Genomic DNA, 46,322 nt, shown 5'->3' on the forward strand with positions numbered 1-46,322 from the left:
AAAGTTTTCTTCCCTAAGAAGCCTTAACCTCTCGGAAAAAGTCATAAAATCACCTCATAAATATGGTAACATAAAAACATTCCTGCTAATAGTACGACACAAAAAGAGTGATAATGCACGCAAATGTCAAATACTGTTGCAAAGTGGAATTAATTATGCTAAAATTCAAATAAATAACATAAAAACCCAAAATATAATTATAAGAAATCGGAAATTTTTTAAATTTTAATAATAATGCTATTTAACATTATTATTGACTTACTTTAAAGAAATTATTTTAAAGAATTACTAGATCTATACTTAGTAGTTATAATAATTTTTAGTAATAGGATTTTAGCACTAATGTGCCAATATACCTATTTAGTTTAATTGTCAGTTATAGTATAATAAAGTATATAATTGACAAAATTAAAGGGTTTATAGATAGTTAAATTTAGGGGGGAATATGAAAATGTTTATGAGTGATAACAACTCCGGAGTTCACCCAAAGATAATTGAAGCAATAATAACTGTTAATAATGGTCATGATTATTCCTATGGCAATGATAGTACAACAAAAGAAGCCATTGAAAAGATTAGAGAATTATTGGGAGTGGAAGCAGATGTATACTTTGTAACTACTGGTACAGCTGCGAATGTCATTGGACTTAGTGGATTATTAAAGCCTTATGAAGCAGTGGTGTGTGCTAATACTGCTCATATAAATGTAGATGAATGTGGTGCCTTAGAGAAATTTAGTGGCTCAAAGATATTACAGATATCAACTGAAAATGGGAAGATATCCAAGGAAGGAGTAAGGAGTTTTCTTCACTCTTTAGGAGATGAGCATCAATCTCAGCCTAGGATAATTTCCATATCTCAAACTACTGAGACTGGTACCTTATATTCAATAAAAGAAATTAAAGAGCTGGCTAAATTTGCTCATGAAAACAATATGTTATTGCATATAGATGGAGCAAGAATAGCTAATGCAGTTGTAGCACTGAATACTACTTTTAAAGAGATGATTACGGATACAGGGGTAGATTTATTGTCATTTGGGGGAACAAAAAATGGCATGATGATAGGAGAAGCCATAGTTTCATTAAATAAGGATGTAAGTAAAGGGCTTAGATTTTATAGAAAGCAAGGAATGCAGCTATTGTCGAAAATGAGGTTTGTATCTGCACAATTTGTCACTTATTTAAGCAATGATTTATGGAGAGAAAATGCATCCAATGCAAATAATATGGGTAAATATTTTACAAATAGATTATCAGAAATTCCTGGAATTACTTTAAAATCAGAACCAGAAACTAATATGATATTCGCATATATGGAAAAGGATTTGATAAATTCATTACAAAAAAAATTTGATTTTTACTTGATAGATGACGAAACAAATTTAATTAGGCTGGTTACATCATTTGATACTAGTAAGGATGATATAGATAATTTTATTGGATTTATAAAGAATATACAAGAAATTGAATAGACAGGTCAGCATGAACCAATGAATAAGGGGGGTGATGATTATTAAATTCAGGGCTAAGAAAAATATAATGATTTTATTAATGATATTAGCGTTGGTTTTCACTCATGTTTTATTTATAAATAGCAGAAGTAGTTACTCTATAGATAATTTAAAAACTATTAAATTTGCAGGAGATTATAATCATCCACCCTATGAATATATTGATGAGAATGGAACTTACAAGGGATATAATATTGATATAATAAAAGCAATCGCTAATGAAATGGGATTAAATATTGAAATTATACCAATGGAATGGAATGATGCAGTATTAGCCTTAGATAATAAAGAGGTTGAAGGTATTATAGGAATATCCCAGAACCAAGAAAGATTATCAAAATATAAATTCACTTCACCAACAATTATCAATGAGCAGGTAATTTTTGTAGGTAAAGACACTGTACATATAAATGAATTAGATGATTTAAATGGACTAAAGGTAGCATATCAAAAAAATGACTATAATGAATCTCTGATCTTTAAAATACCTAATGTTTTACAATTTCCTAAAAGTACTCAGGAGGAAGCACTGATTAGTTTGAAAAATGGGGAAGTAAGTGCAGTACTGGGAAACAAATTAGTTGGAACATATCATCTACAGAAAAACAAGATGACAGAAGTAGTTAAAATAGTAGGAGAGCCTATTTCTACAGTAAAATATGGACCAGCTGTTAGAAGAGATGATGAAGAACTCTTTAGAGCATTAGAAAAGGGTTTGGAGATTATTAAAAAAAATAAAAGATATGATAGGATTTATAGGAAATGGTTTGGTGAGGATATATCTTCCATAAGGATATTGTATAATATTTATGGGAAACAAACTATATTTATAGGAGTAGTTGTAGGTTTAATATTTTTATTTTTATATTTTTACAATAAAAAGCTTCAAAAAGAAGTGCTAAAAAGAACTTGCGAATTAGAAATGGCAAATGAAGAGCTTATAATACATCAGAAAGAGATATATAATTTGGCTTATTATGATTCAGTTACATCCCTTCCTAATAGGATATTCTTTATAGAAGAATTAAATAATTTATTTGAAACAATCGATGAAAAAAAGAATTTATTTGCAGTATTGCTTTTAGATCTAGATAAATTTAAACATATAAATGACACACTAGGACATAATATTGGCGATCATGTATTAAAACTTTTGGGAACAAGACTTTGCAACTTAGTAAAAGAAGAGGATATTGTAGCTAGAATAGGCGGAGATGAGTATTTCATACTTATGAAGAATCTTGATAAGGATGATGATGTAATAAATATGGTTAATGCTATAATAAAGGATTTTAAAAAACCATATAAGATTAAAGACTATGAACTATATTTAACTACAAGTATTGGGATAGCGTTATATCCTGATGGAGGATTAAACTCTGAATATATGATTAAAAATGCTGATCTTGCATTGTATAAGGCCAAAGAACTAGGAGGAAACTCTTATTATTTTTATGGAAAGGAAATTCAATCTAGGGGTCTTGAAAGAATGATGCTCTTAAATCAGCTAAGGCAGGCTGTAGAAAATAACCAATTGGTATTACATTATCAACCTCAAATAGACATCGCAACAGGTGAAATTAGAGGATTAGAAGCTTTAGTAAGGTGGAAACATCCAGATAAGGGATTATTATATCCAGATAAATTTATTCCATTAGCAGAAGAAACGGGATTGATAATTCAAATAGGCGGATGGATCTTAAAGGAGGCTTTAAATCAAGGAAAGGAATGGATTGATTTAGGTCATGATATAATGGTATCTGTAAATATTTCAGCTAAGCAGTTCCAACGTAAGGAATTTATTGATGAATTAATAAAAACATTAAAGGAAACTGGGTTAAATCCTAAAAATCTAACGTTAGAGATTACAGAAACTACGGCTATATCAGATATTTCTTATACATCGAAAGTGTTAGATACTTTAAAGACTCTTGGTATAGCAGTTGCTATAGACGATTTTGGGACAGGTTATTCTAGTCTTAATTATTTAAACCAAATGAGTGTATCAGAGCTTAAAATAGATAGGTCATTTATTTGGGATATTGAAAAAAATGAAAAAAACAAGATGATTTCAAATACTATAATAGTCTTAGCAAAACAATTAGGATTAAAGGTAACTGCTGAAGGAGTAGAGAATACGGAGCAACTTTATATATTAAAAGAAATGAAATGTGATATAGCACAGGGGTATTATTTTAGTAAGCCAGTATCAAAGGAAAAAATAGATGAAATGATAAATGAAAAAAGCCCTATATAGGGCTTTTACTTGTATCCTAAAGGTGCTTGATGGAACATATTCACATCACCATGGGTAGTAAAACTTATTCTACTAATAAAGCTCTTTGAGTCCTTATCAAATCTATATTCTGTAAGCTTTAGATTAGCCGTACCTGATTGAATTGTAGTTATTACAAAGTCTTTATCTTCAAAATATGCATAAAAACTAATTCCTCCTAATTGTACATAATCCTCAAAGAGTACATAGTCCTTATCTGTATCTTTCACCACTAAAATCCAATTTTGACCATCATCCCATGCAATTTCACCATTATATCTTTCAGCAACTGTATATAATTCGATAGATTCTTCTTTTCCATCTTCATCAAAATCAACATTCATTGAATCAAGTAAAGTTAAATCACTATAATCAACTTTATCAGTAGGTTTAATGGTAATATTCTTTTGTTCCATATAATTTGAAACAACATGACCTATAAATGGTTTAACATCTATTGATTTCACTATATTATCTTGATTAAATGCTACCATATAATATTCATTTATGGTTAAGCTAGCTACAAGGTTTTTATCAACTACTTCTAATTTTAGACTTTCTTCATTTGTTGCAATAGTAATATAGTTTTTTCCGTTTTCAGTATTTATCTCACTTAAGTAACCTGAATCTATAGACAGTTTATCTTCTACTGAAGGCTTTTCCTTGGGAGTACAGCCAAAGGAAATACCTAGGACTATTATAAATACTGAGATTAATAGGGATTTTTTAATGAGATTTCTCATATTATCACCATCCTTTTCTACTAATAAGGTAACATAATTCTAATTTCTTTACAAGGAATATAGAATTACAAATTGATTACAATAATAAATAATAATTCCACATAACCTAATTAATAATATTAAAATAGGGTATTTATGAAAACAAACCTGACTCTCCCTAAAAATTAAAATATATTATTAAATTTTGACTTGGGTCAAAGTAAATAATATAAATTTTACTTATAATAAAATTACAAACAATAAAAACAGGAGGTAATGAAATGACAACAAAAATTTATCAATTAGAAACATTAACTTGCCCAAACTGCGTAGCTAAAATTGAAGGAATGATGAAGAAAACCAAGGGTATATCTGAAGGAGAAGTATTATTTAATACTTCTAGAGTAAAGGTAAATTTTGACGAAAATATATTGAGTTCAGAGGAGATAGTAGCGAAGATTGAAAAATTAGGTTTTGATGTTCTAGGTGAAAAATAACAAATAAATTGGAGAGGAAGAGTATTACTGTGAAATTAAGGAAGGCTCAGAGAGTTTGGCTCTCAGGTATATTGGTAGCGATAGCATTTGTACTAAAAAATACTATAGGACAACAAACTATAACATCAGCAGTCATGATTATTGCAGCCATAATTGCAGGTGCTCCCATAATTAAAAACGCCATATCTGCTGCAAGATACTGGATAATAGGCATAGATGCCTTAGTATCCATAGCAGTTATAGGTGCGATGTTTATAGGAGAATATTGGGAAGCGGCAGCCGTTACATTTTTATTTATGCTAGGGGATTATTTAGAATCTAGAACTATAGAAAAAACTAGGTCTTCAATTAAAGCTTTACTGGACTTAGCTCCAGACACAGCTAGGATAATAAGAGATGGAGTAGAAAAATTAGTATCACCTGATGAAGTAATTAAAGGAGAAAAGATAATTGTAAAACCTGGAGAGAAAATTTCAGTAGATGGTATTGTTATAGAAGGCTCTGCCTATGTAAATCAATCAGCTATAACAGGAGAGTCAATACCTATCAATAGAAATATTAATGATGATGTTTTTTCAGGAACAATAATAGAATCAGGTTATTTGATAATAGAAGCAACTAGAGTAGGTAACGATACGACCTTTGCCAGAATACTTCAAATGGTAGAAGAAGCACAGGATAAAAAAGCAAAGACTCAAAAATTTCTTGAGAGATTTTCAAGATACTATACTCCAGCAATAATTGTATTAGCCATAGGATTCTATTTATTTACAAAAGATTTAGTATTAGCTCTTACTTTACTAGTCATTGCCTGTCCAGGAGCCTTAGTTATTTCAACTCCTGTATCTATTGTAGCAGGAATAGGAAATGGGGCTAAGCATGGAGTGCTTATTAAAGGTGGAGAAATAATGGAGAACTTGGGGAAGATTAAGGTCTTAGCCTTTGATAAAACAGGAACATTGACTATTGGAAAACCAATGGTAACATATATAAAAGCTTATGATATAAATGAAAAAGATCTTCTAAGAACAGCTGCTATTGGTGAAGCATATTCGGAGCATCCATTAGCAAAAGCAATTGCTGCTAGAGCAGAAAAAGATTTAGGAAAGATTAATGAAGTTCCTGAAGAATCAGAGATAATAACTGGACAAGGAATTAAGACTAAAATAGAAGGTAAAATAATTTTAATAGGAAATAGAAAACTATTTTTAGAAAACAAGGTGAACATTGGCGAAGATATAGAAAAACATTTACAATCAGAAGAAGATAAAGGACAGACAGCTATAATAATCGGAGATACAGAAAGAATATTAGGGATTATATCCATTGCTGATATCGTAAGAGAAGATGCTAAAAACCTGGTATTTAATTTAAAAAAATTAGGCGTAGAAAAAATAGTAATGCTTACTGGAGATAATAAGAGGGCAGCTAAGGCAATTGCTACAGAAATAGGATTAGATGATTTCTATGCAGAACTTCTTCCTGAAGACAAAGTTAGAGTGTTAAAGGAATTGCAAGGAGAATATGGAGTAACAGCTATGGTAGGAGATGGAGTAAATGACGCACCAGCTTTGGCTTCTGCAGATTTGGGAATTGCCATAGGTGGAGCAGGGACAGATGTAGCTATGGAAACAGCAGATGTAGTGTTAATGTCTGATGAGATAAAGAAATTATCCCATGCCATAGGCTTAAGTCGTGCCACAGTAAATAATATGAAACAAAATATTTATTTTGCTATAGCCGTAGCAGTATTGTTATTGGCAGGAGTATTGATTAAAACAGTTAATTTATCTTTTGGAATGTTAATACATGAATTATCTGTTCTGCTGGTTGTAATTAATGCAGTTAGACTTCTAGGTTATGGAGATAGGGGTAAATCAAAGAAAATGGTGGCTTAAGGAGATGTTTAAATGGATTGTAGCTGTTTTAATAGAGAAGGAAAAAATTGTATAGAGATAGTTCCAATCTTTAGTAACCTAAGTTATGAAGAAATGATGGAAGTAGCTAGAATAACAAGAGAGAAAACTTTTGAAAAAGGTGAAATGCTTTATATGGCTGGTGAAAAAAGTGAAAAGCTCTATGTAATCCATTCTGGAAAAGTAAAGATAACTAGATTTACGGATACTGGTAAAGAACAAGTAATCAGAGTATTAGGGTCTGGAGATTTTATGGGAGAACTATCCCTTTTTAGTCCATTGCCATTGACTGATAATGGAGAGGCATTATCTAGAACAATAGCGTGTATGATAGATGGGAAAAAGTTAAAAGACTTAATGAAAAAATATCCGGTTATAGCATTTAAGATAATGGAAGAGCTAAGTCAAAGACTTGAAAAGGCAGAGGATTTGATTGAGAATATAAGTTTATATGGGGTAGAAAGAAGGCTTGCTCTTACATTGATTAATATGGCAAATGAAAAGGGAGAGGTAAGTTTGAGAATGAGTAAAAAAGACTTTGCATCTCATCTAGGAATGAGCCAAGAAACTTTAAGTAGAAAGCTAACATTTTTTCAAAATATGGGCATTATAAAATTAATAGGTCATAGAAGAATAATTTTATTGGATATAGAAGCCTTAAGACAGATAGAATAAGATAAGATCCTTCGCCAACCTTAATTATTCCCAGGAAAGAAACTTGGAGGGATGGCTTTAATCGAGATGAAAAACAGGTTGATATCTTAAATACGGTGAAGGATCTTAATTTAAAATTGACTACAGTTATAAATATTTTTTTTCTAATATTTCTAACAAATTAATATATTTTTCTTGAATACCAGCATCCGTAGCTAATTCTTCTGCTTTTTTACATTTATCCTCAACGAAGGATTTACTATTGTCACTTAACATGTTTTCAGCAAATTTATATAGGGCAGTATTTTCTTTTTCTATATGCCTGTTCAATAAATCACTATAGGAAATGGCATTAGCTATAATATCTAGTCTTGCTTCATCATCTTTATTCTTAAAACATTCTAATGCCTTTTCAAGATTAGACATATAAAGTCTTCCCATATCATGCTCTATATACATTCCAGTTATAGCTCCTGATTTTGCCAATCTTTCAATTTCCTTGATCATAGTTTCAAATAAGATATTTTCTTCTTTACCATGATGATGTTTATCAGCATAATTTCTTACGAAATCAATGACTATATGAAAATCAGTTATATCATATTTGGGATTAGTCATAAGATTATAGCAAAGTATTCTAATTATCCTTAGCATTCTTCTAATATTTGAGTGTTCTTCAATCATTATTTTTATAGATTCCAAGATTTTCACCTCACAAAGTATTTTCTTTATAATTTTACCCTTACTTCCATAAAAAATAACAAGTTAATAATAGTTTATAATGGAAAGGGGTAAGTATAATTTAAGATTAAATAAAAAGCTAATTAAAAGGAGGTTATATAATGGGTTTTAAGATGACTGATAAAGTAACATGGGTAGGAAAGATAGATTGGGAATTAAGAAGATTTCATGGAGATGAATACTCCACACATAGGGGCTCTTCCTATAATTCATACTTAATTAGAGACAAGAAAACAGTACTTATTGATACGGTGTGGGAGCCATTTGCAGAAGAATATATTGAAAAATTAAAGAAGGAAATTGACTTAAAAGAAATTGACTATATAATTGCACAACATTCAGAGATAGATCATAGTGGAGCATTACCATTACTAATGAAGGAAATACCAAATACACCAATATATTGTACAGCAAATGGTGCAAAAATATTAAAGGGGCATTTCCATGAAGATTGGAACTTTGTGGAGGTAAAGACAGGTGATACACTAGATATAGGAGATACCACATTAACTTTTGTAGAAGCAAGAATGCTTCACTGGCCAGATAGTATGATGACCTATATGAGTGGAGAAAACATATTGTTTAGTAACGATGCCTTTGGACAACATTTTTCATCGGATTTAATGTATAATGATTTGGTAGACCAAGCAGAACTATATCAAGAAGCAATTAAATACTATGCTAATATATTAACACCATTTAGTGGATTAGTAACTAAGAAAATAGAAGAAGTTCTAAGCTTAAATCTACCTCTTAACATGATAGCTACATCCCATGGAATTATTTGGAGAAATAATCCAGCACAGATAGTAGAAAAATATTTGGAATGGGCAAATGAATATCAGGAAAATCAAATTACAATAGTATACGATACTATGTGGAATGGCACAAGAAGAATGGCAGAAGCAATAGCAGAAGGCATTAAATCTGTAGATAAGGATGTAACTGTGAAATTATATAATGCAGCAAATTCAGATAAGAATGATGTAATAACTGAATTATTTAGATCAAAGGCTATATTATTTGGTTCATCTACAGTGAATAAGAGTATAATGCATGCAACTGCGGGGATTTTAGAGATGATAAAAGGAATTGGATTTAAGAATAAAAAGGCAGCAGCATTTGGTTCTTATGGATGGTCTGGAGAATCAGTAGCTGTAATTGAACAAAAATTAAAGGATGCAAAACTTGAATTAACTCAAGATGGAATAAAAGAACTTTGGAATCCAGATGAAGAAGCTATAACAAGATGTATAGAATTTGGAAAAAACTTTGCAGAAAAACTATAGTATATAATTAGGTAATAACAGTTTTTGCAAGTGCATTCCGAAAAAACGGAAAAAAGGATAGAAAACAGGAAAAAGGATTAATGAATTTAAAATATGTCAAGCTAAATAGTAGCAATAAGCTATTTATTTACTTGGCATATTTTTTGCTTATAAATAAGTAATTATATATATTATTTGTAGAGGAGCTGTTATTAAATGAGTAATTTTATATTTGCAGGATGTGATACGGTCAAATTAGCCGAAAAATATAAAACACCTCTTTATGTAATGTCGGAGGATTATATTAAAGAGAGGTTAAAAGAAATAAAAAAAGATTTTCTAGAAAAACATGAAAAAACCATGGCAGTATATGCCAGCAAGGCATTCCTAACTAAGGAAATGGCTAGAATAGTGAAGGAATCAGGTATAGGCATGGATGTAGTGTCTGGAGGAGAGCTTTATACTGCAATTCAAGTTGATTTCCCTATGGAAAAGATAATCTTTCATGGGAATAATAAGACTATAGATGAATTAGAGTTAGCAATAGAAAATAATGTAGGACGAATAGTCGTGGATCATTTAGAAGAAATTGATATGATTGAAGAAATAGGAAAAAAATACAATAGAAGAGTTCATATATTATTTAGAATAAGCCCTGGCATAGATAGCCATACACATAAATATATTCAAACGGGGCAAGTAGATTCTAAATTTGGAATTCCCTTAGAAGAGAAGAGTATAAAGTCTGCAATGGAAAAGGTTCTGAAATTGAAATTCACTGAGTTAGTAGGATTTCATTTCCATATAGGTTCTCAAATTTCAGATAATGAAAACCATATTGAGGCTATTAGAATAATGGCTCAATTGATTAAAAAGGTTAAAGATGACTATGGATTCATAGTTAAGGAATTAAATACTGGAGGAGGATATGGTATTCATTACTCTGAAAATGAAGAAAGAAAACCTTTAGCATATTTTACAGATTCCATTATTAAAGAAATTGAAGAAAGATGTAAAGAATATAATTTAGAAAGACCATTAGTAATAATAGAGCCTGGCAGATGGGTAGTAGGAGAAGCTGGTATTACAATTTATACAATAGGAGCTATTAAGGAAATTCCAGGGGTAAGAACTTATGTTTCTGTTGATGGAGGGATGCCTGACAATCCAAGACCTAGTCTATATGAGGCGAAATATGAGGCTATTGTTATAAATAAATTAGATAAAGAACCAACAGATTTAGTTACTATAGCAGGAAAATGCTGTGAATCTGGTGATATTCTAATTTGGGATTTAAAGGTGCCAACTTTAGAAACAGGAGATAAGTTGGCAGTTCTTTCAACAGGGGCGTATAATTACTCAATGTCCAGCAACTATAATAGAATACCAAGACCTGCTGTAGTTATGGTATCTGAAGGAAAAGATAGATTAATAGTTAAAAGAGAAACTTATGATGATATATTAAGAAATGATATATAATAGATATAAATAATATTTAAATATAAAAGGAGTTGATAAGATGAAAATTTATATTAGTGTAGATATTGAAGGGATAACAGGGGTGACTAGCTGGGGTGAAACTGAATTAGGCAATAGTGAACATATATGGGCTGCCAATCAGATGACAAAAGAAACCATAGCTGCATGTGAAGCAGCTATAGAAATGGGAGCAAGGGAAATAGTTGTAAAGGATGCCCATGATTCTGCAAGAAATATAGACATATCAAAACTTCCAATGGGAACTTCTGTTATAAGAGGTTGGACTTCTTCTCCAGAATCAATGATGGCAGGTATAGATGAGAGTTTTGATGCTGCAATTTTTATTGGATATCATTCTGCAGCAGGGTATAATGGTAATCCATTAGCTCATACAATGGATTCTCAAAAAGTAGTATATTTTAAAATCAACGGGGAGATAGTATCAGAATTCACAATAAATTCATTTATATCTGCATATTATGGAGTACCGGTAGTATTTTTATCTGGAGATAAGATGCTTTGTGAGAAATCTAAGGAATTAGTTCCAAATATGGAAACAGTAGCAGTAAAGGATGGAGAAGGTGGTGCTACATTTAATATGCATCCAAATAAGGCGTGTGAATGTATAAAAAATGGAGTAAAAGAAGGTTTGAAAAAGATTAATGAATGTAAGATACAATCTCCAGAAGAATTTAAGCTAGAAATAAGATTTAGAGAACATAAGGATGCTAATAGGGCAAGATATTATCCAGGAGCAAAACTTATAGATGATCATACAGTGGAATATATTGCAAGGGATATTCAGGATATGATAACTGCTAAGATGTTCATGCTATAAAAGACTATTAGAATAATCCCCATCATGATATAATTTAAGTATCAATATATCTAAAGGGTGATTAAATGTCTTCTAATGCAAAATCTTATGTAAAAACCTTTACTAATATGATGTCAGAAGGTTTTATAGTAATAGATAATGAAGGTAAGATACAAATTTATAATGATAAGGCAAAAGAAATATTTGGAATAAAATATGATGGGCAAAGTAACCATGATAGGGGAAAACTTAATATAGGAGATATAGTTATTATTGCTGATAATTCAGTTGGTCAAGATGATGGAAAATTAGATTCTGATTCATTAAAGTTATTGGGAGTGAAAGATACTGTAAAAAATGGTGATTCAATAATTGCTATAGGAATCTTTAAAAAGACTGGAATAGCAAGCCCAATATTTAAGAACTTGAAAAAGGGACATAAAGAAGATATACTATTGATAAGAACTAATTTTCTGGAAATTGACATAGAAGTTGAAATAAACTTCATAAATAAGATGACCTCTATTAAGGTAAGAGATGAAAAGTTTATAATGAGCTATATAAATGCAATAGGAAATATGGTGATTTTAGATGGTAATACAAAGAAAATGAAATTTTATCAATCCCATGGATATACAGCTAGGGGAGAAAGTATAAATGATCTATTAAATGGAAAAGAATATAGAGCCAAAGGTCAAGGAACTGAAGCCTTAGATGTAATTGGGAAAAATATATTTGAAATCCATAAATCAGATTCCATAATTCAGCAATTTTTTAATGTAGCTAGAGGAGAAAACATTAGCTATAAGGATAAATTTGAGGAAATAAACGGTTACCCCACAATGTGTACGCTTTTGCCTGTAGAAGACCAAAACAAGAGAATAGGTGCTGCATTAAAAGTAGAAGATATTTCAGAAATAAAAAGAATTATAATGGAAAGAGATAATGCAATTAGCCAATTGGAAAAAGCCCAATCACAGCTTATAGAAGAAAAAACATTAAGCAAAGCTTTTCCAAATTTTGTAGGGGATAGTGAAGAAATTCAGCATGTAAAGAGAATGGCTTTAAAAGCTTCTAAGACTAATTCAAATGTATTGATATTGGGAGAAAGTGGAACTGGTAAGACCATTTTAGCCAAAGCAATTCATCAAAATAGTAAGTTAAAGGATAAACCTTTCATTCATGTGAATTGTGGAGCAATATCTGAAAGCTTATTGGAGTCTGAACTTTTCGGCTATGAGAAAGGTGCTTTTACAGGAGCTAGAGTTGAAGGGAAAAAAGGGTTCTTCGAGATTGCTAACAATGGAACTATATTTTTAGATGAAATTGGAGATATATCTACAAATTTACAAGTTAAATTATTGCAGGTTATTCAGGAGAAATGTTTTTATAGGGTAGGTGGAACTAAAAGTATTACTGTAAATACAAGAATTATTGCGGCTACCAATAAAAACTTAGAAGATGAAATGCTCAAAGGAAATTTTAGGGAAGATTTATATTATAGAATAAATGTATTTCCTATATGGATACCACCATTAAGGGAAAGGAAGCAGGATATAACCGCATTAATAGAACTTGTACTTCCTAAAATATTTGATGAAATAGGCTGTAAACATAAGAGAATTTCCTCAGAGGCAATTAATCTAATATTGAAACATGATTGGCCAGGAAATGTAAGGGAATTGGAGAATATCTTAGAAAGGGCTGTTAATTTAGCAGAAGGAAAGAATATATTTTCAAAACACATAACTTTAAAGCTTAGTAAGCAGGAGAGTAAGGATATTCAGATAAGTTCATTGAAAGACCATTTAGAAGAATATGAGAAATCTGTTATAAAGAGAACATTGTTAGCATTTAAAGGAGATAAGAAAAAGGCAATGGAGGCTTTAAACATTAGTAAGACTACATTTTATGAGAAGATAAAAAAATATAATATAGAATAAAATGACCAAGGGAGATAGCCCCTTGGTATTATTTTACATTTATAGATTTTTTATTGTTTGGAATAGATTTAATGAATTATAATAGAGATTATTCAGTTATTCCATATTTCCGGAATAATGTTCTATTTATGGTACAATCTAACGAAAATTTTATATATTAATAAAGTCAATAAGTTATATAAAGTGGGACAAGTTATCTTACTAAAGAGAACTACATTATTATCAAGGTAACAAATTAAAGTTATAAATTATGGCATGTTAATTGCAATAAATTTTATTGCAATTAAATATAGAAAATTATAAGGAGGTATTTTTAATGATTAATTTTATTTGGGCAGGTTTGCTTATCATTGGATTTGTAGTTGGAGCTATAACAGGGAACATTGAAGCAGTTACAAATGCAGCCATAGATAGTGCAAAGACAGGAGTAGACTTGGCTTTAGGACTTATTGGGATAATGACATTATGGTTAGGACTTATGAAAATTGCAGAGGATTCAGGTTTAGTTGAAAAACTTGCTAAAGCATTAAAACCATTGATGGTATGGTTGTTTCCAGATGTTCCAGCAGATCATCCTGCAATGGGGGCAATGATAATGAACATTGCTGCAAATATGCTAGGATTAGGTAATGCGGCTACTCCATTAGGGTTAAAAGCAATGAAAGAACTACAAGAGTTAAGTGATGACAAAGAAACAGCAACAGATGCAATGGTTACATTCTTAGCTATTAATACTTCCTCAGTAACTCTTATTCCTGCAACAACTATTGGAATATTAGTTTTATCAGGAGCAAAAAATCCTACAGAAATAATAGGACCAACATTAGTAGCTACAACAGTATCAACAATTGTTGCGATTATAGCATCCAAGGTATTTCAAAAATTGCCTAAATATCAAATGAAAAAGGTTAACAGCTAATAGGAATAGGGGGAATATAAGTGTTTATTAAAGTAATTGAAGCTATATCAAATTATGCAATTCCATTAATAATTGTAGGTTTTTTAGTTTTTGGAATGTCAAAAAAGGTTAAAGTATATGAATCCTTTACAGAAGGGGCTAAGGAAGGATTTACTACAGCAGTAAGAATTATTCCCTTTTTAGTGGCTATGTTAGTTGCCATTGGTGTTTTTAGGGCATCTGGGGCTATGGGTTTATTAACTAAAGCTTTAAGCCCTATTACTAATTTAATTGGTATGCCAGGAGAGATTTTACCAATGGCATTTATGAGACCATTATCTGGTGGTGGAGCTGAAGGAATTATGACGGATTTAATAACTACTCATGGACCAGAATCTTTAATAGGACGTATGGCAGCAGTTATGATGGGTTCAACAGAAACTACATTTTATGTACTAGCAGTATATTTTGGTTCAGTAGCAGTCAAAAAACAAAGGCATGCCCTTCCAGTAGGGTTATTAGCTGACTTGGCAGGATTGATTACAGCTGTTTTAGTAACAAGATTATTCTTTGGAATGTAATATTTCGTATAGGGGGATGTAAAAGTGATTAAACCAAAGGCGTTGAAACTAGGTGATACTCTAGGGATTATAGCTCCCGCTAGTCCTGCGGCAGAAGAAAAAGTCAAAAAAGCTCATGATAAACTTATTGATATGGGATTTAAGGTAAAGATGGGAAAAAGCCTCTATGAAAGATATGGATATTTATCAGGAAAAGATAGCATAAGGGCAGAGGATATAAATGAAATGTTTAAGGATAAAGAAGTAAATGGAATTATATGTATTAGAGGAGGATATGGGACTCCACGTATTCTTGATTTATTAGATTATGAAATTATAAGAAATAATCCAAAGGTGTTTGTTGGATATAGTGATATCACTGCTCTACACATATCTTTTGCTCAATTGGCTAATTTAGTTACTTATCATGGTCCTATGGCAGCTTCAGATATGATAGATAATTTTTCCGATTTTTCTAAGAGTAACCTTTTCAGAGTTATTATGAATACGGAACCAATAGGTAAAATATCCAATCCAGAAAAAGAAGAAATTATCACTATAAACGGTGGTGTAGCTGAAGGCTTTATAATTGGTGGAAATCTATCCTTAATTGTTGATACAATAGGTACACCCTACGAGATAGATGTAAAGGGAAAACTTCTATTTATTGAAGAGGTGGGAGAAGAACCTTACAATATAGATAGAATGTTAAACCAATTAAGATTGTCAGGTAAATTGCAAGAAGCCAGTGGCATTATACTAGGGGATTTTAATGACTGTGAATCCAAAAATCCTGATGAAAATTTAACTCTAAAAGAAGTAATTAATGATCAAATTAAATTAATTCATAAGCCAACAATATATAATTTGCAGGCAGGACATTGTAATCCAATGGTTACATTGCCATTTGGAGTAAGAGCCAGATTAGATGCGGATAAAAAAGAACTTATAATACTAGAAAGTTGTACAGAATAAAAAGGTATTGCCTTGTGGACGTTGATCCACTTTGGCAATATTGTTTTATAAAGATAAATAAAAACTCTATTATTTCTAGGAGTTAATTCATAAACTTCTATAAGGATATAAGGAATGAGTTATTAAATTTATAATAAGGAGGCTTTTAAAATGAAAATAAAAGAGATACAAGTAGGACAGATATCTGTACCGCTTAAAAAATCATTTAAAACTGCACTTAGAACCGTTGACAAAATTGAAGATATAGTAGTTAAAATAATTACTGATACAGGACATATTGGATATGGGGAAGCAGCACCTACTGCAGTAATTACTGGTGATACTAAGGGTTCTATAAAATGTGCAGTAGAAAATTACATAGCACCACAAATAATAGGATTAGAAATTGAAAATATAGAAGAAATAATGAATAGGATAGACAAATCATTAATTAAAAATACATCTGCTAAGGCTGCTGTGGATATAGCAATATATGATCTTTTTGGGCAATTTCATAAATCACCTATATATAAACTTTTAGGAGGATATAGAAAAGAAATCATCTCTGATTTAACCATAAGTGTAAATTCTCCTGAAGAAATGGCAGAGGATAGTATTGAAGCTGTGAAAAGAGGATATAAAACCCTAAAGATAAAAGTTGGATTAGATTCTCAAATGGATATTAAGAGAATACAGGCAATAAGAGATGCTATAGGGTATGATATAGATTTAAGATTAGATGCAAACCAAGGATGGAAACCAAAGGAAGCAGTTGTATTACTTAGAAAAATGGAAGATAAAGGCTTTAATATAGAATTAGTTGAGCAGCCGGTTATTGCTAATGATTTAGAAGGATTAAAATATGTTACTCAAAATGTAAATATACCTATATTAGCTGATGAATCTGTATTTTCTCCAGTTGATGCATTAAAGATAATTCAAAATAGGGCGGCAGATTTAATAAATATTAAATTAATGAAAACAGGTGGTATACATAATGCACTAAAAATATGCTCCATTGCAGAAGTCTATGGTGTTGAATGTATGCTAGGTTGCATGCTTGAAAGTAAATTAAGTGTTAGTGCAGCAGTTCATTTGGCAGCTTCTAAAAAGATTATAACAAAAATAGATTTAGATGGACCAGGACTATGTAAGGAAGATCCTGTTGAAGGAGGACCTGAATTTAAAGATTATAAAATTACTTTAAATGATGAACCAGGATTAGGATTTAAAAATATTGGAAATTTAAGCATATGATAATTACGGGAATACGGAATTATTCCGTATTCCCGTAAAAAGAATTTATTTTATTTTTAAAAGTCAAATAATTTTATAGCCTAGATTGTATAATTTATGATAAAATGCTAGATAACTTGGATTTTTCTTGCTTACAAAATTACTAGAATTGCTGGCACAATATTTGCAATATTTTAATTAATGCAAGTATAGATGGGTATTTATAGCAATGTTATTTAGGAAGGGGGAAAAAGTAAAATTTAGAAGTAGGAAATCATAAGGATTTTGAAATTAAAGGGGGAGTAAAAATGAAAAAGCTCATGGCTTTAATGTTGGCAATAATGATGATTATGGCAGGTTGTTCTACATCTAAGACTTCATCAGATGGAAAAGAGTTAAGGGAATATTCTGTTGTATACTCTGGAGAAATTACTACGCTAGATTATTTAGTGACTGCAAGTACAAATGAATTTTCATTGGCTGCAAATATGGTAGATAGTTTAATTGACTATGATAAATATGGAGTACCAGTACCAGGATTAGCAACTGAGTGGGAATCTTCTTCAGATGGATTAGTTTGGACTTTAAAAATTCGGGAAGGAGTAAAATGGGTTACTTATGAAGGAAAAGAGTATGCAGAGGTTAAGGCAAAGGATTTTGTAGATGCAGCAAAATACTTATTAGACCCAAATAACGAATCTAAAACGGCAAATATATTTTATAGTGTAATTAAAAACGCAGAAGAATATTATAATGGTGAAATAGAGGATTTTCATCAAGTAGGTGTAAAAGCAGTAAATGATTATACATTAGAATATACTTTAAAACAGCCTACACCATATTTTCTATCTATGCTAAACTATGTTTGCTTCTTACCGGTTAATGGAGATTTTTTAGAAGAAGTAGGAGATAGATTTGGAACAGACAACACTAATTTGTTATATAATGGTGCTTTTATAATGGAAACCTTTGAACCTCAGACTAAAAGAATTCTTGTAGCAAATAAGGATTACTGGGATAAGGATAATATATTTATAGATAAGATAAAGATGACGTACAATAAAGAAGCAGCGACCTTAGGCCCAGAGCTATTTTTACGTGAAGAAATAGATCATACTGAAATATCGGCTTCTTTAGTTGAGGAATGGATAAAGGACCCAGCTAAAAAGCATATGTTTAGACCACAGAGAACAAACTTCTATAGCTATTTTTATGCTTTAAATTTTGACCCTAAATTTGATGCTGAATATGAGCCTGAAAATTGGAAGATGGCTTTAAACAATCTTAATTTCCGTAAATCTCTATTCCATGCATTAGACAGAAAATCTGCAATGATAACAGCAGAACCTTATAATCCAGAACAAAGATTATCAAGTACTATTACACCAAAGAGCTTTGTTGATTTAGATGGAGTAGATTATACTGAATTAGGAGGATTAAAAGAATTTTCAAATAGGGATTCTTTTAATGAAAATTTAGCAAAGGAATATAGAGATAAGGCTATGGAAGAGTTAAAAGGAAAAGTAAAATTTCCAGTAATAGTATATATGCCATATAATTCAAGTATGCCTGAGTTGGCAAATAGAGTACAGATTATAGAACAACAAATGGAGAATTTATTAGGTAAGGATTATATTGATATTCAAATAGATCCAAAACCACCTACAAATTTTTTATCGGAGGTAAGACGTTCAGGAAAATATGCATTTTTAGAATGTAACTGGGGTCCTGATTATGCAGATCCTGAAACCTATACAGATCCTTTCGTGCCTGGCGGAGATTATAACTTTCCAGAATATGTAGAAGGATATAATGATTCTAATGGAGAAAAAATATATACTAATTTAGTAAATAAAGCTAAGGGAGAAGTAATAGATGTAAATAAACGATATGAACTATTTGCTGAGGCAGAAGCATTTTTAATAAAAGAGGCCTTTGTTATACCTTATGCATTAGGTGGAGGAGGATATGCAGCTTCTAGATTAAATCCATTTGAATCTCAATATTCACCATTTGGAGTATCGTCAGAGAGATATAAGGGACAGGAAATCTTAGAAAAACCTATGAATACAGAAGAATATAAAGCTGCCCTTGAAATATGGGAAAAAGAAAGAGAAGAAGCACTTAAAAATAGTAAATAATTATAAGGACCTAAGAATTGTTAATTAACAATTCTTAGGTCTAAAAATAAGATACTATAAATTAGATGGAAGATATTTATTAAAATACATATCTATGGAAAAGAAAAATTTTGTCAGTACTTAATATATATGACATAAAAAGAGGGGGAAGAAAATGTTTAAATATTCTATTAAGAGATTATTACAATCTTTATTTACCCTGTTTATTATAGTTACCATAGTATTTCTTCTAATGAGACTATTGCCTGAAGAAGGATATTTTGGGGATTCCTATGAGAAATTAGATGAACAGCAAAGGGAATCAATACTCACCAGTATGGGGCTTAGAGATCCAATATACAAACAATTAGCTAATTTTTATAAAAATATATTAAAAGGTAATTTGGGACAGTCTATTACATTTAGACCCAAGGTTCCAGTTATGGATATAATAAAAGCCAAGGTACCCTATTCTTTATATTTTGGATTGGCAGCCATAGGTATATCTTTGTTGGTAGGAATAACATTAGGTATAGCCATGGCTAGGAGTAAAAATAAATTTTGGGATAAATTAGGTACAGGGTATGTTGTATTTATAAGGGCAGTTCCTGCTGCTGTATATTTTCTTTTTTTACAATTATATCTAACTAATTTATTTAAATTGCCAATATTATTTGATATAGATAAACCTCTAAGTTGGATTTTACCAGCCATATCTATGTCCTTAGGTGGAATAGCTAGTTATGCCATGTGGATGCGAAGGTATATGGTAGATGAGCTTAATAAGGATTATGTTAAATTGGCTAGGGCAAAAGGATTAAATAATAGAGCTGTAATGGTAAAACATATATTTCGTAATGCTTTTGTTCCTATGGCACAATATTTGCCTGCTTCCATACTTTTTACCATAGCAGGTTCAATTTATATAGAGTCCCTATATTCAATTCCTGGCATGGGTGGACTTTTGGTAGAAGTTGTTAGAAGACAAGATAACACTTTAGTCCAGGCCTTAGTACTTATATATTCATCAATAGGAATAGTAGGATTATTTTTAGGAGATATACTTATGGCTATATTTGATCCTCGTATAAATTTGCAGAAAAAAGGAGGCGCTAGATAATGGGCAAAGGTACAGTAAATAAATTGACTAATTCTATAAATGAAGAGCTATTTACGTTTGCAGAATATGACGAAGAAGAAGCAAAACGTGGAGGATATTCTAATTACTCATATTGGCGCTCTACTTGGAAAGTTTTTATTCAAAATAAATTAGCAGTTTTTCTTTTAACTTTGATGTGTGCTTTATTGGTATTTACAATAATTCAACCATATTTACCAAATCAGAAAATACCAACGGAAATTCATATAAATCCAGATACAAAATTACCACTTTCAAATAAACCGCCTGATTCAGAATTTTGGTTTGGAACCAATTCAATCGGTCAGGATCTTTGGTCTCGTATATGGAGTGGGTCTAGGACATCTTTATTAATAGGTATAACAGTAGGAATTTGGGAAGCTGTAATAGGAATTACAATAGGTGCTATGTGGGGCTATATAAGGTGGCTAGATCGTCCTATCACAGAAATATATAATATACTTAGCAATATTCCTCAAACAATAATATTAGTGTTGATGACCTATATAATGAAACCAGGTTTGTCTACTATGATTATAGCCATGGGATTAACATCTTGGATAGAAATGGCTCGTTTTGTAAGAAATTTGACAGTGATTATTAGGGATAGGGAATATAATCTGGCATCAAAGTGTTTAGGAACTCCTACGAGAAGGATAATAACTAAGAATTTACTTCCATATTTGGTTTCGGTTATCATGTTAAGTGTAGCATTATCTATTCCTCAAACCATAGGATATGAAGTGTTTTTAACATATATAGGACTTGGACTGCCAGTTAGCATGCCATCATTAGGCAATCTTATAAATGAAGGAAGACTTCTTATGATGGTTCCATCTCAAAGATATCAATTGATTTTTCCATCAATAATTATATCAATAATAACTATTTCATTTTATATGATGGGAAATGTTTTTTCTGATGCAGCAGACCCTAAGAATCATGTATAGGAGGTATATTATGGAGGACAAAAAAATTATATTATCTGTAAAGGATTTAGTTATTAAGTTTAGATTAAGAGGAGATGTTTTAACAGCTATAAGAGGAGCATCATTAGATATATATGAAGGAGAAAGCTTAACCATAGTAGGAGAGTCTGGTTCTGGTAAATCCGTTTTTACAAAGAGCTTTATGGGATTGATAGATGGAAATGGCTGGATTGATTCAGGAAGTATAACTTTCGAAGGCGAAGAAATATCAAAATATAAGACGGAGAAGGATTGGCTCAAAATTAGAGGGAAAAAAATTGCTATGGTCTTTCAAGACCCTATGGCCTCATTAAATCCTTTAAAGACAGTTGGAAAACAAGTACAAGAAACAGTTGAATTACATCAAGGACTAAAAAATGAAGAAGCAAGAAAAAAAGTAATAGAGATATTGGAAGATGTAGGTATAAATGAGCCTAAAAGAAGATACAAACAATATCCCCATGAGTTTTCAGGGGGTATGAGGCAAAGAGTTGTCATTGCCATAGCTATAGCTTGCAATCCAAGGATTTTAATATGTGATGAGCCAACTACAGCATTGGATGTAACAATACAAGCTCAGATTTTAAATTTATTGAAAAAGCTTAAAGAGAAATATCAGTTGACCACTGTATATATTACCCATGATTTAGGAGTTGTAGCTAATGTTGCAGATAGAATAGCAGTGATGTATGCTGGAGATATAATTGAAATAGGACAATGCGAGGAAGTGTTTTATAATGCACAACATCCATATACATGGGCATTATTATCCTCACTGCCACAGTTAGGGGTAAAGGGAGAACCTTTATTTTCCATTAAGGGGACTCCGCCAAATTTGTTCTATGAAATAAAAGGAGATGCCTTTGCGCCGAGAAATCCTAAGGCGTTAAAAATAGATTTTATAGAAAAACCGCCATATTTTGATGTAAGTTCTACTCATAAAGCAAAGACATGGCTTCTAGACCCTAGAGCACCAAAGGTTAATCCGCCTGAATCAATAAAAATATTAAGGCAACAGTGGGAGGGTACGAGCAATGCATGATAAACAAAAAGAAGTTTTATTAGAAGTAAAAAATCTAAGGGTAGAGTTTGGGAGAAAGAAAAATAAATTTGTAGCAGTAAAAGATGTAAACTTTAATATATATAAGGGAGAAACCTTTGGACTTGTTGGAGAATCTGGGTCAGGGAAAACTACAATAGGAAGGGCTATCGTTCGTTTAAATGAAACAGCTGGTGGAGAAATTATATTTAATGGTAAAAAGATAAATGGTAAGATAAGTAAGGAATTAGATAGGGAAATAACCAAAAAGATTCAAATGATATTTCAAGATCCTATGGCATCATTAAATGAAAGAGCAAAGGTAGACTATATTATATCAGAAGGGTTGTATAACATAAGAAATTATAAAAATGAAGAAGAAAGAAAAATAAAGGTAGAAAATGCGCTTCTTGATGTTGGGTTGTTGCCAGAGTTCTTGAGTCGTTTTCCTCATGAGTTTTCAGGGGGGCAAAGACAGAGGATAGGAGTAGCAAGAGCTGTTGTAATGGAGCCTGAGTTAATAATTGCAGATGAGCCAATATCAGCCTTAGATGTTTCCATTCGTGCACAAGTATTGAACTTAATGTCAGAGTTACAGAAAAGTAAAGGATTAACATATTTATTTATTGCCCATGATTTATCTGTAGTGAGGTTTATAACTGATAGAGTAGCTGTAATTCATAAAGGGAAAATAGTGGAAATGGCTGAAACTGAAAAACTTTATAGAAATCCTCTTCATCCTTATACTAAATCCTTATTTTCCGCAATTCCATTGCCTGATCCAAGGAAGGAAAGAGCTAAAACATTAGAAGTCTATGATCCTAATTGTCATGATTATGAAAATGACCCACCAAGTTGGGTAGAAATAGAACCTGAACATTTTGTTCTAGCAAACCATAAGGAAGTAGAAGAATATATGAAAGTACTAAATAGATGAAAGTCTAAAAGTTTTACTTAGAGAAAATGTTTCTTAGAGCCTATAAATAGAGATAAAAGCAAGGTGTTAGATTTTAAAAAGTTATGGAACAAGATGAAGATATTATATATAAAAGGTGATAAAAAATGATAAAAGATATTGTTATAAAAGAAATAAATTCTGTAGATGAAGAGGTTTCAGTTATAATAAAAGATTTAACCAATGACCAATGGCTTTTAAAATATAATGAAAATAGAGTTTTTCCATCTGCCAGCTTAATAAAAATTCCTATAATGATAAAGGCATTGGAATGTGTAGAAAAAGGGGAATATAGTTTAGATGAAAAGATAAAGATTGGAGAAATTGATAGAGTAGAATATAGTATTATATCTGAACTTACATTAGAAGAATATACCTTAATAGATTTAATTACTTTAATGATAATCCTCAGTGATAATACTGCTACTAATGTTTTAATAGATTTACTAGGGTGTGAAAAAATTAATCAAATGGTAAAAAAACTAAATTGTAATGATACTATATTAAAAAGAAAAATGATGGATTTTACAGCTGCAAGAGGAGGCAGAGAAAATCTGACAAGTCCTATGGATATGGCTCTACTCATGGAAAAAATCTATAATAAGTCCATTGTTAGTCCTAAAATCTGTGAAATTATGATAGATATTTTAACTAGACAAAAACATAGGGATATGTTGCCTAGATATATTTTAGATAAAGTGAAGATAGCAAATAAGACAGGCGAGTTAAGTGGATTAAATCATGATATAGGAATATTTTATCTAGAAAATATAAATTATTTAATAGGTATATTTACAACAAATGGAAAAGATGATTTAACCGGCAAAAGAACTATAGGAAGGATTTCAAAACTTGTATATGATAATTTTTCAAGATATTAAATAATATTATATGAGGTGATAAAATTGAATAGATATAAACTAGGAATTTTAAATAAAACCGTAGTTCCTATTAACTTAAATCCAAGATCTGATAGTGAAATGGCTGATGAAGGTTTATATGGTATGGTTGTAAAGATTTTAGAAGATGCTAAAGATGGATGGTATTATGTTGAAACCCATTATAGTTACCATGGATATATTCATGAATCAAATATGATTATAGATACTATGGAAGCAAATGCATGGATGAGTAAAGCAAAAAATATAATTATCCATTCAGTAGTTGATGTAATGCCTAATGCAAGTTATAAAGGTTATATAAAAGAAGTTCTAACGAGGGGTGCTGTAGTAATAGTAACTGGAAGGGAAGAAGAAGGCTGGGCAGAAATTCAATTGGCTGACCGCAGTACAGGGTGGGTTAGAAAAGATTTTATAGGGAGGATAATAAACTCTTATAATAAAAATGATGAAAAAGAATTGAGGGATAAATTAGTAAAGACTGCTATGTTATATTTGGGAACACAATATAGATGGGGAGGTAAGAGTCCTTTAGGTTTAGATTGCTCAGGATTATGCTCCATATCCTATATGCTAAATGGAATTACAATATATAGAGATGCCATAAGAAAAGATGAGTATATGAGAAAAATAGAATTAGAAGAAATAAAATTAGGAGATCTTTTATTCTTTCCAGGTCATGTAGCTATGTATATAGGTGAGGACAAATACATACATTCAAGTGCAAGTATTAATGGTGTTGGCATAAATAGTTTGGATCCTAGGGATATAGACTATAGGGAGGATTTAGCAAATGCTATAACAGATATAGGTACTATATTCTAAAAATAATTAGATATGAAATATGAGATACTCCCCTTGAAGGGAGTATTATTATGTTTTTGTATTAGTATTTAAAATATAAAATTAGACAATAATGGGATAATTTAGTAAAATTATATATATACATATGGTATGAAATCAAACAATAAAGAATGGTGGTATAGTATGGACTATAAAAAGATTATTGAGTTGATGATTAACAATTTAGAAGAAGGAATAATAGTTGTAGACTCAAATCTAGATATTAGATATTTTAACGAACCATCCATAAACATCACAGGATTTAATCCCAAAGAAGCTATAGGGAAAAATATTCTTCAAGTCTTTCCCAATATTCCTAAAGAAAATAGTACATTTTACAAGGTTATCAATACTAAAAAACCTATAATCGAACATGTCCAAAATTATATAAATTATGTGGGAAAGAATGTATCAATAGTTACATCAACAATTCCTATAATTAGCAATGATAAAATTGAGGGTGCAATTGAAATCTTCAAAGATTTGAGTAATGTAATGGAGTTATCTGAAAAGATAATTATGTTACAAAGTACATTATATAGTAAAGATACTGGTTCTAATGGTTTTTTACAAAATGGAACTCAATATAATCTATCTGATATAATTGGACAAAGTGAATCTATAATTCAATTAAAAGGAAAAGCAAAGAAAATATCAAACAGCAATTCACCAGTATTTGTCTTTGGAGAAACGGGTACTGGGAAGGAACTAGTAGTACAAGGATTACATAATTTAAGTTATAGAAGGAATAAGCCTTTTATAGCACAGAACTGTGGTGCATTACCTGAGAATCTACTTGAAAGTATACTTTTTGGGACGGTGCAAGGAAGTTTTACTGGTGCCAAAGATAAACAAGGATTATTTGAATTAGCCCATGGTGGTACTTTGTTTTTAGACGAATTAAATTCTATGGAGTTAGGTTTGCAGTCAAAGTTATTGCGTGTCATAGAGGATGGGGTCATAAGGAGGATAGGAAGCGCTAAAACTACTGTTGTAGATGTGAGGTTGATTGTAACATCTAATGAAGAACCTAAGAAACTTATACAAGAAAATAGACTTAGGGAGGATTTATATTATAGATTAAATGTACTAAATCTGAATATGCCGCCCCTTAGAGATAGGAAAGAGGATATCCCGATTTTGGTTGAATATTTTATCAAAAATTGTAATGATAAAATGAATAAATCAGTAAAGGGTGTTGATAAACAAGTCATGGAATATTTTTTAAATAATGATTGGCCAGGTAATGTAAGGGAGTTACAAAATACCATTGAAAGTGCTATGAATTTTGTTGAATATGACTATATTAAACTGGAAGATTTGCAGACATATAATGGTCCGTATAACATAGAATTAGAAGACTTTGAGCTTAGAATATCAAAAGATATAAGTCTTAGAACGGCAGTAGAAGAATATGAGAAAAACATCATTAGATTAGCCCTTGCTGAGGCAGGGAATAACTGTGCACAAGCAGCAAGAAACCTCAAAGTACCGAAACAAACTCTTCATAGTAAATTAAGAAAGTACAATATAGATTTAAAGAATTAAAATTTACTATAGTCTGAAATTTCATACTAATTTTAAAACAATTAAGAAAAAGTACTAAATTTAATACTTTTCTTAATTGTTTTTTTATTTCAGTGTATGAATGCATTGATAATGCTGGAATTGATTAAGGTGGGGATTTGGCATGAAGATTGCTTTATAACTATTATGAAAGGAGGTATATAACGAATATTATAGTAAGTAACATAAAATTCACTATTAAAAATCATAAGAAAGGTAGATCTATTTATGTTTAAATTTGTTATGAAAAGAATAATTTATTCATTGATTACTTTGTTTCTAATAATTACTGCAACATTTTTTTTAATAGCAGGTGCACCTGGAGATCCAATTGCAGCTAAAGTTGGACAAATGCCTGAAAAGGCGCAGGGGGTAATTCGTGCTAGATATGGTTTAGATAAGCCAGTTACTGAAAGGTATGTAATTTACATAAAACATCTTTTAACTACTGGAGATTTTGGAGAGTCCATTATCTATACAGGAAAATCTGCAAACGATGTTATTAAAGATAATGCTCCCATTTCGGCTAAAATAGGGATTATAGCTATAACATTACAAATTACCATAGGGGTGTTATTGGGTCTTATTTCAGCTCTTAATAGGGAAAAATTAGGGGATCATATAATACGGGTGTGTGTTGTTCTGGCTATATGTGTTCCTAGTTTTGTAGTTGCGGCATTGCTTCAATATTTTGTAGCTTTTAAGTGGAAATTAGCTCCAGTCTTTGGTTGGGGGCAGTTAAAGCATTATATTTTACCAGTAATAGCATATGCAGCTGGAGGTATTGCAAGTTATACAAAGTTTATGAGGAGTAGTACGATTTCTGTAATCAGCGAAGATTATATTATTACTGCAAAGGCAAAGGGATGTAAGAAAAGAAGAATTATTAAAAAACATATTTTAAGAAATTCTATGATTCCTATTGTGACCATGATAGGTCCTGCAGTTGCAGGAATATTTGGAGGATCTTTTATACTGGAAAAGATGTTTTCAATACCTGGACTTGGCAATTATTATATAAAGGCTGTTTCTGATAGTGATTATACCATGATAATAGGGCTTACCATATTCTTTGCAATACTATATACTATAGCATTGATTTTAGTGGATATCTTATATGGTATTGTTGACCCGAGAATTAGAGTTGCAAGGTCTTAGACAAAAATAATAGCGAGGTAATGATAATATGAATAGTTTAGAGAGTAATATAGGAATTGATATGGTTATTACAGAAGGTATGTTTAAAAGAGTTGGTACAGAAGGGTTATCTGGCGAGCAACTATCTAAACCTTCCCTAACTTATTGGGCAGATGTTTGGAGAAGATTTAAGTCAAATAGATTAGCAATTATAGGATTAGTATTATTGATATTGGTGGTTTTAACCATATATGTTGGACCGCTGCTTTCAGGCAAAGATTATCAATATATGGATTCATCGGTAAAAAGTTTACGACCAAATAGCGAATATTGGTTTGGTACTGATGATATGGGGAGGGATATTTTTACGAGAGTATGTGTTGGAGGAAGAATTTCCATATTAATAGGAATTAGTTGTACACTTGTAATGTTTGTCATAGGTTCCTTATTAGGTGCTATTGCAGGGCTGAAAGGTGGTTTGGTTGATAATATTATTATGAGATTTGCTGAGTTTATTGGAAATTTACCTTATTTAATTATTGTATTAATACTTTCTGTAGTGTTGGGAAGAAGTATATTTTCCTTAGTATTGGCAATGAGTCTTACATCTTGGGTGGGAACTACTAGAATGGTAAGAGGCCAAATATTACAGATTAAAGAACAGGATTATGTTGAGGCTGCTAGGGCGTTAGGTTCCAATACTGGAAGAATTATTATGAAGCACCTTTTGCCAAATACATTGGGAATTATAATGGTTGATATTACTATGTCAGTACCAGGATTTATTTTTGGTGAGGCATTTCTTAGCTATATAGGTTTGGGAGTAAGAGCGCCTAAAACTAGTTGGGGAGCTTTAGCATCAGCAGGGCAGCAAAGATTAATGTTTTATCCTCATGAATTGTTTTTTCCTTGCATGATGATTGTTTTGACAATGTTAGCATTTCATCTAATTGGTGACGGTCTTTCAGATGCATTAGACCCAAAGTTAAGAAAGTAGGTGTACTAAATGAATGATAAAAGGATATTAGAGGTAAAGAATTTAAATGTTTCATTTAATACATATGCAGGTACAGCATATGCAGTTAGGGGTATCGATTTTCATTTGGATAAAGGAGAAAATCTGGCTATAGTTGGAGAATCTGGATGCGGTAAGACTGTAACATCTAAAGCAATTATGGGACTACTCCCTAGTCCTCAATCAGTAATTCAAACAGAGGGTTCTGCCATTAATTTTTGTGGTAAAAATCTTCTTTATTTTAATGAAGCTGAGATGGCGGGGATTAGGGGAAAAGAAATTTCTATGATATTTCAAGATCCCATGACATCCTTGAATCCTACTATGAAAATTGGAGAACAAATAGCGGAAAGTGTTTTTTTGCATAATAATGTATCTCATAGTGAAGCTAGGACTGTTGCTCTTAAAATGCTTGAATTAGTTAGAATACCTAATGCAAAGATGAGATTGAAGCAATATCCATTTGAATTTTCTGGAGGAATGAGGCAAAGAGCCATGATAGCAATTGCCCTTGCTTGTAATCCAAAGATACTAATAGCCGATGAGCCTACAACGGCATTAGATGTAACTATCCAAGCACAAATTATGGAGCTGATAGCTGATTTACAGAGAGAATTAAATACTGGTGTTATCTTAGTTACTCATGATTTGGGAGTTGTAGCAAGTGTTGCAGATAGGATACAAGTCATGTATGCAGGTAAGATTGTTGAAAGAGGCACTGTAGATGAAATTTTCTATAATCCAAAACATCCTTATACCTTTGCACTTTTAAAGTCTGTACCAAAATTGAGTTCCAATAACAAAGAAAAATTATATTCTTTGACAGGTACACCACCTGATTTAATAAATCCACCTATAGGTTGTCCATTTGCACCAAGATGTGAGTTTGGAATGACGATTTGCAGAGCAAAGTATCCTGAGAAAACATCTTTTGGAGAAACACAAGAATGTTCTTGTTGGCTCCATGATAAAAGAGCTGATGTTAGTGGAGTACCAAAGGAATTATTACAAAGAGGTGAGGCATATGGAAAATAAAGAGGTACTAATCCAAGTGAAAAATTTAAAAAAATATTTCAAGGTTGGAAGGAACAATATATTAAAAGCTGTTGATGATGTGAGTTTTAATATCTATAAGGGCGAAACCTTAGGACTTGTTGGAGAATCTGGTTGTGGAAAAACTACTTGTGGAAAAACTGTAATGGGCTTGTATGATGCTACTGGAGGAGAAATAATTTATGATGAAGTAAATATACATAGTTTTAACCGTAGGGAGAAAAAAGAATTTACTAAAAGAGCTCAAATTATATTTCAAGACCCCTACTCTTCTTTAAATCCGAGAATGACAGTGGGAGATATTATCGGTGAAGGTATAGATATCCATGGTCTATACAAAGGTAAAGTTAGAGAAGCAAAAATTTTTGAAATGCTTGAAACTGTAGGATTAAATAAAGAGCATGCTTCTAGATTTCCCCATGAATTTTCTGGAGGACAAAGACAAAGAATTGGAATAGCGAGAGCATTGGCTGTTGAGCCTGATTTCATTGTTTGTGATGAGCCTATTTCAGCACTTGATGTTTCAATTCAAGCACAAGTTGTAAACCTTTTAATTGAACTGCAAAAGACAAGAGGGCTTACATATTTGTTTATAGCACATGATTTGTCAATGATTAAACATATTTCGGATAGAGTCGGTGTAATGTATCTTGGCAGTTTAGTAGAATTTACAACTAGCGATGCGCTTTATAATAATCCATTACATCCATATACAAAGGCTTTATTATCTGCAATTCCAATACCTGATCCTAATGAAGAGAGGGAGAAAAAACGAATACCAATAGATGGAGAAATACCAAGCCCCATTAATCCTCTTCCTGGATGCAAATTTTCCTCAAGATGTAAATTTGCTATGGAAATATGTAAAGAAAAGATGCCATCACTTATGGAAGTAGGCAAGGAACATTTTGTTGCTTGCCATATGATAAAAAATATTAGTCTTTAATAGCATCAGCTTTTAAAGTATAAAATCAATGTTAATAAGGAGGAGAAAATGAAAAATTTTAAGAAGGTAATAGTTTTAATCATTGTTTTTACTTTATGTTTCGGTACATTAACTGGATGTGGAAAGAAAGGAGATGCACCAACAAATACAGGAAATGAAATAGGTACGGATTCTAATGATAAAGATACAACCCAAATGGATAAAGAACAAGTATATAGGTTTAGTCATAAGAGTGATATAACAGGTCTTAATCCAATGCTCAATACTACAGGTCCTGATAATGGCACTCATGATTTTATTTTTGAAACTTTAGTTGCAGATGTTGCAGATGAAAATGGCAATTCAATAATAAAGCCAGCAGCAGCAAAGGACTGGACAATTAGTGAAGATGGAATGGTTTATACTTTTAATATTAGAGAAAATGCCCTATGGAATGATGGTGTTCCTGTAACAGCAAATGACTTCTTATTTACATTTAGAACAATGGCTACACCAGAAATAGGTTCTACTAATGCTTGGTTATTTGATGGGATTATTTTAAACTTTGCAGAAGCACTTTATAATGATGGTACAAACCCAAAATATGATAAGAAACCAGAAGATATTGGTATAAAAGTAATTGATGAGAAAACCATTGAATTTACATTGACTAAACCCTATGGATATTTTCTTGATTTGCTTTCTGGGGCAAAACCAATTAGACAGGATAAATATGAAGAGTATGGAAGCTCATATGGCTCATCTATAGATAAGATTGTAATGAATGGACCATTTATAATGGAAAGTTGGGATCCAAATGTTCAAATTACCTTTGTTAGAAATGAGAAATATTGGAACGCAGAAAATATAAAACTTCAAAAAGTTGAGAGAAAAGTTATTCAGGATACTGCTACAGCTGCACAGGCATTAATTAGTGGGGATATCGATGTTATTGAGGACACAAATGATCCCGATTGGAAAAAGCTTATTAGTGAAGATGGAAGATTTGAAACTATAGTTGTACCTGATAATGCACCTGAATTTTTAGGATTTAATTGTAAAAATAAATATTTTAAAAATCCAAAGATAAGATTGGCTTTTTCATTGGCATTTGACAGAGAAAAATATCTTGATGATTTAAGAGAAGGACAGGGAGAGCCACTTTATTCATTGATGCCAGGGATTACTAATGTTGGAGATGAATTATACAGCGAAAGAACTAATGGCAAAAATCAAGTTCTAAAGGAACTTATGAAACAATATCCAGACCCTAAGGCACTTTTAATAGAAGGACTTACAGAGGAAGGATTTGATCCGGATCCAGGGAAGATGGATATTAGTTATGCTACAAGGGGTACAACTGAATATTCTAAGAAATCAGCAGAGTGGTTATTGCAGCAATGGAAGGAAAAATTAGGTGTTGAAATAAAAATTGATATGATAGAATGGAATGTTATGTGGGATAAAGTTGATGTGGGAGATTACGATATTTGTACTGCTGGTTGGGGACCTTATTATAATGACCCTAATGCTTTATTAGAATTATATGATCCTGTAAATGGATATTTCAACACTGCTAAATCTGGTTGGAATGGACCAGATGCTGATAGATTTGTTGAGATATTAGAGAAGGCATCTAATACTCCTGACAACCAAGAAAGGGCAGAATTATTTGTAGAAGCAGAAAAAATTCTTGTAGGGACAGGTGTAATAGCTCCAACTTATTCCAAATCATTAACAACATTTTTAGCCAAGTATGTAAAAGGATACTATGTTAATCCACATTCTAGTTTGGATTATAGTTTAATTTATATATCAGGAAGGTAAAGATTTATTTCATAGATTGTAGGAAATTTTAAATACTCCCTTAATCTATTTATTTTAGGCAAGATATATTTTATTTTTACATTATATCTTGCCTAAATATAGATTATAGTATATATTATTGTTCGATGTATAATATTAAGTTTGAGGTGCAAAGTGATTTACATAATGATAATTTTTTCAATTATAGCAGGAATAGATAAAATATTAAATAATAGATTTGGATTAGGAGAAAAATTTGATGAAGGATTTAAAGCTCTAGGGGAATTAGCTCTAACTATAATCGGTATCTATAGTTTATCCCCAATTATAGGGAAGAAACTTGTATTACTATTGGATCCTTTAGCTAAATTAATTAAAGTAGACCCTTCTGTTTTTTTAAGTAGTATATTAGCTGTAGATCTAGGTGGATATGCAACCAGTATTGAAATAGCACATTCAGAAATAATAGGAAGATTTAACGGACTTATATTAGCTTCTATTTTAGGTGCTACAATTTCTTTTACAATTCCAGTAGCAGTTGGATTTATATCTAAGGAAGATTTTAAATTCTTTGCTAAAGGAACCTTAGCAGGTATTATTACTATACCTCTTGGAATGGTTGTAGGCGGAGTTATGATGGGGATTGAATTCATAGATATCATTTTAAATTTAATACCGGTTATAATCTTTTCCGTTATAATAATTTGGGGACTATTTAAATCTCCAAACAATATGATTAAGGTTTTCAGCATAATTGGTAGGATAATTATAATCATCAGTACAATAGGACTAATTGCAAATATTATTAGTTTTATGTTTGGATATAATTTAATCAAAGGCATATTGCCTATAGAAGAAGGTGCTATGCTTGTGGTGAAAATTGGTATTATATTATCTGGTGCCTACCCAATGTTTCATTTTTTATCAAAGATATTAAACAAACATTTGTCTAAAATAGGTAAAGAGTTTGGATTAGATGATTATTCCATACTTGGAATACTTAGTTCTTTGGCTAATTGTATTCCTATGTTGGGAATTTATCATAAGATGAACGAAAAGGGTAAGATCATAAATGCTTCCTTTGTTGTATCTGGTGCATTTACTTTTGGTGGACAACTTGGATATATATCATCAGTATCAGAAGAAACAGTTGCTCCATTTATAGCTAGTAAATTAGTAGCAGGAGTTAGTGCTATATTTTTAGCTATGTTATTAATAAGACTAGAGAATGCTAAGGGTGATAAAAATAATTAAAGTTAAATTTGTATTTAGATTAAAAAATGCTCATTTCTGATAAAAATCAAAATAAGATTGAAATCAGAAGTGAGCATTTTTTACAGCAATAGAAAAAGAAGAAAAAATAAGTTGAAACAATTTATCAAAAATTATGTTATTATTAAAGAAAATATTATATAAAATTTATAATGGGGGAAGCAAATGAAAAAGGAGTTTAAATACAAAAAGCTTATATTAGGTCTTATACCGATTTTTATATTAAATGGATTTATTACACCAATACCAAAAGAAACTTCCTTTGAAGGCATAGATAGAAATGCTCAAAATATTGAGTTTTTATATGACTTAACTTATAGAAAAGATGGGAATTCAGTTAAGGAACAAAGTATATTCAAGGAACAATTAAAGTTAATTGAAGAGGCAGAAAATTTTATAATTGCGGATATGTTTTTATTTAATGATGATTACAATAGAAAATTTAAAGTAGAATATCCGAATATATCAGAACAATTAACTAATGCCTTGATTAAAAAGAAAAATAATAATCCAAAGATAAGGATTATATTCATCACAGATGAAATAAATAATTTTTATGGTGTATATGAGTCCCATTATATAAAAAGATTAAAGGATAATGATATTGATGTAATTATTACTAATTTAGAAAAATTGAGGGATTCGAATCCTATATATTCAGGAATTTGGCGAAGTTTAATTAAATGGTTTGGAACATCAGGAAAAGGCTGGTTACCAAATTCTTTCAGACCTGATTCATCGAAGGTTACATTAAGAGGATATTTAAAACTATTAAATTTTAAAGCCAATCATAGGAAGGTTATTATTTCAGAAAAAAATGCAATTGTATCATCTATGAACCCTCATGATGCTAGTGGATATCATTCAAATATAGGATTTAAAATGAATGGAGATATTATTTTGGATTTAATTTCATCTGAATTGGAAATCGCTAAATTATCTGGCTATAAAGGAGAATATGAATTTAAAATTTCTCCCAACTTAAATGTAGAAGAAATCAATTCAACGACAATAACTCTTATAACTGAAAGTAAAATACGAGATAATCTTATAAAAGAAATTAAAGATACTAAAAAAGGCAATAAAATTATGATAGGTATGTTTTATTTATCCCATAGGGATATAATAAAGGAATTAATTAATGCAGATGAACGGGGAGTAGATGTAAAAATAATATTAGATCCTAACAAAGATGCTTTCGGGATTGAGAAAAATGGTATTCCTAATAGACAGGTTGCATACGAAATGAAGAAAAAAAGCAATAATTCCATAGATATAAAGTGGTACGATACTTATGGAGAGCAATATCATAGTAAGATGGTCATAATAGAAAAAGAAAATCAAGCCATTATAATAGGAGGTTCTGCTAATTTGACTAGGAGAAATTTAGATGATTATAATTTAGAAACCAATGTAATGGTTAAGACTTTAAAGGATACTAAATTATATGAAGATATAAAAGGTTATTTCAATAGGATATGGACAAATGAAGATGGGAATTATACCATTGAATATGAAAATTATAGAGAGGATTCCTTTATGAAGACATTGATTTATCGTTTCCAAGAATGGAGTGGACTATCTACTTTTTAAGTATAAAATAGAGATTAGGGTTTTGCTATTAGTCAGTTCATTTATATTGAAAGATATTATAATATCTTTCAATATAAATGAACTTTTTTAGTGTTACAATACTCTTATATAGAGATAGGGGTGAGAAGGTGGAGGAAAAACTATTAATCAAACAAGCAAAAGGTGGGGATAAAGGAGCCTTGTTACAACTAGTTATGGTCAAAAAATCAGAATACTATAAATTAGCCTATGTTTATATGAAAAATGAAGATGATGCCTTAGATGCAATGCAAGACATGATAATAACTCTATATGAAAATATACACAAGCTTAAGAAAGAAGATGCATTTTACAGTTGGAGTAAGACTATATTAGTTAATTCTTGTAAGACTATATTAAAAAAGAAAAAGAAGATTGTTTTCTTGGAAGATATAAAAGAAGAGGCTGTTTATGAAACCCATGAAAATTCAGAAGATAAAATAGTCTTAGAAAAATACTTATCTAAGCTAAGTTCCAATCATCAGGAAGTAATTAGATTAAGATATTTTCTAGACCTTGACTATGAAACCATAGGACAAATACTTAAAATTCCTCTTGGTACAGTAAAATCGAGGATAAATGTAGCTATGAAGAATTTAAGAGAATCCGTGGAAAGGATGATATAAATGGATAATATTGAAAAACTATTAACTGAAAGTAGAGATGAATTAAATAGTTTGAAAATACCAGAAGATATAGAACATAGATTGAGAGATGTTCTAGACAATATACCTAATAAAAAAAGAAGATTTAATATTAAAGGAAAAGTGGCAGCATTAATTATTGCAGTGCTAATTATAGGCTATAATGCAGATACTTTAGCTTATTATGCAAAGAAATTAACTGGATATGATAATGTAATGGAGGGAACTTTACAAGAGTTAAATGAATTAGGGAAAGGTCAAAGTATAAATAAATCATATACATTTAAAAATGGGGTTAAAGTTACATTAGATGGTATAATGTTAGATGATAATAATTTAATAGCATTTTATGCCATAAAAGATCCTTCAGGGAAGGTGCAGGAAACTTCTCGGGATTTTGGGTTTATGAGATTACAAGGGTTATTCGGAGTTAATTATAGCAAGAGCGGGTATGGTGAAGCAAATGAAGATGGTACAGAAATGAAATGGGTAATGACTTGTGACAAGCCCATGTTTTTTGAGAGAAAAATGGAAATGACAATGAATTCAATGAGTATGAAAGAAACAGGCACAATTCCATTTACCTTAGATAGAAATCAAGCTATGGGTCATAGTTTAAAAATAGGAATTAACAAAGAAATTGAATTAGATCAAAGAAAAATAAAAGTTAAGTCTTTAATAGCATCTCCAACATCTACTGTTATAAAGGGAAAAATTCAAAATATAGTTGAAATAGGAATAGAGCAAATTAAAGGTGAAAGATTTATACCCCAAGATATAGAACTAATTCTAATAGCCGATGGCAAGGAAGTTGAGCAAAAAGGTTCAAGCATGAGCACAAGTGCTAAAGGGGGAAGATTTAATATATCTTATGATGCCTTACCTCATGATACAAAAGATATAGATATAAAATTAATATCATTTACAGGAAATCATGATATTAAAGAAACTATAGAACTTGGAAAAGGAAAGTTAAATAAAGATGTTAAAATCTTTGATAAGAATATGAAGATTAATGAGGTTTATGAGTCAGAAGGAAATACCTATATAAATATAACTACAGATGAAAACTTAACATTGAGTAAGGTGTTTTTAGATATAGATGGAGAAAAAATAGAGGCAGAGAGAACTTTTTCTGGGGACTATGAAAAAATAGTAGAAGGAGATAGTGCAAAAATAAATTATATTAGAACCATTGAATTTAGTGGAACTGGAGAAAGATTGACATTAGATATCCAAAGAATTAGATATAAGAAAACATATGATGAAATAATATATGAATACAGTGTAAAATAATCTATAAGTTAGGGTCTATCCCTAACTTATAGATATATAACCATTTCTTCAGGTAAAGATTTGATTTCATATTATAAAATATCTCTAAAATCCATAATAGATTCTCATTTATATCTTTAGAAACAGAAAGGGGAGGTTTTACTGAAGTTTTTATAAAAAGATATTATGTTATAATTTGAAATAAAGATTATGTATTTTTTATTCATGGTTAAGATTTTTTTAAAACTATGTTTCTAGAGTTATAATCTATTATTCCATCATCTTTCATTTTTTTTAATTCTCTTTGTAATGAAGGTCTTTCAACGCCAAACTTCTCAGCTAAGTCTTTTTTTGAAAGAGGAAGTTTTATTCTATTGCTATTTTGTCTTTTAGATTCAAAAGTCAAAAAATCCAGAATCTTTTCTCTAATAGTCTTCATTGCTAAAGAGTGAATTTTAGTAGTTAAAACTAATGCCTTATCTGAAAGAATTTCTAGAAAACTTATTAAAAACCTTTTATTTTCTTGACATAATTCTAAAACCAAATCCTTTTGGATATGAAATAATTTGGTATTGTTTTTAGCAATTACAGTCATGGGGTATTCATTCTTGGCAGAAAAGATAAGGTTTTCTCCTAGGGTATCTCCTTCTGAAAGGGATATAATGGATAGAACGTTTCCATTTTCATCTATATTATGTACTACTATTTCTCCTTCCAGTATTATATCCATGGTTATTGCCTTTTCATTTCGCAAGTATATGATTTCATTTTTTCCATAATCTTTTATAAAAAATCTATCTTTAATAATAGAATATAATTTATCTTTTTCAAATTCACTAAATAAATAGATATTTAGTAAAAAATCAATATAATCCAAATCCTTCATAAAAATCTCCTATAAGTAACTTTAGTTACTTTTATTATATCAAAATAGTATATATTTTAGAAGTAGGAAATAGAAAGGAGAGATTTTATGGATGTTTTTACAAAAGGACTTTGGATTATAACTCTAATTTGGTTTATTGTTTCTATGATTAAAGACAAAGAAAGAACAATTAATTCTATGAATAAATCAAGGAAGATGATGGATAGTATATTGGGGCAAACATCATGCCAACTGTAGCATTCTTGAAAACTCTTACAATGGTTGGATTAGTTACATTCAATCTAGAAAAAAAGGAATTCGGAACTAAATTCACTAAATTGGTTAGGGATACTATTGCAGGAATAGAAACTACTGAAAAAAAGCAGATGAAATTTATGACAAATTATTGAAGGGAAAAAGAGAATTAGAAGTAAGCAAGAAATCAAAAAGAATCCCTGAAAGATTAAAAAAATTACTTCCGCTAGTAGCAGTTTTTACGATAATAATTTCTACCACGAAATTGGCTTATATGGGAGTGGATTTTAATTTCTTAAAGTATTTAAATGAAAGGAATATAGCAAGTGAAAGCTTGATTGGAGATATTGAAATAGATGACTATATTTATAATATAGATAAGAAAATAGCAAATGAAAACGGAGTCTTACGTGTTAAACAAGCCATAATGGATAAAGATACAATAGAATGGGAAGATTACACAGGCAGTAACAAATATAATTTTATCCTATTCAGAAGATGGAAAAATAACAGTAGAGAGAAGTTTTGATAGCCCAATTAATTTGGAAGAATTAAGATCCATAATTATTTGGGGAGAAGAGATAGAACTTGAATAGGTGACTAGTTTAGGACTGTAAATAGAAATACTTATAACCCTATTATTGTGAATTGTTTTTCATGTATTGATATCTTCTTTTAAGATATGAAGCTGGGGATATAGATACAAAGGCTAAGATAGCCTTATATAATAACTTAGGAAATAATAGAGAATTAGCAATAAAATTAGATAAGGCTATTAGACAAGATTGCACAGAAGGATGGAAAGGAAGTAAGACTGAGAAAAGAGTTGCATTAGCGTTAATAAGAGAGTATATAACGGAACAAAATTTAGGGGATGAAATATTAGCGCTTGTTGAATCTCAAAAGGAGAATATTAAAGTGACTTTACTAACTATAAATGATATAGAAATTGAAGTAACAAAAAAGAATATAAAAAACATTCATCTATCAGTTCATCCACCAAATGGTGAAGTAAGAATTTCAGTACCGAGAAGGATGACTGATGATGCGGTCAGATTATTTGCCATTGCCAAAACACCTTGGATTAAAAAGCAGCAAGCTAAGTTTGAAAATCAGGAAAGGATTCCAGACTTGGAATATGTTTCTGGTGAAAGTCATTATTATTTTGGACAAAGGTATTTACTAAATGTAATATACCAAAGCAGTAATAAATCTAGGGTTGAGATTAGAAATAAGAAATATATAGATTTATATGTAAAAGAAGGAAGCAATAAAGAAAAAAGAGAAAAGATAATGAAAGAATGGTATCGAAAAGAGTTAAAGGCTGTTATTCCATCTACGATCAATAAATGGGAAAAAATCATGAATTTAACAGTTGGGGAATGGGGAGTTAAACAGATGAAAACTAGATGGGGTACTTGTAATCCTAATGCAAAAAGGATTTGGTTAAATCTTGAATTGGCAAAAAAACCTCTTCATTGTCTTGAATATATAATAGTTCATGAAATGGCCCATCTTATAGAAAAAGGGCACGGAGAGAGGTTTAAAGCTATTATGGATAAATATTATTCAAACTGGAGAAATGTAAAGAAAGAATTAAATGGATTAGTGGTTTAATAGATTTTCATTTTTTTCATAATCTCGTATAAAGAACTAATATACTCTAAATCACCTAAAAAATTATTAATTTAATTGTTTTAATGCAAAAAATCTTGATTATGTGCAAATACAAATACCTATATATATTCTATAATGATGATAGATATTTAACAAACAGTACATATATAGGGAGGAATTAAAATGAAAAAAAGCTTTAAAATCATATCACTACTGTTAATTTTTACAATGACATTTGGAATACTAACAGGTTGTGGTAAAAATGGCAAGAGTGAAGGAAGTATGTCTTATAAAGATGGTGTGTATGAAGGGATTGGAATTGGAAATGGTGGTCAAATTAGATTGAGTGTAGCCATAGAGGATGGGAAAGTTGCCTCAATAGATGTATTGGAACATAAGGAAACAGAAGTCCTAAGTGATGCTGCCTTTGAAAAAATACCACGGGCAGTAGTAGATAATCAAAGTGTAAATATTGATGGTGTAACTGGTGCAACCTATACCAGTGCAGGGTTAATACTAGCCATAAAAGATGCATTAAAAAAGGCTGGAGGAAATGAGGAAATATTTAATAAAGGTGAGAAAATTAATTTAGCTGAAAAAGAGGAAGAATTAGAACAGACTTATGATGTTGTAGTAATTGGCGGAGGTGGAGCTGGATTATCTGCTGCAGTAGAGGCTCAATCTTCTGGGGCTAAGGTAGTATTATTGGAAAAGATGAGCAGTTTAGGTGGCAATACATTAGTATCTGGTGGTGGACTCAACGTCCCAGGAACAAAACAACAAAAAGCTTTAGGAATAGAGGATAGTGTAGAATTATTTATAGAGGATACTATGAATGGCGGAGATAATATAAATAAAAAGGAATTAGTTACAGTTATAGCCAAAAATGCTCTGCCAACTACAGAGTGGTTAGTTAATGAAATAAATGTAGAATTTATGCCAGATCGTCTTCAACAATTTGGTGGACATTCAGTACCGAGGGCTTTAATATCTAAAAATAATCATGGAACTGAATTGATTAGAAAGCTTAAGGAATATGGTGATAAATTAGGTGTGGAATTTAAGATGGAAACAAGAGCAGAAGAGTTAATTATGGATAATAACAGAGTGGTTGGAGTAAAGGCAAGAAATGCCGCTGGACAAGAGATTATATTTAATGCTAATAAGGGAGTTATTATAGCAACTGGAGGCTTTGGAGCAAATAAGGAAATGCGTGTAAAATATGATCCAGATAAAGATGATAAATATAAAACTACTGATGTAGCAGGAACTACAGGTGATGGAATTATAATGGCAGAAAAACTAGGTGCTGACCTTGTGCATATGGAATATATTCAAACATATCCAACTTGTAACCCTAAAACAGGAATTATATCCTATGTAGCAAATTCTAGATTTGATGGTGCTGTATTATTAAATCAGGATGGCAACCGTTTTGTAGAGGAAATGGATAGAAGAGACGTTATATCTAAGGCTATTCTAGAACAAACAAATAATGAAGCCTATTTAATATGGGGACAAGAGGTTGAAGAAGTTGGAAATATGACAAAAGTACATGAAGATGAATATAAGGTATTTGAAAAGATGGATTTAATTTATAAAGCAGATACATTAGAAGAATTAGCAAAACATTTTGAAGTGAATAAGGACAATCTTTTAGCAAGTATAGAAAAATATAATGAATTTGTAAAAAGTGGAAAGGATGAAGATTTCAATAGAAGGGGAACATTAAGAACTATTGAAAAAGGGCCGTTCTATATTCAAAAGGTAGCACCAGCTATACATCATACTATGGGTGGAATAGTTATAAATGAAGATGCAAAGGTATTGGATAATAATGGTAAGGTTATAGAAGGCCTATTTGCAGCGGGAGAAGTTACAGGTGGAATCCACGGTACAAATCGCTTAGGAGGAAATGCCGTTACAGATGTAATTGTTTTTGGTAGAATAGCTGGACAAAAAGTAGTAGAATAGAATTTATTATAAGAAAAAACTGTATGATATCATACAGTTTTTTCTTATAATAAATTCAGAGCTATTTCATGGTATTAGGAGGATAGTATGGGAAGAATTCAAAATAAAATAACTTTGTATGTAGTTGTTAGTTTATTTATATTGTTTATATTTTTATTATGGAATATAGATATGGAGATGGATAAATCAGTAATACCACTTAGTAAGAACTTGACTCAACAAATGGTAGATGCTAGGTCTGAGCAAATTTCCAATTGGATTGAAGAAAGAATTATAGAAATTAAATTAATTGGAGAACAAATTGGCTATCTAAATATGAATTTAGATGAAAGTTTAGAATATATGAGATTTTCACTTGGAAATAATAATATATATGAATCTTTAGGGATTATAGATGAGGCTGGAATGGCATGGATAACAGATAATTCAAACTTTTCAATAGTTAACAGGGATTATTATAAAAAGATAAATGAAGAAGGACTTCCTTTTGTTATTAGTAATCCGTTGAAATCCAAGTCCAATAAAGTAGATATAATAATTATACTATATAGATTACCAATGGATATGGATCAGGGATTTTCATATATATCTGCAGCAGTTCCTATTGAAACTATTAAAGATATAGCTTCAAAAATTCAACTCTATGATGGAGGAAGTAAGATTTATGATATATCTGGAAACCCAATTGGGGGAGAAGATACTGTGATTGATAATAAAGTCAATATTATAGAATTTTCATCCCTAATAGAAAAGTCCCCAGGATGGACCATAGCTTTTAAAGTTCCAGAATATAGATTATATGAGGGGGCTAAAAGGTTAAAGGGGTCAGCTATAAAAATTGGACTATTAATAGGAGTAGTATTGATAGTGTTATTAACCTTATTTAGTTCATCCATAGTAAAACCAATTTGCAGGATGCAGGGATTAATGAAGAAGGTGGAAAATGGGGATTTAACAATACGATTTAAAGATTATAGGAATGATGAAATAGGAGATTTACAAAAAAGTTTTGATCAAATGTTAGATAGATTATATACGGTGAAATATGAGAAAAAAGAAATAGAGTTAAGATTATTACAAGAGCAAGTAAATCCACATTTTCTTTATAATACATTAGATACAATTAGATGGTCTGCAATAGAATATGATGCTATAGAGGTTGTAGACCTTATAGAGGCTTTAAGTAATTATTTTAGAATAGGGCTAAGTAAGGGTGAAAAATTTATAAGGGTATCGGATGAAATAAGCCATATTAAAAGTTATATTCAAATATATCAAGCAAGATTTGAAGAAGAATTAGATTATAAAATCATATGTAATGAATCACTATTGGAGTATAGGGTTATTAGGGTATTATTACAACCTTTGGTAGAAAATGCAATTTATCATGGAAATAAATATAATAAAAATCCGAGGTTTAAAATAATTGTAAATATATTTAAAGAAGGAAATGAATTGATAATGGAAGTAAGAAACAATGGTGAAAATATAGAGAGGGATAGACTTAAAACAATTAAAAATATTTTGAGCGGTAAAGAGAAGAATGGTGACAAGATAGGATTTGGATTATATAGTGTAAATCAAAGAATAAAATTAGCCTTTGGAGAAAACTATGGTCTGGATATTAAAAATGAAAGAGATTGGGTTATATCAAGAATTAATTGTCCAATCATTATGGAGGATAAATATGTGGAAGATATTGATTGTTGATGATGAGCCTAAAATAAGACGGGGTTTAAGAAGGTGGATAGAGGAGTTTGATTTAAAATTTGAAGTAGTAGGTGAAGCGGGTGACTATAAGGAAGCATTAGATATGGCTGAGAAATATAATCCAGATGTGTTTTTAATGGATATCAATATGCCAATGATAAATGGATTAGATTTAACTAATCAATTAAAATGTAAATATCCTAATTCATATACAGTAATAATAAGTGGATATGATGATTTCGAATATGCTCGTCGAGCTTTAAAGCTAAAGGTTTTTGATTATTTGTTAAAACCTATTCCTAAAACTGATTTATATAATGTTTTAAAGGCATTAAATAGTGAGCTGTCATCTTTGGGAGAAGATGATCAGAAAGATAATGAAAATATATATAATATGGAAGGTGGTAATTTATCTGCTATAGTTTTACGAGTAAAAAAATATATAGAGGAAAATTATTCAGATATAGATTTATCTCCCCCTAAGGTTGCTAGCTTGTTTAATATAAACAAGACTTATCTAAGTACCTTGATGAAGGAACAATTAGGTTATTCGTTTATAGAATATATGACAAATGTAAGAATCTTAAAGGCAAAGGAATTATTAACAGATGATATATTATATCCAAATATATCTGAAATTGCAAAAAAGGTAGGCTTTAAAAGTCAGCATTATTTTAGCAGGGTATTTAAGAAGAAAGAAGGGATATCTCCTATTGAATATAGAAATAAATTTACCTAGATATGAAAAGGAAATTAAATATATGATATATTGAGTTGGAATTATAAAAATCAGGATAGGAGTAAATTATAATGTCAAAAAGATATAATACGTTAAATGAAGAATTAAAAAGGGAATTTGGTGGGAAAGTAATGAAATTATCCTTAGATGGAGGATTTACATGTCCTAATAGAGATGGGACAGTTGGCACCAATGGTTGTATATTTTGTGGTGAAGAAGGTTCAGGAGAATTTGCAGGCTCTAGGTTTATTTCCTTAGAGGAGCAAGTAAAACAACAAAAAAACCTTTTATCAAAAAAATGGGATACTGATAAATATATAATTTATTTTCAAAACTTTACTAATACCTATGGAACTATAGAAAAACTTAAGAGACTTTATTATGAAGCAATAAATATTGAAGGCGTAGTAGGGCTTGCAATAGCTACAAGACCTGATTGTTTAGAAGAAGAGATATTAGATCTATTATTCGAACTAAATAAAGAAACTTATTTATGGGTAGAATTAGGTCTTCAAACTATCCATGAAAAATCAGCTAGATTTATAAGAAGAGGATATTCACTTTCCATATATGATGAAGCTATAAAGAATTTAAAAAGTAGAAATATTAAGGTGGTTACTCATATAATATTAGGGCTACCAGGTGAAAGTAAAGAAGAAATGTTGGATACGGTAGAATATGTTGGAAATACAAATAATTGGGGTATAAAACTTCATTCCCTTTATATTCAAAGAGATACAAACTTATTTGATTATTATATGAGAAATCCTTTTCCCATAATGAGCAGAGAAGAATATGTATCTTTAGTAGCAGATGCTATTGAACTCCTTCCCCAAGATATGGTAATCCATAGGGTAACGGGGGATGGTAAGAAGGAACTATTACATGAACCTAAGTGGAGCTTGGATAAATTGAGAGTACTATCTATGCTGGATAAGGAACTTAAATTGCGTAATTCTCATCAAGGAAAAAATAAAATAGAAAATTTTTAGAATTAGACATAGTAACCCTTAATCATATTTTTGCATAGTATATTAATGCATAGAATAATGAAAGAAGGGTGGTAAGCATGAGTAATAACAGAACATGTCCAACAGGAAGCTTTTCCTATACAATTAAATCGGGTGACACACTTTATAAATTAGCAATCACATACAATACAACGGTGGAAGTTATAATGTCAATAAACCCAGGAATTAATCCAAATAATTTACAAATAGGTCAAAGAATCTGTATACCAGGATCAGTAACGCCTCCTCCACAAAGATGTCCATCGGGAACGTTTGCCTATACAATTAAATCAGGTGATACACTTTATAAATTAGCAATCACATATAATACAACAGTGGAGGCAATAATGGCAGTAAACCCAGGCATTAATCCAAACAATCTGCAAATAGGTCAGGTAATTTGTATACCAAGA

At 30.7% G+C, this 46,322-nt stretch carries 42 protein-coding genes; 39 read left to right on the top strand and 3 right to left on the bottom strand.

Features of this window, described 5'->3' with window-relative positions; all coding sequences use genetic code 11:
- Nucleotides 1–445: 445 nt before the first annotated feature.
- Both RT714_RS07310 and RT714_RS07315 read left to right on the top strand, forming a co-directional pair.
- Complete coding sequence (locus RT714_RS07310) at nucleotides 446–1,474, top strand: low specificity L-threonine aldolase (protein ID WP_313756917.1); 1,029 nt, start codon at nucleotides 446–448, stop codon at nucleotides 1,472–1,474.
- Nucleotides 1,475–1,541: 67 nt separating this feature from the next.
- On the top strand, nucleotides 1,542–3,770 hold the full coding sequence (locus RT714_RS07315; protein ID WP_313756918.1) for an EAL domain-containing protein: 2,229 nt from the start codon (nucleotides 1,542–1,544) through the stop codon (nucleotides 3,768–3,770).
- A gap of 5 nt (nucleotides 3,771–3,775) precedes the next feature.
- Here the strand turns inward: RT714_RS07315 and RT714_RS07320 are convergent, their stop codons facing one another.
- Nucleotides 3,776–4,531 (bottom strand): hypothetical protein, encoded by a 756-nt coding sequence (locus RT714_RS07320; RefSeq protein ID WP_313756919.1) that lies wholly within the window; start codon nucleotides 4,529–4,531, stop codon nucleotides 3,776–3,778.
- A 260-nt stretch (nucleotides 4,532–4,791) separates the two neighbouring features.
- Here RT714_RS07320 and RT714_RS07325 point away from each other — a divergent pair, with 260 nt between their 5' ends.
- The 3 genes from RT714_RS07325 to RT714_RS07335 are packed head-to-tail and all read left to right on the top strand — an operon-like array spanning nucleotide 4,792 to nucleotide 7,598.
- On the top strand, nucleotides 4,792–5,007 hold the full coding sequence (locus RT714_RS07325; RefSeq protein WP_313756920.1) for a heavy-metal-associated domain-containing protein: 216 nt from the start codon (nucleotides 4,792–4,794) through the stop codon (nucleotides 5,005–5,007).
- A 29-nt stretch (nucleotides 5,008–5,036) separates the two neighbouring features.
- Nucleotides 5,037–6,905, top strand: coding sequence for a cation-translocating P-type ATPase (locus tag RT714_RS07330; RefSeq protein WP_313756921.1), 1,869 nt, complete (start codon nucleotides 5,037–5,039; stop codon nucleotides 6,903–6,905).
- Nucleotides 6,906–6,917: 12 nt separating this feature from the next.
- The gene (locus RT714_RS07335; protein WP_313756922.1) at nucleotides 6,918–7,598 is read left to right on the top strand and encodes a Crp/Fnr family transcriptional regulator; all 681 of its coding nucleotides are present in this window, start codon (nucleotides 6,918–6,920) and stop codon (nucleotides 7,596–7,598) included.
- A gap of 126 nt (nucleotides 7,599–7,724) precedes the next feature.
- Here the strand turns inward: RT714_RS07335 and RT714_RS07340 are convergent, their stop codons facing one another.
- Nucleotides 7,725–8,279, bottom strand: coding sequence for a hemerythrin domain-containing protein (locus tag RT714_RS07340; protein ID WP_313756923.1), 555 nt, complete (start codon nucleotides 8,277–8,279; stop codon nucleotides 7,725–7,727).
- Nucleotides 8,280–8,419: 140 nt separating this feature from the next.
- Here RT714_RS07340 and RT714_RS07345 point away from each other — a divergent pair, with 140 nt between their 5' ends.
- The 25 genes from RT714_RS07345 (at nucleotide 8,420) to RT714_RS07465 (ending at nucleotide 37,760) form a co-directional block, all read left to right on the top strand.
- On the top strand, nucleotides 8,420–9,607 hold the full coding sequence (locus RT714_RS07345; protein WP_313756924.1) for an anaerobic nitric oxide reductase flavorubredoxin: 1,188 nt from the start codon (nucleotides 8,420–8,422) through the stop codon (nucleotides 9,605–9,607).
- Nucleotides 9,608–9,802: 195 nt separating this feature from the next.
- Nucleotides 9,803–11,065 (top strand): diaminopimelate decarboxylase, encoded by a 1,263-nt coding sequence (lysA, locus tag RT714_RS07350; RefSeq protein WP_313756925.1) that lies wholly within the window; start codon nucleotides 9,803–9,805, stop codon nucleotides 11,063–11,065.
- A gap of 40 nt (nucleotides 11,066–11,105) precedes the next feature.
- Nucleotides 11,106–11,903, top strand: a complete 798-nt coding sequence (locus tag RT714_RS07355; protein WP_313756926.1) for a M55 family metallopeptidase — start codon at nucleotides 11,106–11,108, stop codon at nucleotides 11,901–11,903.
- A gap of 65 nt (nucleotides 11,904–11,968) precedes the next feature.
- Nucleotides 11,969–13,825 (top strand): sigma 54-interacting transcriptional regulator, encoded by a 1,857-nt coding sequence (locus tag RT714_RS07360; RefSeq protein WP_313756927.1) that lies wholly within the window; start codon nucleotides 11,969–11,971, stop codon nucleotides 13,823–13,825.
- Between the two features lie 316 nt (nucleotides 13,826–14,141).
- Complete coding sequence (locus RT714_RS07365) at nucleotides 14,142–14,744, top strand: nucleoside recognition domain-containing protein (RefSeq protein WP_313756928.1); 603 nt, start codon at nucleotides 14,142–14,144, stop codon at nucleotides 14,742–14,744.
- 20 nt (nucleotides 14,745–14,764) lie between these two features.
- Nucleotides 14,765–15,304 (top strand): spore maturation protein, encoded by a 540-nt coding sequence (locus RT714_RS07370; RefSeq protein ID WP_313756929.1) that lies wholly within the window; start codon nucleotides 14,765–14,767, stop codon nucleotides 15,302–15,304.
- Between the two features lie 24 nt (nucleotides 15,305–15,328).
- Nucleotides 15,329–16,258, top strand: coding sequence for an LD-carboxypeptidase (locus RT714_RS07375; protein WP_313756930.1), 930 nt, complete (start codon nucleotides 15,329–15,331; stop codon nucleotides 16,256–16,258).
- Between the two features lie 150 nt (nucleotides 16,259–16,408).
- Nucleotides 16,409–17,494, top strand: coding sequence for a dipeptide epimerase (locus tag RT714_RS07380; protein ID WP_132983356.1), 1,086 nt, complete (start codon nucleotides 16,409–16,411; stop codon nucleotides 17,492–17,494).
- 287 nt (nucleotides 17,495–17,781) lie between these two features.
- Nucleotides 17,782–19,614: a peptide ABC transporter substrate-binding protein gene (locus RT714_RS07385; RefSeq protein ID WP_313756931.1), complete on the top strand. Its 1,833-nt coding sequence runs from the start codon at nucleotides 17,782–17,784 to the stop codon at nucleotides 19,612–19,614.
- Between the two features lie 154 nt (nucleotides 19,615–19,768).
- Nucleotides 19,769–20,713 carry an ABC transporter permease gene (locus RT714_RS07390; protein ID WP_313756932.1) on the top strand — a complete coding sequence of 315 codons (945 nt, stop codon included), beginning with the start codon at nucleotides 19,769–19,771 and terminating at the stop codon, nucleotides 20,711–20,713.
- Entirely contained in the window at nucleotides 20,713–21,681 is a 969-nt protein-coding gene (locus RT714_RS07395) for an ABC transporter permease (RefSeq protein WP_313756933.1), read from the top strand. The genes RT714_RS07390 and RT714_RS07395 overlap by 1 nt, the downstream gene beginning before the upstream one ends.
- A gap of 10 nt (nucleotides 21,682–21,691) precedes the next feature.
- Nucleotides 21,692–22,741, top strand: a complete 1,050-nt coding sequence (locus RT714_RS07400) for an ABC transporter ATP-binding protein (RefSeq protein WP_313756934.1) — start codon at nucleotides 21,692–21,694, stop codon at nucleotides 22,739–22,741.
- Nucleotides 22,734–23,675 carry an ATP-binding cassette domain-containing protein gene (locus RT714_RS07405; protein WP_313756935.1) on the top strand — a complete coding sequence of 314 codons (942 nt, stop codon included), beginning with the start codon at nucleotides 22,734–22,736 and terminating at the stop codon, nucleotides 23,673–23,675. Before RT714_RS07400 ends, RT714_RS07405 begins: the two co-directional genes overlap by 8 nt.
- 125 nt (nucleotides 23,676–23,800) lie before the next feature.
- On the top strand, nucleotides 23,801–24,574 hold the full coding sequence (locus RT714_RS07410; protein ID WP_313756936.1) for a serine hydrolase: 774 nt from the start codon (nucleotides 23,801–23,803) through the stop codon (nucleotides 24,572–24,574).
- Nucleotides 24,575–24,598: 24 nt separating this feature from the next.
- Nucleotides 24,599–25,417 (top strand): NlpC/P60 family protein, encoded by an 819-nt coding sequence (locus RT714_RS07415; RefSeq protein ID WP_313756937.1) that lies wholly within the window; start codon nucleotides 24,599–24,601, stop codon nucleotides 25,415–25,417.
- 162 nt (nucleotides 25,418–25,579) lie between these two features.
- Nucleotides 25,580–26,983 carry a sigma 54-interacting transcriptional regulator gene (locus RT714_RS07420; RefSeq protein WP_313756938.1) on the top strand — a complete coding sequence of 468 codons (1,404 nt, stop codon included), beginning with the start codon at nucleotides 25,580–25,582 and terminating at the stop codon, nucleotides 26,981–26,983.
- A 246-nt stretch (nucleotides 26,984–27,229) separates the two neighbouring features.
- Nucleotides 27,230–28,159, top strand: a complete 930-nt coding sequence (locus RT714_RS07425) for an ABC transporter permease (RefSeq protein WP_313756939.1) — start codon at nucleotides 27,230–27,232, stop codon at nucleotides 28,157–28,159.
- Nucleotides 28,160–28,187: 28 nt separating this feature from the next.
- The gene (locus RT714_RS07430) at nucleotides 28,188–29,135 is read left to right on the top strand and encodes an ABC transporter permease (protein ID WP_313756940.1); all 948 of its coding nucleotides are present in this window, start codon (nucleotides 28,188–28,190) and stop codon (nucleotides 29,133–29,135) included.
- A 9-nt stretch (nucleotides 29,136–29,144) separates the two neighbouring features.
- Nucleotides 29,145–30,188 (top strand): ABC transporter ATP-binding protein, encoded by a 1,044-nt coding sequence (locus RT714_RS07435; protein WP_313756941.1) that lies wholly within the window; start codon nucleotides 29,145–29,147, stop codon nucleotides 30,186–30,188.
- Nucleotides 30,178–31,152 carry an oligopeptide/dipeptide ABC transporter ATP-binding protein gene (locus tag RT714_RS07440; RefSeq protein ID WP_313756942.1) on the top strand — a complete coding sequence of 325 codons (975 nt, stop codon included), beginning with the start codon at nucleotides 30,178–30,180 and terminating at the stop codon, nucleotides 31,150–31,152. Before RT714_RS07435 ends, RT714_RS07440 begins: the two co-directional genes overlap by 11 nt.
- 48 nt (nucleotides 31,153–31,200) lie before the next feature.
- Nucleotides 31,201–32,958 (top strand): peptide ABC transporter substrate-binding protein, encoded by a 1,758-nt coding sequence (locus RT714_RS07445; RefSeq protein ID WP_313756943.1) that lies wholly within the window; start codon nucleotides 31,201–31,203, stop codon nucleotides 32,956–32,958.
- A gap of 153 nt (nucleotides 32,959–33,111) precedes the next feature.
- Nucleotides 33,112–34,191, top strand: coding sequence for an ethanolamine utilization protein EutH (gene eutH, locus RT714_RS07450; protein WP_313756944.1), 1,080 nt, complete (start codon nucleotides 33,112–33,114; stop codon nucleotides 34,189–34,191).
- A gap of 183 nt (nucleotides 34,192–34,374) precedes the next feature.
- Entirely contained in the window at nucleotides 34,375–35,802 is a 1,428-nt protein-coding gene (locus RT714_RS07455) for a phospholipase D family protein (protein ID WP_313756945.1), read from the top strand.
- Between the two features lie 128 nt (nucleotides 35,803–35,930).
- Complete coding sequence (locus RT714_RS07460; RefSeq protein WP_313756946.1) at nucleotides 35,931–36,446, top strand: sigma-70 family RNA polymerase sigma factor; 516 nt, start codon at nucleotides 35,931–35,933, stop codon at nucleotides 36,444–36,446.
- A complete protein-coding gene (locus RT714_RS07465; protein ID WP_313756947.1) occupies nucleotides 36,447–37,760 on the top strand; it encodes a DUF4179 domain-containing protein in 1,314 nt (437 codons plus the stop codon).
- Nucleotides 37,761–37,968: 208 nt separating this feature from the next.
- Here the strand turns inward: RT714_RS07465 and RT714_RS07470 are convergent, their stop codons facing one another.
- Nucleotides 37,969–38,625: a Crp/Fnr family transcriptional regulator gene (locus RT714_RS07470; protein ID WP_313756948.1), complete on the bottom strand. Its 657-nt coding sequence runs from the start codon at nucleotides 38,623–38,625 to the stop codon at nucleotides 37,969–37,971.
- Between the two features lie 87 nt (nucleotides 38,626–38,712).
- On the opposite strand from RT714_RS07470, the gene RT714_RS07475 reads away from it, so the two are divergent.
- The 9 genes from RT714_RS07475 to RT714_RS07515 all read left to right on the top strand — a co-directional run.
- Entirely contained in the window at nucleotides 38,713–38,862 is a 150-nt protein-coding gene (locus RT714_RS07475; RefSeq protein ID WP_313756949.1) for a hypothetical protein, read from the top strand.
- Nucleotides 38,850–39,014, top strand: coding sequence for a hypothetical protein (locus RT714_RS07480; protein ID WP_313756950.1), 165 nt, complete (start codon nucleotides 38,850–38,852; stop codon nucleotides 39,012–39,014). Before RT714_RS07475 ends, RT714_RS07480 begins: the two co-directional genes overlap by 13 nt.
- A complete protein-coding gene (locus tag RT714_RS07485) occupies nucleotides 39,011–39,388 on the top strand; it encodes a hypothetical protein (protein WP_313756951.1) in 378 nt (125 codons plus the stop codon). The genes RT714_RS07480 and RT714_RS07485 overlap by 4 nt, the downstream gene beginning before the upstream one ends.
- A gap of 389 nt (nucleotides 39,389–39,777) precedes the next feature.
- Nucleotides 39,778–40,476: a SprT family zinc-dependent metalloprotease gene (locus RT714_RS07490; RefSeq protein ID WP_313756952.1), complete on the top strand. Its 699-nt coding sequence runs from the start codon at nucleotides 39,778–39,780 to the stop codon at nucleotides 40,474–40,476.
- Nucleotides 40,477–40,659: 183 nt separating this feature from the next.
- Nucleotides 40,660–42,450, top strand: a complete 1,791-nt coding sequence (locus tag RT714_RS07495; RefSeq protein WP_313756953.1) for a flavocytochrome c — start codon at nucleotides 40,660–40,662, stop codon at nucleotides 42,448–42,450.
- 87 nt (nucleotides 42,451–42,537) lie between these two features.
- On the top strand, nucleotides 42,538–44,160 hold the full coding sequence (locus tag RT714_RS07500; RefSeq protein WP_313756954.1) for a histidine kinase: 1,623 nt from the start codon (nucleotides 42,538–42,540) through the stop codon (nucleotides 44,158–44,160).
- The gene (locus RT714_RS07505; protein WP_313756955.1) at nucleotides 44,138–44,899 is read left to right on the top strand and encodes a response regulator; all 762 of its coding nucleotides are present in this window, start codon (nucleotides 44,138–44,140) and stop codon (nucleotides 44,897–44,899) included. Before RT714_RS07500 ends, RT714_RS07505 begins: the two co-directional genes overlap by 23 nt.
- A gap of 71 nt (nucleotides 44,900–44,970) precedes the next feature.
- A complete protein-coding gene (locus tag RT714_RS07510) occupies nucleotides 44,971–45,891 on the top strand; it encodes a TIGR01212 family radical SAM protein (RefSeq protein ID WP_313756956.1) in 921 nt (306 codons plus the stop codon).
- 77 nt (nucleotides 45,892–45,968) lie between these two features.
- On the top strand, nucleotides 45,969–46,322 hold a 354-nt coding region (locus tag RT714_RS07515; protein ID WP_313756957.1), incomplete at its 3' end, for a LysM domain-containing protein.

The organism is Tissierella sp., from assembly GCF_032104385.1.
Taxonomy (GTDB): Bacteria; Bacillota; Clostridia; order Tissierellales; family Tissierellaceae; genus Tissierella.

What these genes read in the sequence shown, in the direction of transcription:
- RT714_RS07310 (WP_313756917.1), top strand. Translation starts at nt 446, where the DNA reads ATGAAAATGTTTATGAGTGATAACAACTCCGGAGTTCACCCAAAGATA.
- RT714_RS07315 (WP_313756918.1), top strand. Translation starts at nt 1,542, where the DNA reads ATGATTTTATTAATGATATTAGCGTTGGTTTTCACTCATGTTTTATTT.
- RT714_RS07320 (WP_313756919.1), bottom strand. Translation starts at nt 4,531, where the DNA reads ATGAGAAATCTCATTAAAAAATCCCTATTAATCTCAGTATTTATAATA.
- RT714_RS07325 (WP_313756920.1), top strand. Translation starts at nt 4,792, where the DNA reads ATGACAACAAAAATTTATCAATTAGAAACATTAACTTGCCCAAACTGC.
- RT714_RS07335 (WP_313756922.1), top strand. Translation starts at nt 6,918, where the DNA reads ATGGATTGTAGCTGTTTTAATAGAGAAGGAAAAAATTGTATAGAGATA.
- RT714_RS07345 (WP_313756924.1), top strand. Translation starts at nt 8,420, where the DNA reads ATGGGTTTTAAGATGACTGATAAAGTAACATGGGTAGGAAAGATAGAT.
- lysA (WP_313756925.1), top strand. Translation starts at nt 9,803, where the DNA reads ATGAGTAATTTTATATTTGCAGGATGTGATACGGTCAAATTAGCCGAA.
- RT714_RS07355 (WP_313756926.1), top strand. Translation starts at nt 11,106, where the DNA reads ATGAAAATTTATATTAGTGTAGATATTGAAGGGATAACAGGGGTGACT.
- RT714_RS07360 (WP_313756927.1), top strand. Translation starts at nt 11,969, where the DNA reads ATGTCTTCTAATGCAAAATCTTATGTAAAAACCTTTACTAATATGATG.
- RT714_RS07365 (WP_313756928.1), top strand. Translation starts at nt 14,142, where the DNA reads ATGATTAATTTTATTTGGGCAGGTTTGCTTATCATTGGATTTGTAGTT.
- RT714_RS07380 (WP_132983356.1), top strand. Translation starts at nt 16,409, where the DNA reads ATGAAAATAAAAGAGATACAAGTAGGACAGATATCTGTACCGCTTAAA.
- RT714_RS07385 (WP_313756931.1), top strand. Translation starts at nt 17,782, where the DNA reads ATGAAAAAGCTCATGGCTTTAATGTTGGCAATAATGATGATTATGGCA.
- RT714_RS07390 (WP_313756932.1), top strand. Translation starts at nt 19,769, where the DNA reads ATGTTTAAATATTCTATTAAGAGATTATTACAATCTTTATTTACCCTG.
- RT714_RS07395 (WP_313756933.1), top strand. Translation starts at nt 20,713, where the DNA reads ATGGGCAAAGGTACAGTAAATAAATTGACTAATTCTATAAATGAAGAG.
- RT714_RS07400 (WP_313756934.1), top strand. Translation starts at nt 21,692, where the DNA reads ATGGAGGACAAAAAAATTATATTATCTGTAAAGGATTTAGTTATTAAG.
- RT714_RS07405 (WP_313756935.1), top strand. Translation starts at nt 22,734, where the DNA reads ATGCATGATAAACAAAAAGAAGTTTTATTAGAAGTAAAAAATCTAAGG.
- RT714_RS07410 (WP_313756936.1), top strand. Translation starts at nt 23,801, where the DNA reads ATGATAAAAGATATTGTTATAAAAGAAATAAATTCTGTAGATGAAGAG.
- RT714_RS07420 (WP_313756938.1), top strand. Translation starts at nt 25,580, where the DNA reads ATGGACTATAAAAAGATTATTGAGTTGATGATTAACAATTTAGAAGAA.
- RT714_RS07425 (WP_313756939.1), top strand. Translation starts at nt 27,230, where the DNA reads ATGTTTAAATTTGTTATGAAAAGAATAATTTATTCATTGATTACTTTG.
- RT714_RS07430 (WP_313756940.1), top strand. Translation starts at nt 28,188, where the DNA reads ATGAATAGTTTAGAGAGTAATATAGGAATTGATATGGTTATTACAGAA.
- RT714_RS07435 (WP_313756941.1), top strand. Translation starts at nt 29,145, where the DNA reads ATGAATGATAAAAGGATATTAGAGGTAAAGAATTTAAATGTTTCATTT.
- RT714_RS07440 (WP_313756942.1), top strand. Translation starts at nt 30,178, where the DNA reads ATGGAAAATAAAGAGGTACTAATCCAAGTGAAAAATTTAAAAAAATAT.
- RT714_RS07445 (WP_313756943.1), top strand. Translation starts at nt 31,201, where the DNA reads ATGAAAAATTTTAAGAAGGTAATAGTTTTAATCATTGTTTTTACTTTA.
- RT714_RS07455 (WP_313756945.1), top strand. Translation starts at nt 34,375, where the DNA reads ATGAAAAAGGAGTTTAAATACAAAAAGCTTATATTAGGTCTTATACCG.
- RT714_RS07465 (WP_313756947.1), top strand. Translation starts at nt 36,447, where the DNA reads ATGGATAATATTGAAAAACTATTAACTGAAAGTAGAGATGAATTAAAT.
- RT714_RS07470 (WP_313756948.1), bottom strand. Translation starts at nt 38,625, where the DNA reads ATGAAGGATTTGGATTATATTGATTTTTTACTAAATATCTATTTATTT.
- RT714_RS07475 (WP_313756949.1), top strand. Translation starts at nt 38,713, where the DNA reads ATGGATGTTTTTACAAAAGGACTTTGGATTATAACTCTAATTTGGTTT.
- RT714_RS07480 (WP_313756950.1), top strand. Translation starts at nt 38,850, where the DNA reads ATGCCAACTGTAGCATTCTTGAAAACTCTTACAATGGTTGGATTAGTT.
- RT714_RS07495 (WP_313756953.1), top strand. Translation starts at nt 40,660, where the DNA reads ATGAAAAAAAGCTTTAAAATCATATCACTACTGTTAATTTTTACAATG.
- RT714_RS07500 (WP_313756954.1), top strand. Translation starts at nt 42,538, where the DNA reads ATGGGAAGAATTCAAAATAAAATAACTTTGTATGTAGTTGTTAGTTTA.
- RT714_RS07505 (WP_313756955.1), top strand. Translation starts at nt 44,138, where the DNA reads ATGTGGAAGATATTGATTGTTGATGATGAGCCTAAAATAAGACGGGGT.
- RT714_RS07510 (WP_313756956.1), top strand. Translation starts at nt 44,971, where the DNA reads ATGTCAAAAAGATATAATACGTTAAATGAAGAATTAAAAAGGGAATTT.